The 57092-nt window shown below is 71.7% G+C and carries 44 protein-coding genes and 1 pseudogene (2 of these 45 only partly in view); 22 read left to right on the top strand and 23 right to left on the bottom strand.

The genetic code is table 11. The annotated features are described in order from the left end of the window. From ACZ6ZQ_RS18480 to ACZ6ZQ_RS18465, 4 genes are all read left to right on the top strand, one after another. Window positions 1-193 carry the 3' portion of a hypothetical protein gene (locus tag ACZ6ZQ_RS18480; RefSeq protein ID WP_453663951.1) on the top strand. 83 nt of this gene lie to the left of the window's left edge, so only the last 193 of its 276 coding nucleotides appear in the window; the start codon falls outside the window, past its left edge; it ends in the stop codon at window positions 191-193. Between the two features lie 37 nt (window positions 194-230). Further along, window positions 231-3008, top strand: coding sequence for an outer membrane protein assembly factor BamB family protein (locus tag ACZ6ZQ_RS18475; RefSeq protein WP_469769549.1), 2778 nt, complete (start codon window positions 231-233; stop codon window positions 3006-3008). Window positions 3009-3141: 133 nt separating this feature from the next. Next, window positions 3142-3891, top strand: a complete 750-nt coding sequence (locus ACZ6ZQ_RS18470) for a hypothetical protein (protein ID WP_469769548.1) — start codon at window positions 3142-3144, stop codon at window positions 3889-3891. Between the two features lie 241 nt (window positions 3892-4132). Continuing rightward, window positions 4133-4384 carry a hypothetical protein gene (locus ACZ6ZQ_RS18465; protein ID WP_469769547.1) on the top strand — a complete coding sequence of 84 codons (252 nt, stop codon included), beginning with the start codon at window positions 4133-4135 and terminating at the stop codon, window positions 4382-4384. A 517-nt stretch (window positions 4385-4901) separates the two neighbouring features. Here the strand turns inward: ACZ6ZQ_RS18465 and ACZ6ZQ_RS18460 are convergent. From ACZ6ZQ_RS18460 to ACZ6ZQ_RS18440, 5 genes are read right to left on the bottom strand one after another with little or no spacing between them, the layout of a single operon-like run. After that, window positions 4902-6173, bottom strand: a complete 1272-nt coding sequence (locus ACZ6ZQ_RS18460) for a styrene monooxygenase/indole monooxygenase family protein (protein ID WP_469769546.1) — start codon at window positions 6171-6173, stop codon at window positions 4902-4904. Window positions 6174-6220: 47 nt separating this feature from the next. After that, complete coding sequence (locus tag ACZ6ZQ_RS18455) at window positions 6221-6844, bottom strand: GTP-binding protein (protein WP_469769545.1); 624 nt, start codon at window positions 6842-6844, stop codon at window positions 6221-6223. Further along, a complete protein-coding gene (locus tag ACZ6ZQ_RS18450; RefSeq protein WP_469769544.1) occupies window positions 6825-7238 on the bottom strand; it encodes a DUF742 domain-containing protein in 414 nt (137 codons plus the stop codon). The genes ACZ6ZQ_RS18455 and ACZ6ZQ_RS18450 overlap by 20 nt, the downstream gene beginning before the upstream one ends. Next, window positions 7235-7717 (bottom strand): roadblock/LC7 domain-containing protein, encoded by a 483-nt coding sequence (locus ACZ6ZQ_RS18445; RefSeq protein WP_469769543.1) that lies wholly within the window; start codon window positions 7715-7717, stop codon window positions 7235-7237. The genes ACZ6ZQ_RS18450 and ACZ6ZQ_RS18445 overlap by 4 nt, the downstream gene beginning before the upstream one ends. Then, window positions 7714-10812 carry a sensor histidine kinase gene (locus ACZ6ZQ_RS18440; RefSeq protein ID WP_469769596.1) on the bottom strand — a complete coding sequence of 1033 codons (3099 nt, stop codon included), beginning with the start codon at window positions 10810-10812 and terminating at the stop codon, window positions 7714-7716. Before ACZ6ZQ_RS18440 ends, ACZ6ZQ_RS18445 begins: the two co-directional genes overlap by 4 nt. Window positions 10813-11184: 372 nt before the next feature. Here ACZ6ZQ_RS18440 and ACZ6ZQ_RS18435 point away from each other — a divergent pair, with 372 nt between their 5' ends. Continuing rightward, window positions 11185-11967: a protein phosphatase 2C domain-containing protein gene (locus tag ACZ6ZQ_RS18435; RefSeq protein ID WP_469769542.1), complete on the top strand. Its 783-nt coding sequence runs from the start codon at window positions 11185-11187 to the stop codon at window positions 11965-11967. A 141-nt stretch (window positions 11968-12108) separates the two neighbouring features. On the opposite strand, the gene ACZ6ZQ_RS18430 is transcribed toward ACZ6ZQ_RS18435, so the two are convergent. Further along, entirely contained in the window at window positions 12109-12600 is a 492-nt protein-coding gene (locus ACZ6ZQ_RS18430) for a MarR family winged helix-turn-helix transcriptional regulator (protein WP_453664371.1), read from the bottom strand. A 203-nt stretch (window positions 12601-12803) separates the two neighbouring features. On the opposite strand from ACZ6ZQ_RS18430, the gene ACZ6ZQ_RS18425 reads away from it, so the two are divergent. After that, window positions 12804-13640: a lysozyme gene (locus ACZ6ZQ_RS18425; RefSeq protein ID WP_469769541.1), complete on the top strand. Its 837-nt coding sequence runs from the start codon at window positions 12804-12806 to the stop codon at window positions 13638-13640. Between the two features lie 147 nt (window positions 13641-13787). Here the strand turns inward: ACZ6ZQ_RS18425 and ACZ6ZQ_RS18420 are convergent, their stop codons facing one another. Next, entirely contained in the window at window positions 13788-16619 is a 2832-nt protein-coding gene (locus ACZ6ZQ_RS18420) for a M4 family metallopeptidase (protein WP_469769540.1), read from the bottom strand. A 195-nt stretch (window positions 16620-16814) separates the two neighbouring features. Between ACZ6ZQ_RS18420 and ACZ6ZQ_RS18415 the strand changes: the two genes are divergently transcribed. The 3 genes from ACZ6ZQ_RS18415 to ACZ6ZQ_RS18405 all read left to right on the top strand — a co-directional run bounded on the left by ACZ6ZQ_RS18415 (window position 16815) and on the right by ACZ6ZQ_RS18405 (window position 19622). Then, a complete protein-coding gene (locus ACZ6ZQ_RS18415) occupies window positions 16815-17819 on the top strand; it encodes a helix-turn-helix domain-containing protein (protein WP_469769539.1) in 1005 nt (334 codons plus the stop codon). Window positions 17820-17967: 148 nt separating this feature from the next. Further along, window positions 17968-18684 carry a trypsin-like serine peptidase gene (locus ACZ6ZQ_RS18410; protein ID WP_469769538.1) on the top strand — a complete coding sequence of 239 codons (717 nt, stop codon included), beginning with the start codon at window positions 17968-17970 and terminating at the stop codon, window positions 18682-18684. Window positions 18685-18809: 125 nt separating this feature from the next. Beyond that, window positions 18810-19622, top strand: coding sequence for a phytanoyl-CoA dioxygenase family protein (locus ACZ6ZQ_RS18405; protein WP_469769537.1), 813 nt, complete (start codon window positions 18810-18812; stop codon window positions 19620-19622). A gap of 336 nt (window positions 19623-19958) precedes the next feature. Here ACZ6ZQ_RS18405 and lon read toward each other — a convergent pair whose 3' ends face one another. Then, on the bottom strand, window positions 19959-22361 hold the full coding sequence (gene lon / locus ACZ6ZQ_RS18400) for an endopeptidase La (protein ID WP_469769536.1): 2403 nt from the start codon (window positions 22359-22361) through the stop codon (window positions 19959-19961). Between the two features lie 132 nt (window positions 22362-22493). Between lon and ACZ6ZQ_RS18395 the strand changes: the two genes are divergently transcribed. Beyond that, window positions 22494-23165: a GNAT family N-acetyltransferase gene (locus tag ACZ6ZQ_RS18395; RefSeq protein ID WP_469769535.1), complete on the top strand. Its 672-nt coding sequence runs from the start codon at window positions 22494-22496 to the stop codon at window positions 23163-23165. On the opposite strand, the gene ACZ6ZQ_RS18390 is transcribed toward ACZ6ZQ_RS18395, so the two are convergent. Further along, on the bottom strand, window positions 23138-24184 hold the full coding sequence (locus ACZ6ZQ_RS18390) for a rhomboid-like protein (RefSeq protein WP_469769534.1): 1047 nt from the start codon (window positions 24182-24184) through the stop codon (window positions 23138-23140). The genes ACZ6ZQ_RS18395 and ACZ6ZQ_RS18390 overlap by 28 nt on opposite strands. A 501-nt stretch (window positions 24185-24685) precedes the next feature. Between ACZ6ZQ_RS18390 and ACZ6ZQ_RS18385 the strand changes: the two genes are divergently transcribed. The 4 genes from ACZ6ZQ_RS18385 to ACZ6ZQ_RS18370 all read left to right on the top strand — a co-directional run bounded on the left by ACZ6ZQ_RS18385 (window position 24686) and on the right by ACZ6ZQ_RS18370 (window position 31393). Beyond that, window positions 24686-25381 (top strand): polyamine aminopropyltransferase, encoded by a 696-nt coding sequence (locus ACZ6ZQ_RS18385; RefSeq protein WP_469769533.1) that lies wholly within the window; start codon window positions 24686-24688, stop codon window positions 25379-25381. 84 nt (window positions 25382-25465) lie between these two features. Then, on the top strand, window positions 25466-26209 hold the full coding sequence (locus ACZ6ZQ_RS18380; protein ID WP_453667254.1) for a response regulator transcription factor: 744 nt from the start codon (window positions 25466-25468) through the stop codon (window positions 26207-26209). After that, the gene (locus tag ACZ6ZQ_RS18375; protein WP_469769532.1) at window positions 26206-27297 is read left to right on the top strand and encodes a HAMP domain-containing sensor histidine kinase; all 1092 of its coding nucleotides are present in this window, start codon (window positions 26206-26208) and stop codon (window positions 27295-27297) included. Before ACZ6ZQ_RS18380 ends, ACZ6ZQ_RS18375 begins: the two co-directional genes overlap by 4 nt. Before the next feature lie 280 nt (window positions 27298-27577). Then, the gene (locus ACZ6ZQ_RS18370; RefSeq protein WP_469769531.1) at window positions 27578-31393 is read left to right on the top strand and encodes a multifunctional oxoglutarate decarboxylase/oxoglutarate dehydrogenase thiamine pyrophosphate-binding subunit/dihydrolipoyllysine-residue succinyltransferase subunit; all 3816 of its coding nucleotides are present in this window, start codon (window positions 27578-27580) and stop codon (window positions 31391-31393) included. A gap of 81 nt (window positions 31394-31474) precedes the next feature. Here the strand turns inward: ACZ6ZQ_RS18370 and fxsT are convergent, their stop codons facing one another. From fxsT to ACZ6ZQ_RS18330, 8 genes are all read right to left on the bottom strand, one after another. After that, window positions 31475-34471, bottom strand: a complete 2997-nt coding sequence (fxsT, locus tag ACZ6ZQ_RS18365) for an FxSxx-COOH system tetratricopeptide repeat protein (RefSeq protein WP_469769530.1) — start codon at window positions 34469-34471, stop codon at window positions 31475-31477. A 55-nt stretch (window positions 34472-34526) separates the two neighbouring features. After that, window positions 34527-35921, bottom strand: a complete 1395-nt coding sequence (locus ACZ6ZQ_RS18360; protein ID WP_469769529.1) for an aKG-HExxH-type peptide beta-hydroxylase — start codon at window positions 35919-35921, stop codon at window positions 34527-34529. Beyond that, complete coding sequence (locus ACZ6ZQ_RS18355; protein ID WP_469769528.1) at window positions 35918-37144, bottom strand: radical SAM protein; 1227 nt, start codon at window positions 37142-37144, stop codon at window positions 35918-35920. Before ACZ6ZQ_RS18355 ends, ACZ6ZQ_RS18360 begins: the two co-directional genes overlap by 4 nt. 156 nt (window positions 37145-37300) lie before the next feature. After that, window positions 37301-37492, bottom strand: coding sequence for an FxSxx-COOH cyclophane-containing RiPP peptide (gene fxsA / locus ACZ6ZQ_RS18350; protein ID WP_469769527.1), 192 nt, complete (start codon window positions 37490-37492; stop codon window positions 37301-37303). A 49-nt stretch (window positions 37493-37541) separates the two neighbouring features. Further along, a complete protein-coding gene (locus tag ACZ6ZQ_RS18345; protein ID WP_469769526.1) occupies window positions 37542-40883 on the bottom strand; it encodes an SAV_2336 N-terminal domain-related protein in 3342 nt (1113 codons plus the stop codon). A gap of 7 nt (window positions 40884-40890) precedes the next feature. Continuing rightward, window positions 40891-41928: an AAA family ATPase gene (locus tag ACZ6ZQ_RS18340; RefSeq protein ID WP_469769525.1), complete on the bottom strand. Its 1038-nt coding sequence runs from the start codon at window positions 41926-41928 to the stop codon at window positions 40891-40893. A 103-nt stretch (window positions 41929-42031) separates the two neighbouring features. After that, the gene (locus ACZ6ZQ_RS18335) at window positions 42032-44125 is read right to left on the bottom strand and encodes a VMAP-C domain-containing protein (protein ID WP_469769524.1); all 2094 of its coding nucleotides are present in this window, start codon (window positions 44123-44125) and stop codon (window positions 42032-42034) included. Beyond that, window positions 44122-44622, bottom strand: coding sequence for a CU044_2847 family protein (locus tag ACZ6ZQ_RS18330; RefSeq protein ID WP_469769523.1), 501 nt, complete (start codon window positions 44620-44622; stop codon window positions 44122-44124). The genes ACZ6ZQ_RS18335 and ACZ6ZQ_RS18330 overlap by 4 nt, the downstream gene beginning before the upstream one ends. A 223-nt stretch (window positions 44623-44845) precedes the next feature. Here ACZ6ZQ_RS18330 and ACZ6ZQ_RS18325 point away from each other — a divergent pair, with 223 nt between their 5' ends. Then, complete coding sequence (locus tag ACZ6ZQ_RS18325) at window positions 44846-45028, top strand: DUF6104 family protein (protein ID WP_003961784.1); 183 nt, start codon at window positions 44846-44848, stop codon at window positions 45026-45028. 239 nt (window positions 45029-45267) lie between these two features. On the opposite strand, the gene ACZ6ZQ_RS18320 is transcribed toward ACZ6ZQ_RS18325, so the two are convergent. Continuing rightward, the gene (locus ACZ6ZQ_RS18320; protein WP_469769522.1) at window positions 45268-46047 is read right to left on the bottom strand and encodes a hypothetical protein; all 780 of its coding nucleotides are present in this window, start codon (window positions 46045-46047) and stop codon (window positions 45268-45270) included. A gap of 364 nt (window positions 46048-46411) precedes the next feature. Between ACZ6ZQ_RS18320 and ACZ6ZQ_RS18315 the strand changes: the two genes are divergently transcribed. Both ACZ6ZQ_RS18315 and ACZ6ZQ_RS18310 read left to right on the top strand, forming a co-directional pair. After that, on the top strand, window positions 46412-47347 hold the full coding sequence (locus ACZ6ZQ_RS18315) for a DUF4097 family beta strand repeat-containing protein (protein WP_469769521.1): 936 nt from the start codon (window positions 46412-46414) through the stop codon (window positions 47345-47347). Between the two features lies 1 nt (window position 47348). Then, entirely contained in the window at window positions 47349-48332 is a 984-nt protein-coding gene (locus tag ACZ6ZQ_RS18310; RefSeq protein ID WP_469769520.1) for a helix-turn-helix transcriptional regulator, read from the top strand. A 293-nt stretch (window positions 48333-48625) separates the two neighbouring features. Here ACZ6ZQ_RS18310 and ACZ6ZQ_RS18305 read toward each other — a convergent pair whose 3' ends face one another. Next, the gene (locus ACZ6ZQ_RS18305; RefSeq protein ID WP_469769519.1) at window positions 48626-49591 is read right to left on the bottom strand and encodes a zinc-binding dehydrogenase; all 966 of its coding nucleotides are present in this window, start codon (window positions 49589-49591) and stop codon (window positions 48626-48628) included. A 160-nt stretch (window positions 49592-49751) separates the two neighbouring features. Then, window positions 49752-50972, bottom strand: coding sequence for an NAD(P)-dependent malic enzyme (locus ACZ6ZQ_RS18300; protein ID WP_469769518.1), 1221 nt, complete (start codon window positions 50970-50972; stop codon window positions 49752-49754). 554 nt (window positions 50973-51526) lie between these two features. Between ACZ6ZQ_RS18300 and ACZ6ZQ_RS18295 the strand changes: the two genes are divergently transcribed. The 3 genes from ACZ6ZQ_RS18295 to ACZ6ZQ_RS18285 are packed head-to-tail and all read left to right on the top strand — an operon-like array spanning window position 51527 to window position 54244. Beyond that, window positions 51527-52498, top strand: coding sequence for an ABC transporter substrate-binding protein (locus tag ACZ6ZQ_RS18295; protein ID WP_469769517.1), 972 nt, complete (start codon window positions 51527-51529; stop codon window positions 52496-52498). 46 nt (window positions 52499-52544) lie between these two features. Next, window positions 52545-53486, top strand: a complete 942-nt coding sequence (locus ACZ6ZQ_RS18290) for an amino acid ABC transporter permease (RefSeq protein ID WP_469769516.1) — start codon at window positions 52545-52547, stop codon at window positions 53484-53486. Further along, window positions 53483-54244: an amino acid ABC transporter ATP-binding protein gene (locus ACZ6ZQ_RS18285; RefSeq protein WP_469769515.1), complete on the top strand. Its 762-nt coding sequence runs from the start codon at window positions 53483-53485 to the stop codon at window positions 54242-54244. Before ACZ6ZQ_RS18290 ends, ACZ6ZQ_RS18285 begins: the two co-directional genes overlap by 4 nt. 98 nt (window positions 54245-54342) lie before the next feature. Here the strand turns inward: ACZ6ZQ_RS18285 and ACZ6ZQ_RS18280 are convergent, their stop codons facing one another. Continuing rightward, a complete protein-coding gene (locus ACZ6ZQ_RS18280) occupies window positions 54343-55104 on the bottom strand; it encodes a class I SAM-dependent methyltransferase (protein WP_469769514.1) in 762 nt (253 codons plus the stop codon). 91 nt (window positions 55105-55195) lie between these two features. On the opposite strand from ACZ6ZQ_RS18280, the gene ACZ6ZQ_RS18275 reads away from it, so the two are divergent. Then, a complete protein-coding gene (locus tag ACZ6ZQ_RS18275; protein WP_469769513.1) occupies window positions 55196-55825 on the top strand; it encodes a CGNR zinc finger domain-containing protein in 630 nt (209 codons plus the stop codon). Here the strand turns inward: ACZ6ZQ_RS18275 and sodX are convergent. Further along, window positions 55729-56148: a nickel-type superoxide dismutase maturation protease gene (gene sodX / locus ACZ6ZQ_RS18270; RefSeq protein WP_469769512.1), complete on the bottom strand. Its 420-nt coding sequence runs from the start codon at window positions 56146-56148 to the stop codon at window positions 55729-55731. The genes ACZ6ZQ_RS18275 and sodX overlap by 97 nt on opposite strands. Window positions 56149-56298: 150 nt before the next feature. Here sodX and sodN point away from each other — a divergent pair, with 150 nt between their 5' ends. Further along, window positions 56299-56694 (top strand): superoxide dismutase, Ni, encoded by a 396-nt coding sequence (sodN, locus tag ACZ6ZQ_RS18265; protein ID WP_385420911.1) that lies wholly within the window; start codon window positions 56299-56301, stop codon window positions 56692-56694. Window positions 56695-56701: 7 nt separating this feature from the next. Here the strand turns inward: sodN and ACZ6ZQ_RS18260 are convergent. Beyond that, window positions 56702-57092: pseudogene (locus tag ACZ6ZQ_RS18260) on the bottom strand (tyrosine-type recombinase/integrase) (its annotated part continues 59 nt past the right edge of the window); the annotation flags it as partial.

Raw genomic sequence — 57092 nt, 5'->3', positions numbered from 1 at the left:
TCCGCTCTGGTACGAGGTGCCGGTGCCCGACGACGACGGCGGGCCACCCACCGTGTACGCGTACCGCCGCGTCCCCTCCGGCCACACCAAGCGGCTCGGGCTGCCGCGCGGCTGGAAGTACGAGTACGCCCCGGGCGGCCGGGAGCGCCGCACGCTCAACTGGCCCTGGTCCAAGCCGAAGCGGGCCGAATAGGATCAAGCCCACCGCACCGCCAGGGGGGAGCTCGCCGATGCAGCCGATGCAGCCGATGGAGTCGCCGCAGCCGTTGCAGGACGGCGATCCACCCCGCATCGGCCCGTACGACACGCTGTCGCGCTTCCGGGAGACCGCGAGCACCGTCCAGTACCTCGCGCGGTCCGGGACCGACGGCGCCACCGTCGTCGTCTCCCTCGCCCGGCCCGGGCTCGCCGCGCTGCCCGCGTTCCGGCACCGCTTCGAGGCGGAGGCCCGTACCGCGGACCGGCTGAGCGGCGGCTGGGTCCTCGCACCCGTCGCCACCGGCGCGGACGGGCCGGAGTTGTGGACGGCCGCCTCGTACGTCCCGGCGATCACGCTGGGCGAGGCGATCGCGCTCGCGGGCCCGCTCCCGGAGCGCGCGGTACGCACCCTGGGCGCGGGCCTCGCCGAGACGCTCTCGCGGGTCCACGCCACCGGCACCGTGCTCCACGGCCTCGCCCCGCAGACCGTCCTGCTCGCGGCGGACGGCCCCCGGCTCGCGGCCTTCGGCGCCCTGGGCGCGGCCGCCCACGCCGAAGCGGGCCCCGGCGGACAGCTGTCCGTACGCCTCGGTTACCTCACTCCGGAACAGCTCGCGGGCGAGAAGCCCGGCACGGCGTCCGACATCTTCGTCCTCGGCCTGCTGCTGGCGTACGCGGCGACGGGTGCGACTCCGCTCGCCGGCGGCACAGCCATCGCCGACGCGGAGCCCGAACTGGACGCCGTCCCGGAGGGGTTGCGCGACCTCGTGGCCTCCTGCCTGGCCAAGTCCCCGGCGGCACGCCCGACGGCCGGCAGCGCCGCGGCCACCCTGGCCCTGGAGGGGGCGGCGGCCCTGGCCAAGGAGGGCTGGCTTCCGGAGCCGCTGCTGACGGCCCTGGCGAGCCAGGCGGCCGCGGTGTCCTCCCACCTGGGGCCGCCTGGCCAGGACGCGTCTGCCGGGGCACCTGCGCCGGGCGGCGAAGCCGCACCCGCCGACCGCGCCTTCGCGCAGGCGCACGGCGAGAGCGAGCCGGACACCGGCGTCGAGACACCCGAACACTTCCCACCCGCCCAAAGCGCACCCCGCGACGAGCGCACGCAGACCGGAGCCACGCCCGCCGAGGACACAGGGCCCACCACCGTCGGAACACCCGCGCCCGAAGACTTCCCACCCGCCGACGGCGCACCGCGCGACGAGGGCGAGCAGACCGGAGGCTCGCCCGCCGGGCCGCGGCCGCCGGTACGAGCCGGGGATGGGCAGCCCCAGGACGCCCCGGCCGCCGACACCGCGGCTCCCGCCGGTGCTGTCGGCGCGCCGGCACTGCCGCCCGGCGCGGGGAGCGGCCGAAGCACCCTGGCGCTCGGTGCCGTCGGCGCACGCGCCACCGACAGGGTGACCGCGCCCCTGGGTGTCCCGAGGGCCCGGCCTGCCGCGGAGGCCGGTGTGGCGGCCCCGGGGGCGGGTGCGCCCGGTCTTGCCGGCTGGGTGAGGCAGCCGGACAGCGCCCCGCCGGGCAACGAGGCGCACCCTGCCGCCCCCAAATCCGCCCTCACCGCCTCCGTGCTCGCCGCCAAGGCCGGGGCCGAGCGGCGGGCCGTGGTGGTCGGGGCCGTGGCCGGGACCGTCGGGCTGGTGGTCGGCGGTGGGCTGGGCCTGGCCCTGAGCGGCGGGGACGGCGAGGCCGCGGCACCGGCCGCCGCCGGACCGGTGCCCGCGGCGAAGCCGGTGCCCGGCGTGCCGCCCACGCCTCTGTGGGCGTACCAGCACCCCACCGCCGGGTCGCTGCAGGCGGCAGCATGGCGCGACCGCGTGTTCGTCGTGACCGACGCCCGGCAGACCACCGGGGTCGACATGCGCACCGGCCGCCGGCTGTGGACGCAGCCCGCCGCCGGGGCCGCGCACCGTCCCGTCGTCGCGGGTGACAGCCTGATCGTCATCGGCGCCACGCACTTCGTGTGGCTCTCCCCGCAGAACGGCACCGTCCGGCACCGCGCGCCCGCCCCGGCCCACGTCAGCGCCGTGGCCGCCGCCGAGGGCCCGGTCGTCTGGTTCACCGGGACCGCGGGCTCACGGACGTACCTCTTCGCGTACGACGTCGTCGCGCGCAAGGAGCTGTGGCGTGCCCAGGTCCCGAACGGCCGCGGCAGGAACGCCGTACCGCGCTACCAGGGCATCGCCGTCCGCCCCGACGGCATCCTCGTACGGCAGGACAGCGACTCGCTCACCCCGCAGCAGCAGAAGGTGAACAAGGGCAGGGCGCTGTTCGCCCTGTACGACCGGACCACCGGCAGCCGCCGGTGGGGCAAGTACTTCGGCGCCGTCCACCAGGGCGCCTCCGTGTCCGGCGATCCCTCGGGGCGGCTGTACGCGGCGGCTGACGACGGTCTCCACGCGTACGACACGGGCAGCGGCAAGCATCTGTGGCGGGCCGCCGGCGGGGCCGGCGAAGGTGTGGTCCAGGGCGACACGCTCTACGTCCCGACCGACGGGCATCAGCTCCTCGCGCTGGACGCGGCGACGGGCGCCATCCGCTGGACTCAGTCCACGGAGGCCGGTGGCGACGGACGGCCGCGTGTGCTGCTCCCCACGGGCGGGCGTACCGCGCTGGTCCTGGAGTCCACACAGGTCACGGCCGTCGCCGCGGCGGACGGCAGCCGGCTGTGGAAGTTCCAGGACGCGGGCGGCCGCGCAGCCTCCCCCGGACTCCGTCCGGGGGGACCCCCATCCGGCTACCGGGGGGTGGTGGCCGGGGGCACCGCCGTGGTGTGGCGCGACCGCACCTTCTACGCGCTGCCGGCCGGCCGATAGCAAGGCCGCCACGCCGGGCAAGGGTCCGATCGGCCCGTCGCGGGTGACCGCGTTGGGCCGGTTCGGCCACTCGTGCGGTCGTCATACGGGCACGGCCGCATCATCTCCTGTGGAACCCACCAGAGGTGATCGCATGTCGGGCACAGTGCTTCGGTCCGTCCGTACGGCCGCGCTGGCGACGGCGCTGGCAACGGCACTCGCGACCACACCGGCGGCCGCCTGGCCCCCCAGCCCTCCGTCGACACCGGCGCACGCCGCGCCCGGGGGGCCCGGAGTGTCTGCGCCGGAAGCGTCCGCGTCCGGCGCGGCGGCTCCGAAGGGCATCGCCCAGCTCCTCACCGAGCTCCAGGAGCTGTACCGGCAGGTGGAGGAGGCGGGCGAGGCATACGACGCGACCGAGGAGCAGCTCACGGCACAGACCGCCGAGACGCGGCGGCTCAACACCGATCTGGCCAGAGCCCGATACGCCGTCGCCCGCAGTCGCGGTGACGCCGGACTGCTGGCCAGCCGGCAGTACCAGGGCAGCTCCGAACTGTCGGTGTATCTGCACCTCCTGCTGGCTCGCGACCCTCAGCGCGCCTTGGACCAAAGCCATCTGATGGAGCGTGCGGCCAGCAGCAAGCGGGCGACGATCGCCCGGCTGGAGAGCACTGCGCAGTACGCGAACGCGCTGGCGACGCGATCCCGCAAGGCGCTCGACCTCCAGCAGGCGCTGACCGAGAAACGGCGCGAGCAGCGCGACACGATGGAGGCCCGGCTGAAGGAGGTCGAGGCGCTGCTGGCCTCGCTCTCCGCGCAGCAGCTGGCCGCACTCGGCGCGCTGGAGCGCAAGAACAAGGACGAGGCGCCGGACCAGACGGTCGGGCAGATCGGCACGCCGTAAGCAGGGCTGTCCTGCGTTTGCCGGGGTGCAGGGGGTCACCCACGACTGGTCGTAGCGGCTGCGCTCCCGATCTCGGAGCCGATGGCGGCAGAGCTGTCAAGTCCCGAATTTCAGCGGCATGACGTGACTCGCCCGACGGGGCTCAATGGATACACGGGTTCACGCAGAACAGGTGGCCCACCGACATCGTCGGGAACAGCCCCGGCGGCGCGATTTCACCCTTTTCACGAGGAGCACTCCCATGTCCCGTACCCGACGTATTGTTCTGCTCACCGCCGCGACCGCCCTGGCGGCAGGGTCCGCCTCGCTTTCCTCCAACGCATTCGCCGCCCCGGCGTTGCCACAGCCCGAGAGCGCAGTCACGGTCGCGGATTCCGCCACCGCATTTTCCACCGACGACGACTTCGGTTTCGACGATTTCGACTGGGGTTCTTACGACGACGATTCCGACGACGACGACGACGATTCGGACGACGAGGAATCCGACGACTGATTCTGAAACGCGGTCTTCTGCGAGTGACGCCGGCAACGGTGACACCGAGTGGTCGACCGACGCTCATGGGTAGCGGGGCTCGCACCCCGCTACCCATGAGCCGCGCCCGGACTCGCCATCCCCAAGCTCAGGTCCGGCAGCTACTTCCCGCGCCGGCCTCTCGAACGCCGCCGCTCGTGCAGCAGCCGACCGGTCGCGGCGTACAGCTCCTGCCCCTGAGCGTTTCGAATGGCCGGCACCCCTGGCTGCAGGTGTGTGGTGGCCACCTGCACCCGTGCCCGTGCAACGCCGACTGAGTGTCCAACTGCGCTACATCGGCCTCGAACTGAGGCGGACCAGCGCCCTCCGCTCGGGCGGAGGGCGCCGTCCTGCACCGCGCCGCGGGGCGGCAGCCGAGCGCACCCGGATACCTCTCGTCACGGCACCAGCTAGCCGGAACGCCTACCGTCCCGGGCCGTCTGCGGGCCGTCCGAGGGCGCCCAGCGACGACCAATGACGACCAACGACGACTTCCGCATCACCGGCCAGAGGCCTGCGCAGCCTCCGCGACCGAGCCCAGGTAGGCGTTGGTCTTGTCCGGCTCGTAGAAGAAGTTCTCGAAGTCGGCCGGGTTGTCGAAGCCGTTCGCGAACCGGTCGGCGACCGGCTGGAGCTCGCCCGCCGCGCCGATCAGGTTGAGGACGTGCTCCGGCGGGACGCCGAGCATCGCGTTGGTCCACTTGGTGACGTGCTGGGCGGTGTCCCAGTAACGGTCGAAGGTGGACTGCATCCACTCCTCGTCGAACGGCTTGTCACCGTGCTCGGTGATCGACGTGAGGTAGGAAGCCGCGCACTTGGAAGCCGAGTTGGAGCCCTGTCCGGTGATCGGGTCGTTGGCGACGACGACGTCCGCGACACCAAGAACGAGACCGCCGCCCGGGAGCCGGCCGATCGGGTTGCGCACGGTCGGTGCGTACCGGCCGGCAAGGGTGCCGTTGGCGTCCGTCAGCTCGACCTTCGTGGCGCGGGCGTACTCCCACGGCGTGAACTTCTCCATCAGCTCCAGCGTGAGCGACAGATGCTCGGCCGGGTCCTTGACGCCCTGGAAGACATCGAGCGGACCGCCCGGGATGCCCTCCCAGAAGAGGATGTCGGCCCGGCCGGACGTGGTGAGGGTCGGCATGACGAAGAGCTCGCCGACGCCCGGCACCAGGTTGCAGCGGACCGCGTCGTAGTCCGGGTGCTCGGGGCGCGGGCCGAGGCCGTGGACGTAGGAGACGGCGAGGGCGCGCTGCGGCTCGGCATACGGGGAGCGGGAGGCGTCACGGCCGAACATGGAGACCAGCTCGCCCTTGCCCGCGGAGACCAGCACCAGGTCGTACGTGCGGGAGAAGTAGTCCAGGTCGGAGACGGCGGCACCGTGGATGACGAGCTGGCCGCCGCGCTGCGCGAAGGTCTCCATCCAGCCGGCCATCTTGACGCGCTGGTCGACCGACTGGGCGTAGCCGTCGAGCTTGCCGACCCAGTCGATCACGCGCTGGACTGCGTTTGTCTCAACTGCGGGCGGGCCGGCGACGGAGACGCCGAGGCCCTCGATCTTCGGGGCCTGGGACTCCCAGAAGTTGATCTGGAGGTCGCGCTCGTGCTGGAGCGCCGTGTCGAACATGCACTGCGTGGACATGACACGGCCGGACCGGATCTCGTCCGCCGTGCGGTTGGACATGAGAGTGACTTCGTACCCGTGCGACTGCAGGCCGAGGGCGAGCTGGAGCCCGGACTGACCGGCGCCGACTATGAGGATCTTCCGCATGACGGGTCTCTTTCGTTGATCAGGACTGCGGGGGACGGGACTCGGGACTATTCGGGCGTGACGTCGAGCGCATGGCCCACTACCGCGAGCAGCGACTCGATCACCGTGATCCGCTTGCGTGCGTCCATGATCACGACCGGGACGTGCGGCGGAACGGAGAGGGCCTCCCGTACGTCCTCGGCCTCGTAGGCCGGGGTCCCCTCGAAGTGGTTGACGGCGACGACGTACGGCAGTCCGCAGCTCTCGAAGTAGTCGAGCGCGGGGAAGCAGTCCTTCAGCCGGCGGGTGTCGGCCAGAACGACCGCGCCGATCGCGCCGCGCACCAGGTCGTCCCACATGAACCAGAAACGCTGCTGACCCGGTGTGCCGAACACGTACAGCACGAGGTCGTCGTCGAGGGTGATCCGTCCGAAGTCCATCGCGACGGTCGTGGTGAGCTTGCCCGGCGTCGCGGTGAGATCGTCGGTCTCCTCGCTCGCCTGGGTCATCAGTGCCTCGGTCTCCAGCGGCGTGATCTCGGAGACCGACCCGACGAAGGTCGTCTTGCCGACGCCGAAACCGCCCGCGACCACGATCTTGGTGGCGATCGGTGCACGGGTGCGGTCGTTCTGCCAGGCCTGTACGTTCTCGTCCTCCGCGACGGCGGGGAGGTCAGAGACGGCGGAGTCCACTCAGCACCCTTTCGAGCAGCGCACGGTCGGGCCGGCCGTCGCCGTGCCCGGTTCCGTACACACGTACCTTTCCTTGGTCCGCCAGGTCGCTGAGGAGCACCCGGACGACCCCCAGGGGCATCTTCAGCAGCGCCGAGATCTCGGCGACGGTACGCATACGGCGGCAGAGCTCGACGATCGCCCGCATCTCCGGCATGACGCGGGAGACCAGGTTTCCGTTCGTCAGCTCCTTGCGCTCGTCGGCCGCTTCGAGCGCGGCGACGAACGTCTCGACGAGGAGGACGTGGCCGAAGCGGGTACGGCCGCCGGTGAGCGAGTACGGGCGGACCCGGGCGGGGCGTTTGCCCTCGCCGCGCACGGGGAGCCGAGGAGCGGGCTGTGCGGCGGACGTCACTGGGTGCTCTCCATCGATTTGCGCAGCTCACTGCGGAGTTCGGGGGTGAGTACGTGTCCGGCGCGGCCGACGAAGAGCGCCATGTGGTACGCGACGACGCTCATGTCGCAGTCGGGGGTGGCGTGCACACCGAGCAGCGAGCCGTCGCTGATAGACATGACGAAGACGCTGCCCTCCTCCATCGCGACCATGGTCTGCTTGATGCCGCCGCCGTCCATCAGCTTGGCCGCGCCGATGGTGAGGCTGGCGATGCCGGAGACGATGGTGGCGAGGTCGGCGCTGGAGCCGCGTGGGCCGTCCTGCCGCTGCGGGACGGTCGGACCGGCGTTCTGCGCGGGGTCCGACGACAGCAGCAGGAGTCCGTCGGACGAGACGACGGCGACGGAGCGGACTCCTGGTGCCTCCTCCACGAGGTTGCCCAACAGCCAGTGAAGATTACGGGCTTCGCTGCTCAGCCCGAATGTGCCGGTCGCAGTCAATGGCGTGCCTCCTCGACAGTGTCCCCCGATTCCTCGCTCTGTGCCTTCTGTTCCTTGATGTGCTGCATCGTCTGCGTGGCCTCGGCCAGTTCCGCCTCCACGTCGCGGCGCCCGTCCTTGGCTCCCTGGTGGAAGCCGCCGAGCCGGCGGCGCAGCGCCTCCGCGTCGATGGAGGACGCGCGCTCCTTGGGCGCGGCGGCGGGCGCGACGACCTTGGGGGTGCGCTTGGGCAGCCCCTTGTCGGTGACCGGCTCCTCGGCATCGCCTCCGTCGGCGACGCTCCCCCAGTGCCTTCGGCCTGGGGGGACCCCCACCTCGCTGCGCTCGTGGGCGTCGGGCTCCGGCGCGGGGTGCGGGAGGCGGACCTGGAGGGTGGTCTCGGGGGTGGGCGTGGGAGCGGGGGCCGCCGAGAGCTCGGCCTGGGCCTCGGGCCCCGGCTCGGGCTGGGACTCGGGCCGGGGCTGCGGCACGCGCGCCTCGCCCAGCGGCTCGTGGGCCTCGGCCTCGGACGCGGCCGCCGGCTCGGCCTGGGCCTCGACCTCGGCCTCAACGCCCGGCTCGACCTCGGCCTCAACGCCCGGCTCGACCTCGCCCGCGGTGTCCGGCTCTGCCTCGGCCGCGGTGTCCGGCTGCGACTCGGCCTCCGCCCGTCGGACCGCCGCCTCCGCCGCCGCCACCAGCGGGTCGCGGGCGGCCGATCGGCCCGGGAGGGCGTTGGAGTTGGCCTCCGCGACCGAGCCCGGCAGGTTCTGCGTAGGGGCGGCACCCGGAACGGGCGACGTCTGCGGGGCCACGGTCGGCGACCCGGTGGGCAGCAGAGCCTGCGGCAGGACGACGACCGCGGCGACGCCGCCCTGCTTCTGCTCGCGCAGCTGGACGCGTACGCCGTGGCGGCGGGCCAGCAGCGCGGTCACCCGCAGCCCCAGGCCCTCCCCCTCGATGTCGAGGTCGGTGTCGGCGCCCTCGGGGTGCGGGTCGGCGAGCCTGGCGTTCAGCTCCTCCAGCCGTGCGGAGGCCATCCCAATGCCCTCGTCCTGCACGGAGAGCATCACCTCGCCGCTCTCCAGCAGCCAGCCGGAGAGCTGGACCTGCGCGTCCGGCGGCGAGAAGGACGTGGCGTTCTCCAGCAGTTCGGCGACGAGATGACTCAGGTCGTCCGCAGCGAACCCGGCGATGTGGGCGTGCGGCGGCAGGGACTGGATGGTGACACGCTCGTACCGCTCGATCTCGCTGACGGCGGCGCGCATGACGTCGACGAGCGGCACCGGGCCCGCGTGGCCGTGCCCGTGCTCGGAGCCGGCGAGCACCAGAAGGTTCTCGCTGTGGCGGCGCATGACCGTGGCCATGTGGTCGAGCTTGAAGAGGGTGGCGAGCCGCTCCGGGTCCTGCTCGCGCTCCTCCAGGTTCTCGATGACGCCGAGCTGCCGCTCGACGAGGCCGAGGGTGCGCAGGGCGAGGTTGACGAAGGTGTGGCTGACGGTGCGCCGCAGCTTCTCCAGCTGCTCGGTGACCTCGGCGGTGCGCTCCTGGAGTTCCGCGCGCTGTGCGGCCAGCTCCTCGCGGGCGGCGGTCAGCTCGCCTCGGTCGGCGTCCAGCCGCTGCGTCCGGGTGCCGAGGTCGAGCAGTTTGCCGTGCAGGGTGTTCAGGGACCGTACGACCTGGGCGAACTCGTCGTTGCGGCCCGTGAAGCGGATGGGCTCCTCGGCCTCGGGCGCGGCGGCGAGCCGGGCCGCGCCGATGCGCAGCACGGCGAGCGGGCGGGTGAGGGTGCGGGCGACGGCCGCCGAGATGCCGATGGCGACGAGCAGACAGCCGCCGAGCAGCGCGATGCGCAGCTCCAGTGCGGTGACGTCGTCGTCGCGGAGCTGCTCCAGCCGCTCGACCTGGGCGGCGGCGAGCGAGGACTCGACACCCCGCATCTGCTCGATCCGGGCGGAGAGCGAGGATTCGAGCTTCTCGCGGTTGGACTTGCGGTCCTTCTGGGAGAGCTCGGGCTGGTCGGTGAGGTGGGCGAGGTAGGCCTCGGCGGTCTTGACGTCGGGACCCGTGACGGTGGCGGTGAGACGGCTCCGGGCCTCGCTGCTCGCGGCCTGGTCGAAGTCGGCGAGCGCGGCGAGTTCGCGGACGCGGGCCTGCTGGGCGGCGGCGCTGAGGACGTTGCGGGCGGCCTCGGCCTTCTCGTCGTCCTCGTCTTCGACGGGCAGTCCGGTGACCGGGTCGACGGACGGGCCGTCGTTCGCCGGGGCGGGCACGGAGAGCGCGGCGAGCAGCAGCCCGCGGGCGGCGGAGGCCTGCTCGACGGCGAGGCCGAGGGCGGTGGAGCCGCGTGTCCCTCCCCCAGACTCCGTCCGGGGGGACCCCCAGGCGCGGGCCGGGGTCTTCTCGGCAAGCTCGTCGGCCAGCTGGTGCAGCCCGGTGATGATCTCGGCGTACGCCTTGTACGCCTCCAGGGCGTTGCCCTTGCCGGTCAGCGCGGTGCGCCGGACGGACGGCACGGAGGCGAGGTCGCGGCTCAGGTCGGCGTGGCCGGACGGGACGTTGCCGCGGATCTCGTCGATCTGGCGGTCGACGCGGGCGCTGCGGCTGCCGGAGATCTTGCGGCGGTTCTTCTGCTCGCCCTGCTGTTCCTCGCGGCCGGCCGCGATGTACGCGGTGACCTCGTCGCGTTCGTCGGCGAGGGAGTGGGCGAGAGTGACCGCCTGCAGGTTGAGCTCGGCGAGGGTGACGAGTCGCTGGGACTCCGTCAGCTCGTCGGAGGCGATGAGGATCGCCGGGGCGCCCGCGGCGATGACGGTGAGGGAGACGGCCGCGACACCGGCGACGAGCCGGCGGCGTACGCGCACGGGACGTCCGCCGGGGACGAGTGAGGGGTCGGAGGCAGCGCGCGCCTCGTGCGACGGCGCGGAGAGCGCTGAAGGCAGTGAGGACGCCGAGGGCTCGGAAGGCGCAGACTGCACGGAAGGTCCGGAAAGCCCTGAGCCGGAATGCCCTGAGCCGGAAAGCTCTGAGGGCGCCGGGGGCGCAAGAGGTGCCGATGCCCCCGAAGACGCCGTACCGCCCATGCCGCCCTTGCCCCGAGGCCGCTTCTTCTGCACCGGTGCTCGCATTCTTGACTCGTCCACCCTTGAAGCAGAGGTGATGGCCGGTCATCACGAGAGTCCCCACCCCTGGCACGGCCTATGACCATTCCAGCGCTTTTGGGAGGGAGACGCGCATCGGCCGCTCCGCCACACGAACGAGTGAACATCACTCAGGAGTTGGCGAACAACTCGTTCGCCCGTACCTTTCCCGCCTCCGCCGGGCGTCGGTTGGACCTTCCGCGCGGGCTTTGGCAGGATGCGCGCCCGCAGCCCGCCGGAGTCGGCCATTCCCCCAAAAGGCCGCTGGTCGCGCGGGTGGTACAGGACAATTTGAGGTTCTGGCGGGCTTCGTGAAGGACTCGTGCGAGGTGTTGCAGACTGGGGACCATGCGCTTCGAACTCGTCAGCGTGCCCGGCGCCCCCGAACACCCCGACGAAGACTGGGCTTCCGTCGCCCTCCCGGCCTCGGGCCAGGGCGGATCCCTGGTCGTCCTGGACGGGGTGACCCCTCCCAAGGGGGACGACGGTTGTGAGCACGGGGTGCCGTGGTTCACCGCGCGCCTCGGCGGAGCGCTGATCGAACTGTCCGGTTCACGGCGGGATATGCCCCTGGCCGAGATTCTCGCGCTGTCCATCCGGCGCACCGCGGACGCCCACCGCGACAGCTGTGACCTTTCTCACGTGCGCACGCCTCAGGCGACGGTGGTCGTCGCGCGGTGGAACGAGGAGTCGGTCGAGCATCTCGTGCTCTCCGATTCGACGCTGCTGCTGGAGTCGCCGGACGGTGTCGTCCGAGCCGTGCTGGACGACCGGCTGGACCGGATCCCGCGCGAGGTACTGCGCTCGCTCAGCGCCACCGATGCCCTGCGCAACCAGGAGGGTGGCTTCTTCACGGCGGCCGCGGACCCCGAGGTGGCACAGCGCGCGGTGACGGGACGCACCCCGCGCTCGGAGGTACGGGCGATGGCGGCGCTCACGGACGGGGCGTCCCGCTGGACCGACCTCTTCGAGGAGGGCGGTTGGGCGGACCTGATGGGTCTGCTGCACAAGGAGGGGCCGCACGGGCTGGTCGCGCGAGTGCGGGCGCTGGAGAAAGCGGACGCGGCGCGGGGCGGGAGCCTGCGCTGGAAGACACACGACGACGCGACGGCGGTCTACGCGGAGCTGTAGCCGCGCGCCGCGGGTGGCTGCCTGCAGGTGGGCGCCTACAGGTGGGCGCCTACAGGTGGGGCGCCCACGGATTGTCCGTGCCCACGGACTGGTGCCCGCGCACGGTCGGCCTCGGCGGAGCTGTCGGCGAGCCCGCGACCGTCAGCCTTCGGCTCGCATGTTGAGCTGGTGCAGCAGCCGGGCCAGTTCGGCGACCTCGCCACGGTCCCAGTCGGCCAGCTTCCGTACGTACCGGTCGCGGCGGGCGTTGCGCACGCTGCGGAAGCGGGCCAGCCCCTCGTCGGTGAGCCGCACGAGCGAGGCGCGCCCGTCGGCCGGATCGGGCTCCCGGGCGACGAGGCCGAGCTGCTCCAGCGCGTGGAGCTGGCGGCTCATGGTCGCCTTGCCGACGCCGAAGTACGCGGCCAGGTCGGTCGCACGCTGCGGGCCCGACTCCTCCAGCCGCACGAGCAGTCCGTACGCAGCGGGCTCCAGCTCCGGGTGGACCTCGCGGGCCATCTCCCCGGACGAGGCACGGGCGCGGCGCAGGAAGACGGCCAACTCGCGCTCCAGGGCCAGGAACTCATGGAACTCGTGGTCCACACCATTCCCACCCTTCGGGTCGGCTTCACTCCCCGTACCGCTTCCGTGCACGTCAGCACCCCTCGCGCGCTTTTCCGTCGATGAAAGTTTCTTTCTGCGGCTGCCGTTGTCGCAGCTCGCCCAGTATTTCGCAGGCGTAGACCAACGGCAGGGACCGGCCCCTCTTCCGCCGGTGGGTTCCCGGTCCTTAGCTTCATTTATGGCATGTCCACACCATGCCGGTTTCCCCCACCGAGGCCTTTCGGAGGCACGCAATGTCCGTGCACAGATCCGGAACGACCAGACCCGGACGGGCCACCACCCGCTGGACCGTGGCAGGCGTCCTGCTCGCAGTCCTGGCCCTCCTCCTCACCCTCCCCGGCGCGGCTTCCGCCGCGGACGCGCCGGCCCGCGGCTCGGCCCGTATGGGCATGGGCGTCGTCGCGCACGACGGCCAGGGCGGTCTGCCGCGCGACAGCCGCGCCGTCCAGACCGAAGGCGTCGACGTCTCCAGCCACCAGGGCAACGTCAACTGGTCCTCGCTCTGGAGCAGCGGCGTGAAGTGGGCCTACGTCAAGGCCACCGAGGGCACGTACTACGAGAACCCCTACTTCGCGCAGCAGTACAACGGCTCGTACAACATCGGCATGATCCGCGGCGCGTACCACTTCGCCACCCCGGACACCACGACCGGCACCGCGCAGGCGGACTTCTTCGTGAACAACGGCGGCGGCTGGTCCCGCGACGGCAAGACCCTCCCGGGCGTGCTGGACATCGAGTGGAACCCGTACGGCGCGTCCTGCTACGGCAAGTCCCGGTCCGCGATGGTCACCTGGATCCGCGACTTCCTGAACCGCTACAAGTCCCGTACCGGCCGTGACGCCGTCATCTACACGGCGACCAGCTGGTGGACCGAGTGCACCGGCAACTACAGCGGCTTCGGCGCGACCAACCCCCTCTGGATCGCCCGCTACAACACCACCCCGGGCACGCTCCCGGCGGGCTGGGCCTACTACACGATGTGGCAGTACACCTCCACGGGCCCGATCGTCGGCGACCACAACAAGTTCAACGGGGCGCTGGACCGGGTCGTGGCTCTCGCGAACGGCTAGTGCCGCGACCCCTGCCGGGGGTCCGGGGGTCGCCCCCCGGAAAATGCAGCAACGGGGCGCTGGACCGGGTCGTGGCCTAGCGCCCATCCGACGACAGAACCCCCGGTGCGGCCTGGCCGCGCCGGGGATCCCTGTCACCTCACGCGGTCAGCCGCAGAGGCCCGCCGGGCGGGTGCGGGTGACCAGGTCGGTCCAGCCGGTCGTGCCGTCGATCCAGACGACCTGCCTGCCGGAGACCGCGGCCGGGGAGAGCTGTTCACCGCGGTTGCAGGAGACGCGCTCCTGACGGCTGCCGTCCATGGTCAGCTGCCAGAGCTTCGGCAGCGTCTCGTTGCGCCACTGCGTGTCGGGCAGCTGGCTGTTGACGGTGACCGCGTCCTCGGAGACGGTCAGGTCGAAGGCGATCAGCGCGCGGGGCTTGGCCTCGGCACTGATGTCGTACGCGTTGCTGCCGTCGAGGGAGGCACGGCGTACGCCCATGCGGCCGTCGTCGTTCAGGTTCTCGTCGGTCAGCCAGAAGACATGGCTGCCGTTGAGGCCCGTCTGGCCGATGCCCTGCGGGTCGCCGAGCTGCTCGGTCAGTTTCTTCGTCCCGGCCTTGAGGTCGTAGATCTCGACGCCGAGCTTGTACTCGGTGGCGCCCGGGTACAGCTTGGCGTACGCGAGCTTGCCGTGCGCGATCGACGGCAGAGCGGTGCCGAGGAGGAAGCTGCCGCCGTCCACCAGCGTGGGCTGACGGTCGCCGGGCCGCAGGAAGGCGACGTGGCGGTCACCGAAGATGCCGTACGTCTCGAAGGCCACGACGCCGTTCTCGACCCGGAGCCCCGCGATGTCGCTGTTCGACGTGTACAGCTTCTTGATGGGTCCGCCCGCGAGCGGACGGGACAGGATGTCCAGACTGGTGGTGCCGTACGCGGCCCAGACGACGGTCTTGCCGTCCGTCGCCGGGTAGACGTGGTATCGCCCGTCGTTCGGGCTGACGAGCTTCGGCGTGCCCTTGCCGTCCGCTCGGCCCGCGTAGACGGAGTACGGCTCGGAGCCGTCGTCGTTGGACCTGGAGACGGTCCACCAGCCGCCGCCCGCCTGGACACCCGTGCCGGCGATGTTGAGCTTGCCGAAGAGCTGGTCGGAGTCGACGCCGAGGGCGTCCTCCCAGCCCGGCACGATGCCGTGGGCGTTGAACGACCGCTTCACGGCAGTCAGCTGCTGTGCCTCGACCCCCAGGTCCTTCGCCGCGGCGAGCACCGCGCCCCGGCCCTCGGTGAAGCCGTCGAGCGGGGTCATGTACTCGGACAGCGCCTTGTACACGATCCGGTCGGCGAGCTCGCCGCCCAGGTCCTGGCGCATGTCCCACAGCGCGCCGGAGAAGATCGTGGAGTTCAGGTGGACGCCGCCGTTGTCGGTGCCGTAGGTCACGCCGAGGAAGTTCTTGGCGGTGGTGGCGCCGTCGTCGAGGTTGCGCAGGGCGCAGTCGCGCGGTGCCTTCGTACGGCACAGGTCCTCGCCGATCAGGCCGGCGTTCGGGTCGTCCATGGACTGCCCGGACGCGGTGACGTCGATCGCGTTGCCGAAGTAGTCGGCGAGGGCCTCGTTGAGGGCGCCTGACTGGCCGGCGTAGACGAGGTTCGCGGTGTTCTCGACGACACCGTGGGTCATCTCGTGGCCGACGACGTCGAGGTCGGCGGAGAGCGGCTTGAACTCGTCGTCGCCCGATCCGTACACCATCTTCTGGCCGTCCCAGAAGGCGTTGACGAAGGAGCCGCCGAACAGGGTCACGCCGACCAGCGAGTTGACGGCGGTGCCGCGGCCGTCGAGCCCGTTCCTGCCGTGGTTCTCCTTGTAGTAGTCGTAGACCTGGCCCGCCGCCCAGTGCGCGTCGACCGCGCCGGTGTCGGTGGCGTCCTTGCCGAAGTCCGCCGCCGCGGAGCTGAACACCTTGATTCCGGCGGGCCATTGGCCGACGGCATCGTTCACGTCGACGCTCGACGCGTCCCACGTGCTGAGCGTGTTCCTGCTGCTGTCGGCCATGCGCGCGTAGTCGGTCATGACGTACTGGCCGCGGGAGGCGTCGAGATAGAGATCCAGACCGACCTTGGTGCCGTTCAGCCGCACACCGCTGCCCTTGGTGCCGGGGTGGGCGGCCGGATCGTCCGCCGCGGCCCTGGCCGGGGCCTTCCCGGCGGCGGTGTTCGGTGCCGTGCCGGGGGCGCCCGTCGCGGCCTCCGGCCGGGTCAGGGTCCTGAGGCCGCTGTACTGCAGCACCGGGTAGCCGGACCGGGCGTCGACGTAGACCTGCTGCAGCACCGGCTCGCCGGTTGCGGGGTTCGTGCCGCGTACGGTCACGTGGTACGCGAGCACGCCCTCGCCGCGCGGGATGACGACGAGTCCGCCCGCGGTGCCGCTGAGCGCCTTCGCCTTCGCGGACTTCTGGCCCTCCTCGCGCACGGCGTCGGCCTCGGTCAGCTGCCCGCCCCCGAGCCGCCGGGCGGTGGCGGCGACCGCGCGGCGCACCGCCATGTCCTTCGCGACGGCGGGCTCCGTGCCGGTCGTCAGACCGGTGAAGTACTTGCCGGAGGTGCCGGTGACGACGCGCTTGCCGCCCGCGTTCTCCATCCGTACGACGTACTGGCCGCCGAGCACGGGGATTCCGCGGTGCTTCTGCTGGAGCCGTACGGTCTCGTCCGCGCCGCGCTTCAGTGTCCCGAGCGGGGCGAGGTCGCGCCGCGGCTCGGCGATGCGGTAGCGGCTCTCCTTGGCGGCGAGGTGCCCGCGGGCCGCGTCCGCCGGGGCCGCCTTGGCGTCCACGGCCTCGTGCAGGCCGTCGACCAGGGCGGGAGTCGCCGTGTCATCCCCCGGAACGACCTCGACGGGCGGTGCCGGCGGCGGGGTCGCCGCCTGGGCCGGAACCGCGGTGATCAGAAGGCCGGCAGCGGCCAGGAGCGCGGCGAGACCGGCCCCCCTGGACATCCCCCCGGACATGCCGGGTCTCGGTCCTCCATGGTTCTTGCTGGGCTTGCGCACAGTACGTACCCCTCCCACGTGCTTGGTCAGAGCCGGTTCAGGTGGTCATGGCCATGCAACCCGTGAGGTGCCAACCGATCAATGAGCCAGGTGCGTTGACAAGTGGGCATGCACACTTGTGTGCCCCGTGAAGAGAGAGTGAGAATTCCCCGCATGATCGAGGGGGAGTTGCACACCCTCGGCCTGGGGGCGGTCGAGGAACGCGCGTACGAGGCCCTGTTCAAGGAGCACGCAGCGGGGACAGAGGAGTTGGCTCGGCAGCTGAAGCTGCCGCGGCACCAACTGCAGGCGGCTCTCGACCGGCTGGTCGAGCACGGGCTCGCGCTGCCGCCGCGCGCCTGCGGTGCGCTGCCCCGCCCGGCTGCTCCGGCCGCCGCGATCCGTACGCTCATTCACCGCCGTCAGGCCGAACTGCATATGAAATCGGCCGAACTGGAGCGATTACGGATGACCGCCGACCAGCTCGCGGGCCGGCTGGTGTCGGGGGCGCCGACCGCGCCCGGAGGCGGCATCGAGGTGGTCAGGGGGCAGCGGGCGATCGGGGAACGGGCCGATGACCTGCTGGCCTCCGCGGAGCGGGAGGTGGTCATCCTGGACCGGCCGCCGTACGTCAAGGGGCAGCGGGGCGACGGCAGTCCGGGGCCGCACGGGCTCGACATCGAGGGCCTGCTGGACCGTGGGGTGGTGGTGCGTACGGTCCTCGACCGGGACGGCCTGTCGACGCCGGAACGGATGCGTTCGCTGAGCGCACTGGTGGAGCGGGGCCTGCGGGCCCGGATCGCACCGGCCGTACCGACCAAACTGATCGCCGTCGACCGGCGGATCACGCTCCTGCCGCCGAGCGACGCGGCCGATCCACGGGCGTCCGCGCTGGTGATCGGTGAGGGCCTGCTCGGCAACGCGCTGGTGCCGCTCTTCGAGACCGTATGGGACCGGGCCACTCCGCTGGGCGGCTCCGGCGGGCCGCTGCCGACGGCGCAGAAGGAACTGCTGGCGCTGCTCGCGGCCGGGCTCAAGGACGAGGCGATCGCCCGTCGGCTGGGGGTGCATGTGCACACGGCCCGGCGGCGGATCACGCGGCTGCTGGAGTCGTTGGGCGCGGAGACGCGCTTCCAGGCGGGAGCGCAGGCGACCCTGCGGGGGTGGCTCGACATGTAAGTGAGTAAGGATGGTGAGCATGCAGGGAAGCGAGGGAAACGTGGGGTGTATGCGCTGGAAGAGGCCCGTTCTGTGGTCCGCCGTCGCTGTGCTGACGGCGGCCGCGGCGTGTGTGGGGCCTACGGCTACGCACTCCGCGGCACCCCTCATGCCCGCCAAACCCCGCCCCCGGGCCAAGGGGCCAGATCCGCAGACCTCGGCCGTGCCGTCCGACGGGCTCCGCTCGGTCGGTGTGCTGCTCGACGACAAGGACCACTGGTGCACGGCGAGCGTCGTCGACAGCCCGCGGGGCAATGTCGTCGCCACGGCCGCGCACTGCGTCTTCGAGTACGGGACGTACGCGAGCGACTTCTCGTTCGCCCCGGGCTTCCGGGGCGGCGGGAAGGGCTCCGCCCCGTACGGGACGTGGAAGGTCGCCGCGATCCAGGTCGACGACCGCTGGCGCAAGGACGAGGACGACGCGGTCGACTACGCCTTTCTGACGCTGGAGCCGGACGCGCGGGGCCGTGAGGTGCAGGACGTGGTGGGCGCGACGGTCCCCGACTGGTCGTCGAAGCCGCGCCGCCGGGTCACCGTGGTCGGTTACCCGAATCCGGACCACAATCCCGCGAACCGCCCGATCACCTGCACCACCGACGCCCGGCACGACGCCGACCAGCCCGCGGAGATGGTCCGTATCGAGTGCGCGGGTTTCTGGGACGGCACCAGCGGCAGCCCCTGGCTCGCCGACTATGTGGACGCGGACCGGCCGGGCCGGGTCATAGGCGTCCTGAGCGGCGGCGATACGGACACCGAGTCGACAGCGGTGCTCTTCGACGCGCATGCCCGCGCGCTCTACACGAAGGCGACGCGCGCGCAGGGGTGACCGGGGCTCCGCAGGGTGGTTGCTTCCGGTCTCAGAGAGGCAAGAAGGGGCTCGGTGAACACCCGACAAAAGCGGTGCGGAGAATGTCGGGTGACCGGGACCGGTGTCGCCGCACGATGGGGGGCATGGACGACACGACCTTGGTATCCCGCTTCCTCCGCGACGGCTTCGTGAAGTTGGAGGGCGCCGTCGCGCCGCGGGTGGCCGCGGACTGCGCGCGGCTGCTGTGGCGAGAGACGGGCTGCGACCCGGATGATCCGGCGACGTGGACGCAGCCCGTGCACTGGGTGGCCGGCATGGCGCAGGGGCCGTTCGCCGCCGCGCCCAACTCCCCGTCCCTGCAGCGCGCGTACGACCTGCTCGTCGGCGCGGGACGCTGGGAGCCGCGCTATTCGCTGGGCACGTTCCCGCTGCGCTTCCCGCACGAGGAGGAGCCGGACGACGCGGGCTGGCACATCGAGGGGAGCTATCTGCCGGAGGGCGAGAGCTGGTACTTCACCAATCTGCGCTCCCGGGGCCGGGCGCTGCTGATGCTGTTCCTGTTCAGCGAGGTCGGTGAGGAGGACGCTCCGACCCGGATCCGGGTCGGCTCACACCTCGACGTGCCGAAGGTGCTGGAGAAGTACGGGGTGGACGGGGCGAGCGGGCTGGCCCTTGCGCCCGATCTGGTGGCGGCGTCCGACCATCGGCCCGTCGCCCTCGCCACCGGGTCCCCCGGCGACGTCTTCCTGTGCCATCCGTTTCTGGTGCACGCGGCACAACCGCACCATGGGGTGAGGCCGCGCTTCATGGCCCAGCCGCCGCTGATGCCGGCCGCGCCGTACGAACTGGAGCGGGCCGACGGCGCGTACTCACCCGTGGAGACCGCGATCCGTCGGGGCCTGGGACGGGACACCCCCGGTCCGGACGGGGAGGGCACCGACTGCAGCGCCGCGTAGACATGCTTGGGCAGTGCCTGGAACTGGGCGGAGAACCAGGGCCCGGGCAGGGCACGTCCTGCAGCGCCTGCCGTTATCGGCCCGGTGGCTTCCCCGTAGCGCGAAGTTCCGTAAGCCCCACGGAAGGCCGGACTCGTTCAAGGCCTGCCTGGAGAAACTTCCCCCGGCCTCGATCGCCGGCGGGGTCGGGTTCTCGGGGCCTCCACCCCGCGCTCCGGCGCCTCGATCGCCGGGCGGGCTCAGAATGAACCCGTCCGGCGATCGAGAACGGACGCGCGGGCTGCGCCCACGGGAACCGGCGCGCCTCTCCCGGTGCGGCGCCCCGGTTCACACGGTCTACGCCGCCACCGGCACCACGACCTCCGCCGGAGCCAGGGCGATCTCCAGGACCTGGCGGACGTCGGTCACCGGGTGGACCTCCAGCTTGTCGAGGACCTCGGCCGGGACGTCGTCCAGGTCGGCCTCGTTGCGCTTGGGGATCACGATGGTCGTGGTCCCCGCCCGGTGCGCGGCCAGGAGCTTCTGCTTCAGACCACCGATCGGGAGGACGCGGCCGGTCAGCGATACCTCACCGGTCATGGCCACGTCCGTACGGACCAGCCGGCCGGAGAGCAGCGACGCCAGCGCCGTGGTCATCGTGATGCCCGCGCTCGGGCCGTCCTTCGGGACCGCGCCCGCCGGGAAGTGGATGTGCACACCCCGGTCCTTCAGATCGGCGACGGGCAGTTCCAGCTCGGCACCGTGCGAGCGCAGGAAGCTCAGCGCGATCTGTGCGGACTCCTTCATGACGTCACCGAGCTGGCCGGTCAGGGTCAGCCCCGCGGCTCCCGTCTCGGGGTCGGCGAGCGACGCCTCGACGTAGAGGACGTCGCCGCCCGCACCGGTCACCGCGAGACCGGTGGCCACGCCCGGCACCGCGGTGCGGCGCTCGGCCGGGTCCTGGGCGGACTCGGGAACGTGGTGCGGCCGGCCGATCAGCCCGCGCAACTCCCCTTCCGTGACGGTGAACGGCAGCTCCTGCTCGCCCAGTTCGTGCTGGGCCGCGACCTTCCGGAGCAGCCGCGCGATCGCCCGCTCCAGGTTCCGCACGCCCGCCTCGCGGGTGTACTCACCGGCCAGCTTCCGCAGCGCGGACTCGTCCAGGACGACCTCGCCCGGCTCCAGGCCGGCCCGCTCCAGCTGACGCGGGAGCAGGTGGTCACGGGCGATGACGACCTTCTCGTCCTCGGTGTAGCCGTCGAGCCTGACCAGCTCCATCCGGTCGAGCAGGGCCTCGGGGATGGCTTCCAGGACATTCGCGGTCGCCAGGAAGACGACGTCGCTCAGGTCGAGTTCGACTTCCAGGTAGTGGTCGCGGAAGGTGTGGTTCTGTGCCGGGTCGAGGACTTCGAGGAGCGCCGCGGCCGGGTCGCCGCGGAAGTCGGAGCCGACCTTGTCGATCTCGTCGAGCAGGACCACCGGGTTCATGGACCCGGCCTCCTTGATGGCGCGGACGATACGGCCCGGCAGCGCGCCGACGTACGTACGCCGGTGGCCCCGGATCTCCGCCTCGTCCCGTACTCCGCCGAGCGCGACCCGGACGAACTTCCGTCCCATCGCGTGCGCGACGGACTCACCGAGCGAGGTCTTGCCCACGCCGGGCGGGCCGACGAGCGCGAGAACCGCACCCCCGCGCCGCCCGCCGACCACGCCCAGCCCCCGGTCGGCGCGCCGTTTGCGCACCGCCAGGTATTCGGTGATCCGTTCCTTCACGTCCTCCAGGCCCGCGTGCTCGGCGTCGAGGATCGCCTTGGCACCCTGGATGTCGTACGCGTCCTCCGTCCGGTCGTTCCACGGCAGCTCCAGGACCGTGTCGAGCCAGGTACGGATCCAGGAGCCCTCGGGGCTCTGGTCGCTGGACCGCTCCAGCTTCTCGACCTCCTTGAGGGCTGCCTCGCGGACCTTCTCGGGGAGGTCCGCGGCCTCGACCCGGGCGCGGTAGTCGTCGGACTCGTCGCCGTCGGACTCGCCGTTGAGCTCGCGCAGCTCCTTGCGTACGGCGTCGAGCTGGCGCCGCAGCAGGAACTCCCGCTGCTGCTTGTCGACGCCCTCCTGGACGTCCTTGGCGATGGATTCGGCGACATCCTGCTCGGCGAGGTGCTCGCGGAGCTGCTCGGTGGCGAGCTTGAGGCGCGCGACCGGGTCGCTGGTCTCCAGCAGCTCCACCTTCTGGGCGGTGGTCAGGTACGGCGAGTAGCCGGAGTTGTCGGCGAGGGCGGAGACGTCGTCGATCTGCTGGACGCGGTCGACGACCTGCCAGGCACCGCGCTTCTTCAGCCAGCTGGTGGCGAGCGCCTTGTACTCCTTCACCAGGTCGGCGACGGAGCCGGGCAGCGGTTCGGGCACGATCTCCTCGATCTGGAGACCCTCGACCCAGAGGGCGCCGCCGGGGCCGGTCGTACCCGCGCCGATCCGCACCCTGCTGCGGCCGCGGATCAGCGCTCCGGGGTCGCCGTCGGAGAGCCGCCCGACCTGCTCGACGGTGCCGAGCACACCGGTCGCGGCGTACGTCCCGTCAATGCGCGGTACGAGCAGCACTCTTGGCTTGCCCGATGCCGAACGGGCGGCTGCCTGGGCGGCCTCCACCGCGGCCCGTACGTCGGCGTCGGACAGGTCGAGCGGGACCACCATCCCGGGCAGCACGACCTCGTCGTCGAGCGGCAGCACAGGAAGCGTGAGCGGTGTGGACGTCAAAGCCATGATCTCCCCTTCGGCAGTCAAGTTGAGCTGTACGGACTCAATGCAGAAGGGACCTTCGATGTTCCCCCGGAGGTGTTCGCTGTCAGCGATCAGCGCTGTCGCACTCCGTGACCGATCAGATGTAATAGGCGAATGACGCATTCATCTATTACGCGCGAGTCGTCCGTCACGCATGCGATAAGGGCCTGGGTGGACGGCTGGGTCGTCTCGCGGGGCGCCGCGGAACCCGTCGCCGAGCCATGGGGCCTCACGGTCGACGTCGGGCTCCCTCGGCACACGACCCGTCATGTCCTCACCGACAGCAGCGAGGCGGCCGTCCGCGGTGTCGCCGCCGCGGCCCGGACTCCGGGGCTCTGGCTCAAGGTGTTCGAGGAGCCGGAGCGGGTCCTCGCCTGGCTCGGTCCGGACTGGACGCCCGACGAGCCCGGGTTCCTGATGACGGCCGGGCTGCGACGGACGGAACCCGCCTCCGTGCCCGCCGGCCACCGGCTGCGCACCTGGACGCGGGGCGGGGTCACCCGGGCCCTGGTCACGACCGCTGACGGCGCGTTCGCCGCCCGCGGTCAGATCGCGACGACCGGCGCCACAGCCGTGATCGACCAGATCGAGACCGCCCCCGAGCACCGGCGCAAGGGCCTGGGCAGCCTGGTGATGCGCACGGTCCAGAACGCCGCGGTCGAACAGGGTGCCACCACGGGCGTACTGGGTGGGACGCCCGACGGGCGGGCCCTGTACGAGTCACTCGGGTGGCGCGTGATCGTCCCGCTGGTCAGCGTCTACTTCGCCCCCGCCCGGCCGGAGTAGGCAGCGGACCCCGGACGGCCGGAGGGCCTCCCGCACCCGCCCGGCTCCCTGCCGTGCGCCCATCGGCGAACCACCGGCCAGCACAGGACACCGGCCAGCAGCGCAAGGGGGTGACCCCAGTTGCTGAGCGGGTCCTCGTACGCCAGCAGGTCCCGCACCAGCAGCACCGACACCCACCCGAGCGCCGCCGTCCGCACGACCGGGGTGAACAGCCCGGCCAGCGCGCCGACGCACGTCAGCAGGCCGAAGCTGATGCCGTAGTCGAGCCGGTGCAGGGACGTCTCGGGCAACTGCCCGGCCATGACGGAGAGGCCGACCGGGATCTCCGTGGCGAGCGTGGCCACCACATGCCCGCCCAGGAACACCGCGGCCGCGCGCCACGCGCCGATGCGTCGCTCCAGCGCCGTGAGGACGAACACGAACCCCACGGCGTACGGCGAGGCGAGCCCGCCCGCGACCCACAGGGCGCTGGCGACGAGCACGAGCAGCGGCGTCACGCTGAGGTGCGCGACGTCCGTGCTGGAGCCGCGCAGCAGGGCGGAGACGGTGGCCTGATCGCCGTACTCGGCGAAGAGGGACGTCGCAACGAGGACGAGGGTGTAGCAGAAGGTGAAAGGCGTGCCGACCGGAGTGGGAAGGAGCCGGGCGAGCCGCCGCCACACGGGGGCGGGGCCGGGCAGCGCGGCCGCGGGCTCATGAACGGACATCGGCTCACGCGCCGCCGCGAGCCGGGGGCCGGGCGTCGGCTCCCGTACGGACGCCGACTCCCGCGCGGCCGCGGGCTCGTGCGCGGACGGGGTCTTCCGCACGGCCGGGGTCTCGTGCGCGGGTTCGGGTGCGGACGTCCTTGTGCGTCCGGCCGGGGTCTCGTGCGCGGGCTCGCGCGCGGACGTCCCTGTGCGTCCGGCCGCGGGCTCCGGGGCGCGCGGTGGCGCGGACGCGGTCCGCTGGGTCGGGACACCGCCCAGCCGTTCGGCACCGGCGTACTCGGCCGGCTCCCGTGACTCAAGCCGCTGCACCGCGCGAGGCTCCTTCGTATCGACAGCCCCCGAACCCTGCCCAGCCAACGCGATCATCACGCGTCCCGTCTATGAAGCGCACCACAGGGGACTGCCTCTCGGCCCCGTCCCGCGTTCCCGGTGAACCGGGCGGCCGACGGCGAGCGCGGCCACATTGCCCGCCTGGAGGCCAAGTCCCCCGCCGGGCAACGTGCTTACCTCACCCGCCATCCGGGGCGTCGGCAGTACTCCGAACTGGACCGCACCGCCGTACGCCCCTGGTGGCTGCGGCTGCTGCTCGGGCTGACCGGGTGCGCCGGTGTGCTGATCTGGCGGCGCCACGCACCCCCGGCGGTGCGGCGGCCGTATGGGCCTGGTCGGTGCAGCCGGGGCCGCAGGCGGCGGCGTGGGCTGTCGCGTCGGCTGCGTACGCCGCCGGATGCGCCCTGTACGCCTGGCGCGGTGCCCGGCCCGACCGGAAATGACCGGACGGGGCGCGACCGGTCTCAGTAGCCTCGGGCCATGGAACTCGTCAGCGATACCACCGGCCCCCGGACCCTCGACCGCCGCGAAGGACCGTACGGCGAGGTCGTCCTGCGCGAGCGCGGCGGACCGCGCGGCCCCGTCCACGAGATCATCGCCAACGGGTGCTTCCTGATGGACACCTCCGACGGCCGCTCCGAGCGGCTGCTGATCGACGCCGCACTGGCCGCACTCGGGACCCGCCGGGACCCCGCCGTGCTGATCGGCGGGCTCGGCGTCGGCTTCTCGCTCGCGCATGCCGCGGCCGAGCCCGCCTGGTCTCGTATCGCCGTCGCCGAGCGCGAGCAGGCGATCATCGACTGGCACGTGTCAGGACCACTGCGGCAGATCTCCGGCGCCGCGTTCGCCGACCCGCGGACCGTGATTCTTCACACGGATCTCGTGGAGTACGTCCATAACTCTTCGGATACGTACGACGCGCTGTGCCTGGACATCGACAACGGCCCCGGCTGGACCGTCACCGAGGACAACACGAGCCTGTACTCACCGGCCGGACTGGCCGCCTGCGCAAGGCGGTTGACCCCCGGGGGCGTGCTCGCTGTCTGGTCCGCACAACCGTCCGCCGATTTCGAGGAGTCATTGCGGAATGCCGGATTCAACTGGGTAAGGACCGAAGAGATCCACGTTGCCCGAGGCGTACCCGACGTGGTCCATCTCGCTGTTCGCCCTGCGTAGCCGGGAGACGATCGATGCCTTTACGCTGACTGACCTGACACACCGATCTACACGCAGCTCGCAGTGCGCGACAGGGGCGGGGCGATGGAGCAGACACACACCAGCAACAACGGCGCCGCGTCGTACTCGACGGCCAGTGCCCAGCGCCGGGTGCTGGTGGTCGAGGACGACACCACGATCGTGGAGGCCATCGGCGCGCGGCTGCGCGCCGAGGGCTTCCTGGTCCAGACGGCGACGGACGGCCCTGCGGCCGTCGACGCCGCCGAGGCCTGGCAGCCCGACCTGATGGTTCTCGACGTGATGCTGCCCGGCTTCGACGGACTGGAGGTGTGCCGCCGGGTACAGGCCCAGCGGCCGGTTCCGGTACTGATGCTCACCGCCCGCGACGACGAGACCGACATGCTGGTCGGGCTCGGCGTCGGCGCCGACGACTACATGACCAAGCCGTTCTCGATGCGTGAGCTGGCTGCCCGGGTGCACGTCCTGCTGCGCCGGGTGGAGCGTGCGGCGCTCGCCGCGGTGACGCCGCGCAGCGGCATCATGCGCCTCGGTGAGCTGGAGATCGACCACGCCCAGCGCCGGGTCCGCGTCAAGAGCGAGGACGTGCACCTCACGCCCACCGAGTTCGATCTGCTGGTCTGCCTGGCGAACACCCCGCGTGCGGTGCTCTCCCGCGAGCAGCTCCTCGCCGAGGTCTGGGACTGGGCGGACGCCTCCGGTACGCGCACGGTCGACAGCCACATCAAGGCGCTGCGCCGCAAGATCGGCGCCGAGCGGATCCGTACGGTCCATGGCGTGGGCTACGCGCTGGAGACCCCGGCGCCATGAGCCGGCCGAGCCGGCTCCGGTCCGGGCTGGGCTCGGTCGCGATCTCGATCAAGACCAAGCTCGGCGCCCTGGTCGTGGTGTCGGTGCTGATCACTTCGGGGCTGGCACTGGTCGCCATCAGGACCGGTGCGGAGCTGCGCTACATCACCGTCTTCGCCATGATCACCACGCTGCTGATCACGCAGTTCGTGGCGCACGGCCTCACCGCCCCGCTGGACGAGATGAACACGGTGGCGAAGTCGATCTCCCACGGGGACTACACCCGGCGGGTGAGCGGCGCGGACCGTCGCGACGAGCTCGGCGACCTCGCGAACACGATCAACCGCATGGCCGACGACCTGGAGGCCGTGGACCGGCACCGCAAGGAGCTGGTCGCCAATGTGTCGCACGAGCTGCGCACCCCCATCGCGGCGCTCCGCGCGGTCCTGGAGAACGTCGTGGACGGCGTCTCGGCCGCTGATCCCGAGACGATGCGTACGGCGCTGAAGCAGACGGAGCGGCTGAGCCGGCTGGTCGAGACGCTGCTGGACCTGTCCCGGCTCGACAACGGTGTGGTCACGCTCAAGGCGCGGCGCTTCGAGGTCTGGCCGTATCTGTCGGGCGTGCTGAAGGAGGCCAATCTGGCGGCCGGCCGGCGCGGGCTGCCCTCCGGCTCCGGCAGCCACACCCGCAAGGACGTCCATCTGCATCTGGACGTCTCGCCGCCCGAGCTGACCGCGCATGCGGACGCCGAGCGGCTGCACCAGGTGATGGCCAATCTGATCGACAACGCCGTGAAGCACTCCCCTCCGCACGGCCGGGTCACGGTCCGTGCCCGCCGCGGGCCGGGGGACGAGTCGCTGGACCTCGAGGTGCAGGACGAGGGCCCCGGCATCCCCGAGTCGGAGTGGCACAAGGTCTTCGAGCGTTTCAACCGCGGCAGCGTCCCGTCGCCGCACGGTCCCGGCAGCGACGGCGGTACGGGCCTGGGCCTGGCGATCGCGCGCTGGGCCGTCGAGCTGCACGGAGGCCGGATCGGGGTGGCCGAATCGGAACGCGGCTGCCGCATCCAGGTCACCCTTCCGGGAATCCCTCAGCAGCGCGGTTGACGTAGGGTTCGAAGCGTAAGCAATCCGGAAGCCCGCGTTCTTCGCGTCGGTGGCCGGGGAGCACACAGGGGTGCGGTCCCGGGGGCCGCGACCGGGCTCGCGCGTACCCTTACCAAAGGGGAACCACACTTGTTTCCCGCCATTTCCTGCGCCGAAACCGGCTGTCCGGTGTGACTTAGGCGACGATGACCACGCCCGGCCTGCACCTCCCGGCCGTGGAGGCGTAGCCTTTATTTCCGCTGTCCATCACCTTGTGAAGCGGAAGAGGGCGGTTGCCGCCGTGTCGTCTCAGTCCCCCAGTAACTCGAGCACTTCGACCGACCCAGACGGGCAGGGGAAGAACCCCGCTGCCGCGTTCGGTCCCAATGAGTGGCTCGTCGACGAGATCTACCAGCAGTACCTCCAGGACCCGAATTCGGTCGACCGTGCCTGGTGGGACTTCTTCGCCGACTACAAGCCGGGCGCCGCTGCCGCGGGGGCGGCGGAGCCCGCTCCTGCCGCCGAAGGCACGCCGGCGCCGAGCTCCGCACAGGCTCCGGCGCCCGTGACCCCCACGGCCCCTGCCGCGCCCGCGGCTCCCGCCGCCCCGGCTCCGGCGAAGCCCGCCGCCGCCCCGGCCGCTGCCGCCCCGGCCAAGCCCGCCGCCGCTCCGGCCCCGGCGAAGCCCGCCGCCAAGGCGGCCGAGCCGGCCAAGGCCGCTGCAGCGGCTCAGGAGGGACCTGAGCTGGTCACCCTCCGCGGCCCCTCCGCCGCCGTCGCGAAGAACATGAACGCCTCGCTGGACCTGCCGACGGCCACGTCCGTCCGCGCCGTCCCGGTGAAGCTGCTCTTCGACAACCGGATCGTCATCAACAACCACCTCAAGCGCGCCCGGGGCGGGAAGATCTCCTTCACCCACCTCATCGGCTTCGCGATGGTGCAGGCGATCAAGGCCATGCCGTCGATGAACTGGTCGTACGCGGAGAAGGACGGCAAGCCGACCCTGGTGAAGCCGCCGCACGTCAACTTCGGCCTCGCCATCGACCTGGTGAAGCCGAACGGTGACCGCCAGCTCGTCGTCGCGGGCATCAAGAAGGCCGAGACGCTGAACTTCTTCGAGTTCTGGCAGGCCTACGAGGACATCGTCCGCCGCGCCCGCAACAACAAGCTGACGATGGACGACTTCACCGGCGTCACCGTCTCGCTGACGAACCCCGGCGGCCTCGGCACCGTCCACTCCGTGCCGCGTCTGATGCCCGGCCAGTCGGTGATCATGGGCGTCGGCTCGATGGACTACCCGGCCGAGTTCCAGGGCACATCCCAGGACACCCTGAACAAGCTGGGCATCTCCAAGGTCATGACCCTGACCTCGACGTACGACCACCGGGTGATCCAGGGCGCCGCCTCCGGCGAGTTCCTGCGGATCGTCTCGAACTACCTCCTCGGCGAGGACGGCTTCTACGACGAGATCTTCGAGGCGCTGCGCATCCCGTACGAGCCGGTGCGCTGGCTCAAGGACATCGACGCCTCCCACGACGACGACGTCACCAAGGCCGCCCGCGTCTTCGAGCTGATCCACTCCTACCGGGTCCGCGGCCATGTCATGGCCGACACCGACCCGCTGGAGTACCGCCAGCGCAAGCACCCCGACCTGGACATCACCGAGCACGGGCTCACCCTGTGGGACCTGGAGCGCGAGTTCGCGGTCGGCGGCTTCGGCGGCAAGTCGATGATGAAGCTCCGCGACATCCTCGGCGTGCTGCGCGACTCGTACTGCCGCACCACCGGCATCGAGTTCATGCACATCCAGGACCCGAAGCAGCGCAAGTGGATCCAGGACCGCGTGGAGCGCCAGCACGCCAAGCCGGAGCGCGAGGAGCAGCTCCGCATCCTGCGCCGCCTGAACGCGGCCGAGGCGTTCGAGACCTTCCTGCAGACGAAGTACGTCGGCCAGAAGCGGTTCTCGCTGGAGGGCGGCGAGTCCGTCATCCCGCTGCTCGACTCGGTCATCGACTCCGCGGCGGAGTCCCGCCTCGACGAGGTCGTCATCGGCATGGCCCACCGCGGCCGCCTGAACGTCCTGGCGAACATCGTCGGCAAGTCGTACGCGCAGATCTTCCGCGAGTTCGAGGGCAACCTCGACCCGAAGTCCATGCACGGCTCCGGCGACGTGAAGTACCACCTGGGCGCCGAGGGCACCTTCACCGGCCTCGACGGCGAGCAGATCAAGGTCTCGCTCGTCGCCAACCCCTCGCACCTGGAGGCGGTCGACCCGGTCCTGGAGGGTGTGGCACGGGCCAAGCAGGACGTCATCAACAAGGGCGGCACGGACTTCACCGTCCTGCCGGTCGCCCTGCACGGTGACGCGGCCTTCGCCGGCCAGGGTGTCGTGGCCGAGACGCTGAACATGTCTCAGCTCCGCGGCTACCGCACCGGCGGCACGGTCCACATCGTCATCAACAACCAGGTCGGCTTCACCGCCGCCCCGGAGTCGTCGCGTTCGTCGATGTACGCGACCGACGTGGCCCGCATGATCGAGGCGCCGATCTTCCATGTGAACGGTGACGACCCGGAGGCCTGCGTCCGCGTGGCGCGGCTCGCCTTCGAGTTCCGCCAGACGTTCAACAAGGACGTCGTGATCGACCTCATCTGCTACCGCCGCCGCGGTCACAACGAGGGCGACAACCCGCAGTTCACCAACCCGCAGATGGTGAACCTGATCGACAAGAAGCGCTCGGTGCGCAAGCTCTACACCGAGTCGCTCATCGGTCGCGGCGACATCACGCTGGAAGAGGCCGAGCAGGCGCTCCAGGACTTCCAGGGCCAGCTGGAGAAGGTCTTCGCGGAGGTCCGCGAGGCCACCAGCCAGCCGGCTCCGGCCCATGTCCCGGACGCCCAGGCCGAGTTCCCGGTGGCGGTCACCACCGCGGTCTCCCAGGAGGTCGTCAAGCGGATCGCCGAGTCGCAGGTCAACATCCCGGACCACGTCACCGTTCACCCGCGTCTGATGCCGCAGATGCAGCGCCGCGCGGCCTCGGTGGAGGACGGCACGATCGACTGGGGCATGGGCGAGACCCTGGCCATCGGTTCGCTGCTGATGGAGGGCACCCCGGTCCGTCTCTCGGGCCAGGACACCCGCCGCGGCACCTTCGGCCAGCGCCACGCGGTCCTCGTCTGCCAGGACACCAACGAGGACTACACCCCGCTGCTCTACCTCACCGAGGACCAGGCCCGCTACAACGTCTACGACTCGCTGCTCAGCGAGTACGCGGCGATGGGCTTCGAGTACGGCTACTCGCTGGCCCGCCCGGACGCGCTGGTCATGTGGGAGGCGCAGTTCGGTGACTTCGTCAACGGCGCGCAGACCGTCGTCGACGAGTTCATCTCCTCGGCCGAGCAGAAGTGGGGCCAGACCTCCGGCGTCACCCTGCTCCTGCCGCACGGCTACGAGGGCCAGGGCCCGGACCACTCGTCCGCCCGCCCGGAGCGCTTCCTCCAGATCTGCGCGCAGAACAACATGACCGTCGCCATGCCGACGCTGCCGTCGAACTACTTCCACCTTCTGCGCTGGCAGGTGCACAACCCGCACCACAAGCCGCTCATCGTCTTCACCCCGAAGTCGATGCTGCGTCTGAAGGCCGCGGCGTCGAAGGCGGAGGAGTTCCTCACCGGCGGCTTCCGCCCGGTGATCGGCGACACCGCGGTCGATTCGGGCGTGGTCGACCCGGCCGCCGTCCGCAAGGTCGTCTTCACGTCCGGCAAGGTCTACTACGACCTCGATGCCGAGCGTCAGAAGCGCGGCGCCAAGGACACCGCGATCATCCGTCTGGAGCGCCTGTACCCGCTGCCGGGTGCCGAGCTCCAGGAGGAGATCGCCAAGTTCCCGAACGCCGAGAAGTACCTGTGGGCCCAGGAGGAGCCGGCGAACCAGGGTGCCTGGCCGTTCATCGCGCTCAACCTGATCGACCACCTGGACCTGGCGGTCGGCGCGGACGTCCCGCACGGCGAGCGCCTGCGCCGTATCTCCCGCCCGCACTCGTCGTCCCCGGCCGTGGGTTCGGCGAAGCGGCACCAGGCTGAGCAGCAGCAGCTGGTGAACGAGGTCTTCGAGGCCTGAGTACGAACGGAGGGCCCGGCCCGCGCGAGCTGATCGCGTGGGCCGGGCCCTCCGGCGTTGCCGTGCCGGACGGTGTCCCGGTCAGATGGTCTGCGGCTCGAAGTCCCAGTAGGGACGGTTGCGGGAGCGCGCGGAGACCGTGTGGACGTGCTGGGGTCCGAGCGTCGCCGCGAGATCGCCGAGCGCCTCCGCCTCGACCTTGTCGGCCCGCTGCCGCTCCCGCAGGCCGCGCAGGTCGGCCGCGTACGCGATCCGCGAGGACAGGGTCAGCGGATGGGTCCGGCCGAGGACCTCGGTCGCCCGCTCGATGGTGGTCCTGGTCAGCTCGGCGGCGCTCTCCGGATCGCCCACCAGGTTGCGCAGGGCCGAGGCGTTGATGGCGCAGCCCAGTGTCCAGGGGTGGTTCTCGCCGACGGCCCGCTCCATGTCGACGAGCGCGTTCTCGACGAGTACGTGCGCCTGTTCCCGGTCGCCGACGTTGCGCAGGATCAGGGCGTGGTTGCCCCGGGTGCCCGCCACGTACGGGTGGCTCTCACCGAGCATGTCGGCATAGCCGCTGACGACGCGTGAGCTTATGTCCCTGGCCTGGTCGATGTCTCCGTGCTCCCGTGCGAAGCAGCACTGGCTGGCGGCGAACATCATGGTGAGGGGGTCGTTCTCGCCGAGGACACGCTCGGCGCGCTCCAGGACCCGTGTGAAGACCTCCTCGGCCTTTCCGCGGTCACCCATGCGGTAGTGGCACAGGGCCAGGTTGTGCTCACCCCTCAGGGTCTGCGGATTGTCCCGGCCCATGACGAGCCGGTGCACGCGGACGCTCTGCGCCTGGAGGGACTCGGCCTCGTGGTACCGGCCGAGCAGCCGCAGGTCCGTGGCGTAGTTGATCTCCGAGTAGAGCGTCCAGTTGTGGCGGGGCCGCAGCAGTTGCTTGCGCGCTTCCAGAGTGCGCCGGTTGAGCTCCAGGGATTCGGAGTACCGGCCGAGCAGCCGCAGGGACATGGCCAGGTTGTTCTGCGCGCTGAGGGTGCGCGAGTCCTGCTCGCCCAGTAGCTCCCGGTAGGCAGTGAGGAGCCAGGTGGACAGTTCCAGGGCCTCGTCGTACCGTCCGAGCCCGCGCAGATCGGCCGCGAGACCGCCGGCGGCCCGCAGGTGCTCCAGGTCCTCCGGGCCCCGTTCGGCACGCAGGTGCTCGACGGCGGCGCGCTCGATGGCTTCCGTCCCGGCGTAGTCGCCGAGGGCACGGTTCAGGTTGCCGTAGTGGTAGCTGAGGTCCCAGATCCTGGGGTGGGTCTCGCCGAGCAGCTCCTGCCAGGCCCGCATGGCCCGTTCGCCGAGTTTGATGCCCGCCCGGTACTCGCCGGAGAGGTACATGTAGCGCAGGCAGTTGAGGACCAGGGTGTGGACCGCGGGGTCGGTGCTTCCCAGCACGTCGGCCGACTTCAGGTGCGGGGTGATCTCCGCGTACCGCGGCCAGAGCCGGGTGTCGGTCGGGCGCCCCGGATCGGCGCCGGCGAGCGCCCTGCGGACGACCTCGATGAACTCGTCGCGGTCCCGCTCGGGCATGTCCTTGTGGACGATCTGGTGGACCATACGGTGCAGATAGAGCGACTCCCCGGCCGACGACGCCTCGTCCGCGAGCGACTCGTGCGACTCCAGCCGCACGACCGAGTACTGCCGCAGCTGGGCGATCGCCTTGTTCCACAGCAGCGGGTCGTTCATCAGCCCGGACAGCTGCTCCGGGAGCGCGCCGGGGGGCATCTCCTTCAGCAGCCGCACGGGAATGGAGCCCGGGGCGAAGAAGGTGCACAGACGCAGCAGGTCGACGGATTCGGGGACCGTCTCGCGGAGCTTGTTCAGCAGTATCGACCACGCGGTCTGGAAGGCCAGCGGAAAGTCGGCGGAGACCTTGACGACGTCCTGGTCGATGCCGCCTTCGAGGAGCTCGATGTACTCCTCGACAGACATGTCGGAGTCGTTGAGCCAGCCCGCCGTCTGGTCGAGCAGCAGCGGGAGGTCCTCCAGTGCGTGTGCCAGCTGGTCGGCCTCGGAGTGGGTCAGGCGCGGGGCGCGGCGGCGGATGAAGGCGACGGACTCCTCGCGGTCGTAGACCGGCACCTCCAGCAGATTGCTGTTGTGCTCGCTCCACTCCGGGTTGCGCGAGGTGATCAGTACGTGGCCGGGGCCGATCGGCACCAGGTCCCAGATGTGCTCGGGCTCGTCGGCCCCGTCGAGGACCAGCAGCCAGCGCGAGTACGGCTCGCCGCGGCGCAGCGCGTCACGGACGGCGCGCAGCCGCTCGCCGTACTCGGCGCCGGTGGACAGGCCCAGCGCCGGGGCGAGTTCGGCGAGCTTCTGCCGGTAGGTGACGCGCTTCTCGGCGGACACCCACCACACGACGTCGTACTCGGAGCCGAAGCGGTACACGTATTCGGCGGCCAGCTGTGTCTTGCCCACGCCCGACATGCCGTGCATGGTCACGACGCCCGCGCCGGGCCCGGCCTCCTGGAGTGCGTGGTAGGCCGAGTTGAGCAGGCTCTCCCGGCCGGTGAAGCGGGTGTTACGGCGCGGCACGCCGCCCCATACCTCGGGGGTGTCCGCGGGGTAGCGGGGGCCCTGGCGTGCGTCCGCCGGCGCCGCGAGCGGTTCGGTGGGCAGGTCGAGGCGGGCGAGGAGGCGCCTTTCGGCTTCGTCCGCGCCGACGTTGGTGAGGTCGGCGGCGGCGAAGACGGCGGTGGCGGCGGGGAGGGTGGAGGTGGTGACGGAGACGGCGGCGAAGCGGTCGGGGTCGGCGGCGACCACCTCGCGCAGCGCCCTGTTCCACTCCTCGTGGCTGCGCGGGCCGAGCTGGAAGTACCAGTCGCTGAGCAGGACGAGGATGCGGCCGGGGGCGAGCATCAGGTCCTGCAGGTTCTCCTCCAGCGGGGTCTGTACGGGCGGGTCCCAGCGCTGGAAGACCACGCGCATGCCCCGCCGTTCGAGCCGGTCGCCGATCCAGGCTGCCCAGGCCCGGTTGAAACCGGCGAAACTGATGGTGACGGTACGCGCCCCGGTTGCTCCAACTTGCTTACGCGCTCCGGGCATTCAACCGTCTCCCTGCTTCGTGGCAATCCCTATGAACATACAACGGGACGCGGCTTCACCGCTGAGTTCCGTTGCGCTGGCACCAGATCACGCGCGCGGTGTTGACATATGCCGCCGCCCTCGCCAAGTGCCCCGAAGGGGGCGGACGATCAGCCAGATGGTCGTAGAGCGCGATCATCTCGTTGACCACCGTCCTCCCCTCCCGGGTGAGCGCCCCGGAGGCCGCGAGGACGGGGAGGACCGCTCCGACCTGTTCGCGGCAGCGGGCGTGCTCGGCCCAGGCCATGTCACGGTGCGGGACGCTCTGCGCGCCCAGCGCGAAGCGATGCCAGTAGTCGGCGAGCGCGAGGTGCGAGTACGCCCCCTGGAACAGACCGTCGAAGGGCCGGGGGTCGGGTCGCCAGGGTGCGAAGTGCCGGGGCGCGGGGTCCTCGTGGTGCAGCGGGGTGTGCGCGCAGAGGGCGGCCAGTTTGGTGTGCTGCAGCTCGTGGACCAGCGTGGCCGCGAAGTAGGCGGGCGTGGACGGTTTGCTGCTGAGGACGGCGCCGAAGGCCTCGCGCCGGGTGCCGCTGCAGTGCGAGGCGCTCTCGCCGGTGGGCCCGGAGCCGGGCGGCGGCGCGAGTGGCACCAGACAGCGCAGCAGGACCGCCGCTTCCGTGACGCGGTGCTCGCCGCCGATCCGGAGCAGGGGCTCGACCCCGGACCACGCCTCCGCCCAGTCCTTGCGCTCGCTGTCGTCGAGCCCGGCGGCGGCGCTCAGCCCGTGCCGCTCCAGGCCGCTGTCCGCAGTGCGGTACGGATGCAGGTCGTCCAGGGGTACGGGGTCGGCGTCCGGCAGCATGGCGGGCAGGGTGAGCACGGACTGCCAGCGCGGGTCGTCGCAGTGCGCGGCGCCACCGGACTCCGTCCGTACGGAGATGGTGAACGCCGCGGCTCCGGACCGGCGCAGTGTCAATCGTCCGTCGTCGAAGGCGAGATCGACGGGGCCGTCCGAGGAAGCGCGCAGGCTCCCCAGGGCCGGGAGCGCCAGCAGACCGTCGTGTGCGGTGAGCCGGGCCGTGAAGGACAGCCCGGCGCGGATCGCGCACGCTGCGGCCAGCGCTCCGAAGTGGTCCAGATCCACTGGGAGTTGAGGATCCGGTGAAGGACCGGTCAGTCCGTGCAGACACCGCTGCGCCCAGGGGCCGGTCAGCGGATGGAGCAGCAGGGCCCGCACGGCGCCCCGGTCCGCGCGGTCGGCGGCCTCCAGCAGCGCCCAGTCCTCGTTCAGCCGCCGCAGCGCCTGCGGTGGGCAGACGTCGGCCGGGGCGGCCCGCGCCGCGTCGAGGAGTGCCCGCAGCAGTACGAGCCGGCGCGTGTGCTGGTCGCGTACGAGCAGGCCGAGGGCCTCGGCCCCGCCTTCGGTGCGGCCGAGTTCGCGCAGGACCCGCTCGGGGAGCGCGGGGCTCACCGGACGACACCCGCGGTGGCGCCGGCCAGCCGGCCCGCCACATGACGGATCAGCCGGTCGAGGTCGGCGCAGTAGACCGACGGGTTGGTGAAGCCGCCTCCCGCCCGGTAGCGGTGGGCGTAGTGGCCGCCACCGCAGACGGTGAGCAGCGGGCAGGCGCGGCACTCCGCGGCGAGGGCGGCCGCACCCGCCTGCCGGGCGGCGATCCCCGGGTGGTCCAGCGCGTCGTCGAAGGTGTGGCGGAAGACGTCCAGTCCGGTGGCCGCGGCCGTGTCGTAGGCGGACTTGAGCGAGTCGACCTGCTCGATGGCGCCGTCGGTCTCGACGACGACGGCGTTGACGGGGTCGAGCCCGAGGGATTCGGTGGCACCGGGCAGTCCGAGGAGCAGGGCGATGCACTCCTCGAAGAGCCGGATCCGGGTCTCGCGCCGCCCGGCGGGCCACCACCGGTCGAAGACGGCGACGAGCCAGTCCCCGTAGGGGGCCTTCTGAGTCCGTCCGGGGGTCCCCCCAGGCGAAGCTTTGGGGGAGACTGACGACTCGGCCGAAGGCCGTACCGGGGGTCCGGGGGCGAAGCCCGCAGGCGTCCCGAGGCCCGGAGGCGGACTCGTCCAGTTGCCGTGCGGCAGCAACAGATCCACGGCCGGGGGCTCAAGCGTGAGCAGTGACTCGTACATCTCGACGGGGTCGGTCCGCGGGTCGACCACCGTGAGGATGCCCGCGTACGCGTCCGGATGGTGCTCGGCGAGCAGCCGGGCCCCGCGCGAGGCGGCGGGCCAGGACGGCCGTCCCGCGTGGTCGGTGCGCCGGGTGTTGTGCGCGGCCAGGCCGCCGTCGAGGCTGAGACCGATGCGTACGCCGTGGCGGGCGAGGGTGCTGACGCGGGCGTCGGTGAGCAGGGTCGCGTTGGTCTGCACGGTGGCGTGGACCGTGCAGCGCGCCGGCACCCGGTCGTGTACGAGCTCGGTGAAGGCCGCGAGCCGCCCGGCGCCGGCGAGCAGCGGCTCGCCGCCGTGCAGGACGAGCGAGAGTTCGCGCAGGGCGTGCGCCTCGGCATGCTCGGCAATCCGGGACGCGGTGCGGTCGAGGACCGCGGGCGACGCGGCCGCCGGCCGGTCCTGCCAGGTGCGGTCCGGGCCCGCGTAGAGGTAGCAGTACCGGCAGGCCAGATTGCAGCGGCCGTGCGCCTTGACGATGAACTGCCCGAACGGCACACGGGGCATCGTCCGACGAGACACTCCGGCACCCCCATGCTTCACGTACCGTGGGACGGCCCCCGCTGCCGGTCCGAGGCGAGTATCCCTGGCGGGCCCGTCGGGCAAACCCGCACCAGGGAAGGTTGTCCTGTTCGACGGAGTCCCGGGCCGAAACCGTGCGGCTCAGAACGCGTTGGTGAAGCCCCAGAGCATCTCCCGCGGCCGCTCGGCGCGGCCCCGCAGATCCTCCAGCACCTCGGAGAGCACCGGGTGGTCCAGCGTCCGCAGCTCCTCCAGGTCGAGGCTCAGCAGATCGGGCAGCTCGCCCCGTGGCTCGTCCGGTCCCGCCGCGCCCTCGTGCACCGACTCGCTCATCACGCCTCCCCGTTGCCCTGTCCGCGCCCCGTGTGCCGCGGACCCGCGCTCATCGCTCCAGCTCGGCCAGCCGCTCCGCGGTGGCTGCGCCTTCCGCTCCGCCGCCGTCCGGCAGCTTGCGCCACTCCCGGGCGGCGGCCCGGTACGCCTCACGTGCGGCCCTCGGCCGGCCCGCCTCCTCATACGTCCTACCCCGCCAGTGGTTGGCCCTAGCACCCAACACCACGGCGTCTTCGCGCAGTTGTGGATTCTCCAGCTCCGCTTCGGCCGCCCGGGCGGACTCCGCGGCGCCGCGGAACGCCTCGGCCGCCTCGTCGAGCCGGGCTGGTCTGCCCAGGCTCTCGTACGCGGCCAGATGGGACCTGCCGAGCTCCAGCCAGCAGTCCGCCGCGATCAGCGGATCGCGCGCCTCCTGCGCCGCGAGCCCGAAGAGATGCTCGGCCTCGCGCAGATCCACCCGGTCGTCCGTCGCCCGGTGCCGAAGCATCAGTGCCCGGCCCAGCATCAGCAGCCGCTCGGCCTGGTGCGCGCTGCCCGCCGCCGTCTCCGTACGGCAGTCCCGCAGCACCCGGACCGCTGTGCCGATGTGCGCCCGGCCGTCCGTCAGTTCCGCGCGGCGCAACAGGGCGCTGCCCCACTCGGCCAGCAGATCGGCATGCGCCTGGGAGTCGCGCGGGACGCCGCGCGCGGCGCGGGAGAACGACTCGGCGGCCCGTTCGAGCCGGGCCGGATCACCGGACCGGTCGTACTGGTGAACACCGGCCCGGCCCGCCCTCGTCTGCAGCGACGCGCGCAGCCGCGGCTCCTGGACCGTCTCGAGCGCCTGCTCGATCAGGGTCTCGGCCTCGTCCACACCGTCGCCGGACCGCAGCAGGGCATCCACCAGGTCCAGCAGGATCCGCTGGCGGCCGCCCGCGGTCTGCCCGCCGCCGTCCGCGACGAACGCCTTGCGCAGCGAACGCGCCGCCTGCCCCGCGTACACCAGGGACTGCTCGGCGTCTGCCGTCGCCCCGGAGAGCCGCAGCAGCGTCCTGCCGTGCGCCAGCGGCAGACTCACCGGCCGGTTCTCCTGGTCGGGCCAGACGTCGGCGAAGGCCTCCAGCATGCCGACGGCACCCTGCAGCAGGGCGGTGTCACCGCCGAGGCGCCACTGGGACTCCAGCGCGCGCACCCGTTCCAGGGTGAGCCGCAGGGCCTCCGCGGAGTCCAGACCGGGCGCGGCGCAGGCCGCCGTGTACTCACGGTCGGCGCGGCGCAGCAGCTCCAGCGCGCCGCGCCGGTCGCCGCGGCGCCGCCGGTCGTCGGCCGCGGCGTGCAGGACCTTGGCCAGGACGGCCCGTTCACGTACGGCACCGGGATACGCCGAGGCCCGTTCCGCCGCGCGCTCGGCCTCCCGCAGCAGCTCGCTGCCGCCCTGGACCTCCCACAGCCGCAGCAGGCAGCGCGCGAACTCCGCCCACAGTTCGGGGTCGGAACTCGCCCGCTGATCGCGTTCCGTGGCGCCACGCAGCAGCTGTACCGCGTCCATCAGGTACTGCACCATGCCGTCCGACTCGAACTGCCGCAGCAGGGTGCGGGCACGCTCCACTGCGGCGTGTGTCGTCCGGCCGGGGTCGGGCCGCTCGACGCTCCCGTACGGCGCGAACTGCTCGGGAAGCGGCATGAACCGTTCCAGGACGCGTGCCGCGACCTCGGCGAAGGGGTGCGGAACGCGCTGCTTGCCGTTGTCGTTCTCGCCGTTCTCGCCGCCGTCGTCGTCCGGGCCGCCGGGCGGGTACGGGCTGTGCCTGCCGTCGTCCAGCTGGGCAAGGGCGAGGGCCGGGAAGTTCGGCCCGCCCTTGCCGAAGCGCTGCTCGATGTACTCCGAGCAGTGCTTGAGCACGAGCAGCGCCTCGTCCCGCCCAAGCGGTCCGAGCAGCGCCTCCTGGACGCCCGGGGCGAACTCGTACCACTGTCCGTCGTCCCGGCCGTCGCCCTTGGCTCGCGACAGCAGTCCGCTCAGCAGCACCTCGGCGAGCTCGGAGGGCCCCGAGTCGGGCAGCATGGTCCGCTGCACCAGTTGCATGACGGGCAGATACAGCGGGGCCGCGGCCAGATAGACCGCGAGCTGTCCCGCGGCCGGGGAGGCCGCCGACCGGAAGGCGCTGACCAGCCGGAGGGAGGAGGGCCTCGGGCCGGGGCGGGCGGCCGGCGCGGCGGGATGGTCCGTACGCACCCAGCCGACCGCGCCGGAGACCCGGCCCGCGCCGGTGCCCGACAGCAGCCTGGCCCAGGCGCCGAGCGCGCCCGCGACCGGCGGCAGTACGGGGACCGGCAGCTCGCCGTGGACCGGCCGGGGCGGCGCCGCGGCCTCGTCGGTGACCTTCAGGACGGCCGCGCCGGCGATGCCTTCGCCGCGGGAGAGCACACCGTAGGTGACGGGCAGTCTCGTACGGCTCCACAGGCGCTGCGGCAGGGGCTGCACGACGGCGGCGGGCGCCTGCCGTGCCAGCTGGTGCAGCAGCCGGTGGGCGCGTCCGCTGTGCCACAGGGGTCCCGCGCAGTCGCTGAGCATGACGGTGACTCGGCGGCCCGTGGGATCGCTGAGCCGGTCGGCGGAGTGCAGCGGCGCGGCGGCCGCATCGAGACTGCGGCTGACCACGGGCGAGCCGTCGGGCCCCTGGTGCAGATAGCGCACCTGGACATCCCGGAAGGCGCCCAGCCGGCCGAAGATCTGCTGGAGTTCACCGAACAGCCGGTCCCACACGCGCATCGACGAGGAGGCGTCCATGACGAACTGCAGCAGCGCGTCCGCCCGTGAGACGCCGCGGAACACGGGGATGATCAGCCCGCCCGCGCGGGCGCTCTCCTCCGCGGTCGCGTTCTCGTCCAGGGTGGTGCGCAGCGGCGGCGTGGCGGGCCGGTAGCGCTGCAACGGGCGCAGGGCGCGCTGCAGTTCGAGCGGCGCGGGGAGCGTGGGGGCGGCCGGTACGCCGACGGTGAGCGCGGCGGATCCGGTCGCGCGGGCCGTGGGCGGCACCTCCTGGCGCGGCACGGGGTACAGGGCGATGAGCCGGTCGTCGCCCATGACGTGCGGCGGGGGCGCGGGGGCGTCGTCGTCCGGCGCGTCCGGGGCCGCGGCGGGTGCTCGTGAGGCGGTGGCCGACGGCGTCGCCCCCTCCTGCGGGCCCGGGCGGATCGCTCCGGGCTGCATGCCGGGCTCCGGCGGCGGCTCCGGGCGCCGGGTCCACCGGGCCAGCCAGAGGGCGTCGCAGAGCTGCTCGGCGTCGGGGTCGAGGCCGGCTTCGCGCAGCCGGGCGACGAGCGCGGGCAGCAGCCCGCCGTCGTAGGACCGCGCCCCCTCGTCCACCGGTGGGCCGGCGGGTCCGTGCCGTGCGCTTGCGTCGGGCATCAGAGGATCACCTCGGCCGGTCGAGTCGCTGGATGAGCAGGTCGGCCAGGCGGTCGCGGCCGGCCGGTGCGGCGGCGTCGGTGAGATAGATGGCGTTCAACAGCTGGTCGGTGGCGAGGAGTTCACTGCGCGAGCGCTCCAGGAAGTGGGCGATGAGATCCTCGCCGGAGCGTGCCGCCTCGTCGCCGAGGTGGGCGCGTACGAAGGTGGCGAGCCGCTGATGGTCGGGGCGGCCCAGCTCCAGGTGGATGCAGCGGCGCATCAGCGGCGCCGGGAAGTCGCGCTCACCGTTGCTGGTGAGGACGACGAACGGGAAGGCCCGGCACTGCACCCGGCCGCCGGTCACGGTCGCCTTGGTGCCGTCGTCGGTGAGGACCTCGGCGCGGCCGTCCGGCAGCCGGTCGGCGATCCGCTCCAGCTCGGGGATGCCGAACTCGCCCTCCTCCAGCACATTGAGGAGGTCGTTCGGCAGGTCGATGTCGCTCTTGTCCAGCTCGTCGATGAGCAGGACGCGCGGCCGGTCCGCGGGCAGCAGAGCGGTGCCCAGCGGGCCCAGCCGGATGTAGCTGCCGATGTCGTCGGCCGGTCCGGACCCGGGCTCCCGCGCAACGCTGTGCGCGGCGATCTGGACGTCCTGAAGTCTGGCGATCGCGTCGTAGTGGTACAGCCCGTCCTGGAGAGTGGACCGGCTGACGATGGGCCAGCGCAGCACCCTGCCGAGGCCCAGCTCATGGGCGACGGAGTGGGCCAGGGTGCTCTTGCCCGCGCCGGGGCTTCCGGTGACGAGCAGCGGACGCCGCAGATAGAGCGCAGCGTTGATCATTTCGAGCTCCTCGGCGCCCGGCCGGTGCAGTTCGGCCACGTGCCGGTAGCCGCCGAGCCTGCGGTCGGCCGAGCCGTCCGTGTGCTCGCCCGGCTCGCCGTCCGCGCCGACCACGTGGCGGCCCGCGAAGTCCCGCCAGGGCGGCGGTGGCGGCAGGTGCTCGATGCCCTCGTGAGGTTCGCCGGCCCCTCGGTAGATGAGCCACTCGCTTGGTTCGCTCATAGCGTCTTCCTCGTCGTCACTCGTCCGCAGGGGGCAGCAGCCGAACGTGCCTTACGGTAGCGATCCGTTGTACCCCCCGTAAGGGGATGGCCGGCCGCGCGGTTCACGGGGCCTCCAGGAACTGGCCGGAGCCGGGCAGCGGATGGTGCGGATCGTCGTAGAACAGCGCGACCCCGTCCGACCAGTACGTCTCCGTACGGCCCGCATGCACCCCCCGTCTCAGTTCATGCACCTTCCGCGGCAGTTGGTCGGCGGTCCCCGCCTCGGCGACGGTGTCGGCCGACCGTCGGTGGAACTCCGTGCAGACCGTGGCCGGCCTGCCGTTGGCGCGCCGCCACAGGGCGACTCCGAAGCCGCCGTCGAGCACCCGCACCAGCCCTGCGGCGTCGTCCGGCTCCGGCCCGGCGCCGTACCGGCAGAGCACGGGCACCGTCCCGTGCGCCAGCGAACGCAGCTCCGCCGCCTCCGGTACGGGTACCCGCAGTCCGTCCTCGCAGTCGACGACCGCGGACCGCGTCAGAGCGTTCCGCGTACGGTTCCAGCGCGCGAGGCGCTCCGCCGCCTCGTCGTCCGTCAGCGGGGGCGGGAGGTCGGAGCAGCGGACGACCACGGGGCGCGCCACCCCGAGCGGCGGCCCGTCCGGCGGTACGTGCCACCTGTCGACATCGAGGCCGAGCAGCGCCCGGACCACGGCGACCTGGAGGACGGCGGGGCTGTCCGGCTCGTCGCACCGCCGGAACGCCTCGGTCAGCGGCGCGGCGATCCGCGCGGGGAGCACTTCGAGGGCGGTGCCGTGGCTGTCCTCGGCGACCGGCAGGACGTCCCCGGTGTGGCGTGAGACGCCGATGCGCCAGTCGTAGCGGTCCCGTTCCCAGCCGCGCGGCTCCAGCTCCAGCAGCACGAAGGGGCGTTCGTCCGCGCGCCGGACCAGATCGTGCAGGGACAGCGGCGCGCGCCGGTGTTCGTGGTCCGGGCGGTGGCGGCCGGTGTGCCAGAGCAGAGTGAGCTCGTTGCGGAACTCCCGGGAGAGGCGTTCCTCGGCGATCCGCTTCACCCACTCCCACAGGGACTTCTCCGCGGTGATGGTGGACGGCGTGGCATAGGGCCGGTCGGCGGCGATGACGCTCATGCAGTAGCGCAGGACCAGCTCAAGCGCGCTGTCCCCGCCCCGGGCGTCGTACAGCGCGCCGAGCCCGTCGCGCCAGCCGCGCGGCGCGGGACGGTGGTCGCGCGGATGGCTGCCCGGGAGCCGCTCGAGCTGGTCGAGGAGGCTGCGGGTGCTGACCGGGGGCGGGAACTCGGCGAGCCGTCCGAGCAGGTCGATGCGCTGCCGCGGATTGAGCGCGCGGCCGGCGCCCGCGCGTAGTTCGCTCTGTGCGTCGGCCCAGGTGTGGTCGGTGCCGACGGGGCTGGTGTGCCGGTCGGCGTGGTAGCGGTCATGGGCGTGGAAGACGGCCTGATAGGTGTCGTCCGACTCGGATGCGACCGCTGCGGTGGGCACGGGCAGGGAGCGCAGCCGTTCGACCCCGATGGAGGTGCCGCCCTGGCCGCCGTCGGTACGTGACTTGAGTACGCCGACGACCTCGCCGCGTGCGAGATCGACGACCGGCGAGCCGGAGACGCCGGGAACCAGCCAGTCCCCGTCGAGCCGGATCTGTTCGTCGGCGTCGGCCCAGCCGCCGTAGGTCCCCATGACCTCGCACCGCCCGGTGAGCCGCTTGGGCTCTCCGTCCACGACGGTCCAGCCCGCGTAGTGGACCGTGCCGCCTTCGAGCAGGGCCGTCGGGCGCTCGGTGACGTACACACAGGCGTGCTCGACGGGCCGCAGCAGCCGGATGAGCGCGAGGTCGGGCGGGGGCCAGCCGGCGGGCGGGCCGTACGCCGGCCGGCTGCCCGGGGTCTCGGGCAGGGCGGCGACCACCGTGCCGGCGACGGTGGTCTCGCCGCTGCCGGGTCCGGTCTCGAAGACCACGTCCACCGCGCGCCCCTCCCCCCGCATCGCCACATGCGCACATGTGAGGACCCAGCTCGGGGCGATGAAGAAGCCGCTCCCCAGGAAGCCGCCGCCGGATCCGTCAGGGGCATACCCCGGCTGGTTCCCATGGATTCGTACGGTCGCGGCCATCACGAGGTTCAGCAGCGCACGGCGTGTGTGGTCGGGGACGCCCCCTGCGCCCCGCGCCGACCCGTCCGTCATGATCCGCCGCCGTCGGACGGGGCTGCCCCGTCCGGGTGCGCCGCCGCGCCGGGGGATGCGCCCGGTGGCGGGGCGGCAGGCATGGGCGGGGCGGCGGCCTGGGCGGGCACGGGGGGCGCGGGCGGTGGGGGCGGTGTGTCGAGTGGCGGGCCGCCGTTCCAAGTGAGCGTGACCTTGATGGCGCCCTTCGCCTCGCCGTCCGCGAGCAGCCCGACGACCTTGCCCGCCTTGGCCGTGAGCTCGATGCCGAACTCGACGCTGACCTCGTCCGGCCGCACGGCCCGCAGGGGCTCGGCGAGCGAACGCGCGACACCGGTCACGACGCCCTGCAGGCTCTCGACCCTGGCCTGCACCTGCTCGGCGAATCCGACATCGCTGTACGACAGCCCCGCCGGCGCACCGGGGCGCTCCAGCTCCTCGGCGCCGGAGATCCGCGCCCAGACCGGTGTGCCGTCCGGCAGCACGATGCGCGTGATGCGGGCCTCACTGTCACCCATGGCAACCCCCGTTCCCCCAACTCCCCGCAGATTAGCCCCCGTACGGAGCCGATGGGAGGTACACGGAGCAGGACGCCGGGCGGGGCGGACCGGTTCTGAACGGGCCGCCGGAAGGGCACGCGGGGATCTTGGCCCCCGGGACCCGCGGCCTCTCGGGGTCCGGGGCGGCCGTGCACAGGGGGATGTGGGAGAGACCCGCCTGCCACGTCCTACGCTTGTTCCCATGTACTTCACCGACCGTGGCATCGAGGAACTGGAGAAGCGGCGCGGCGAGGAGGAGGTCACTTTCGAGTGGCTCGCCGAACAGCTGCGTACGTTCGTCGATCTCAACCCCGACTTCGAGGTTCCGGTCGAGCGGCTGGCCACCTGGCTGGCGCGGCTCGACGACGAGGACGAGGACGAGTAGAGGGACGAGTAGAGGGCGGGTGGAGGACGGGCAAGGGGCTCGCGACCACGGCGACCCGAGGGGCCGACCGGGCGGCCGTCCTGACAGGTGTTGTCGCTCCGTCCACGACCGCCCGAAGGTTGTCCGGCACGGGGTGTGCTCGCTCCGTCCACGACCACCCGAGGGCTGTCCGGCACGGTTGTCCTCGTTCCGTCCACGACGGCCGGGGTCTGCCGGCCGCGCCCTCGCCGGGCCGCGCGTCAGGCGCGGGCCCTGGCCAGGCCGAGCAGGCCGTGGACCAGCAGAATGGCGCCGGCCGTGGTCCAGCCCGCGCTGCGGCGGGCCAGCCCCCACGCGGTCAGCGGCAGGCCGGCGGCGATCTGAGCAGCGGCCAGTACCCGGGCCCCGGAAGGCGCCGGGCGGCGTCGAGTTCCGCCCCGTACGGCATCGCGCAGGCCGTGCGCTTCCTCCTCCTCGGCCTGCTCGGTCTCCGCGAGGGGCCTGGCGGCGGCACGGAGACGGTCGGCCGGCTCGCCGGGGGCGAGGCCCGCGGGCAGGCTGAGGCCGGTGCGGGACAGTACGGCGACGAGCCCCCGGAGCCGGGCGCGGCCGTCCGCATCGCGGTCGGGACGGGTGAGCGGCTCCAGTTCCTGGATGTCCAGGACCGGGTCGAGCCCGAGCCGGGCCGCGAACGTGCGCATGGCCTCGTCCTCACCGACCGGGGTGCCGTCCGCGAGCCAGACGTAGCCGACGGTGCGGCGGAAGCCCGCGGCAAGGGTGAAGCCGGCCCGGTTCGCGTCCCACCACAGGGCCAGCACGGGCCAGTTCGTGCCGACCGCGAGCGCCGCGGCCCATCCGGAGAGGACCCGCTCGACCGGTTCCGCGCCGCTCAGCCAGGGCGTGCCCTCAGGGACGAGCACGCTCCAGCCGTCGCCGGCGGCAGCCAGCAGGAGCCGCTCACGCAGCAGAGGGGCCGAGGGCCGCACGGCGGCCGACTCGGCCCGGCAGAGCAGCAGGGCGCCCGCGGATGTCGCGTTCATGCCCCACACGCTAGTGCCGCGACCGGCAATGTTTGCCCGTCGAGGAGCGTCGTCCGGTGCATGGGGTCTCCCCAGGCCCGCAGGGCCGAGGGGAAGCATCGCAAGGCGGCCGGAAGTCCTTGTAGCGGAGCTACCAGGGCTTTTGGCCAACGCAGCGAGGGTGCGTGCCGGACGGCGCGACAGGGCAAAGCTTGCCGGGAGGGGCACTAGGCCACTTTGTCCCCCTTTGCCGCGAGGGTTCGCACCGTTTGATCCACCGGACGGACCCGAGGACTCCACGATCACTCTTGACTTCCCCCATCCGCGATATATCGTGTTGCCATGAGACGCGATATGTTGCGTCCAGGCCCGAGGAGGTCGCACCATGCCAGACTCGACGTGGGAAGTCGCCGAGCCGAAGAAGCTCACCTTCGACGAGCCCGTCACGGCCCTCAATGTGCGCATCGTCAATGGAACGGTGAACGTCGTGGGCACCGACGAGAGTTCCACGCGCCTCGAGGTCACCCAGCTGGACGGCCCGCCGCTGATTGTGACGCGCAACGGCTCCACGCTCTCCGTCGCCTACGAGGACCTGCCCTGGAAGGGCTTCCTCAAGCTGCTCGACCGCAAGGGCTGGCACCACAACGCCGTGGTGTCCCTCGCCGTCCCCGCCGCGGCGAGCGTGGAGGTCGGCGTCGTCGGCGCCGGGGCCGTCGTCTCCGGCATCCGGGGGCGCACGGACGTACGCGGAATCAGGGGCGACACCACGCTCGTCGGGCTGTCCGGCACGGTCCGTGCGGAGACGGTCTCCGGCAGCCTGGAGGCGCAGTCGGTCACCGGCGATCTGCGCTTCAGCTCCGTCTCCGGCGATCTGACCGTGATCGAGGGCGCGGGCTCGTCCGTACGGGCGGACTCCCTCAGCGGCGACATGGTCATCGACGTCGACGGGACGCCCACGGACATCCGGGTCACCAGCGTCTCCGGCGAGGTCGCGATCCGGCTGCCGCACCCCGCGGACGCGCACGTCGAGGCCAGCACCACGAGCGGGGCCGTCTCCAACGCGTTCGAGGACCTGCGGGTCAGCGGACAGTGGGGCGCCAAGAAGATCACCGGCACGCTCGGGTCCGGCAAAGGCACGCTCAAGGCCACGACCGTCTCCGGGGCCATCGCCCTGCTTCGACGCCCGCCGCAGACGGACGATCCGTACGACATGCACGGCCCGGACGGCCCGTATGCCCCGGCCGGCTTGAACGACCCGGACGGCTTGAACGACCCGAACCGCTCGAACGGCTCGTCCGACAAGACAGGGAAGGTGCTCTGACATGCCGCCCGTCTTCGCCCACGGCCGCCTCCGCCTGTATCTGCTGAAGCTCCTCGACGAGGCCCCGCGCCACGGCTACGAGGTGATCCGGCTGCTGGAGGAGCGCTTCCAGGGGCTGTACGCACCGTCCGCCGGCACCGTCTATCCGCGACTGGCCAAGCTGGAGGCCGAGGGCCTGGTCACGCACGCCACCGAGGGCGGCCGCAAGGTGTACTCGATCACCGACGCCGGCCGCGAGGAACTGGCCGGCCGCAGCGGGGAGCTGGCCGACCTCGAACTGGAGATCCGCGAGTCCGTCTCCGAACTCGCCGCGGAGATCCGCGACGACGTGCGGGGCGCGGCGGGGAAGCTGCGCAGCGAGATGCGGGCCGCGGCGACGGAGAACCGGCACAGCACGGGGCACACCGGCAAGGGGCAGTCGCCCTTGGGTGACTTCGGCGATGTCGGCGACTTCGGCGACAAGGAGGCGTGGCGGGCCGCGAAGGAGGAGCTGCGGCGCGCGAGGGAGGAGTGGAAGGAGCAGGCCCGCCGGGCGAAGGACGAGTCCCGCCGGGCGCGCGAGGACGCGAAGACCGCGCGCCGCCAGGCCAAGGAGGCACAGGAGCAGGCGCGGGAGGAGATCCAGCGGATCGCCCGTCAGGTCCAGGACCAGGTTCAGGGGCACTTCGTGCGGGGCGACTGGCCGACCGGCCTGCGGGAAGGACTCGCCGAACTGACCTCCCAGCTGGGCGGTATGGCCCGCGGCACGGCGTGGCCCCCGTACGTCAAGCCGGACCCGTCCGGCGCGAACCCCGACTGGGGGAAGGACACCCCCGACACGGGCGACCCCGCCCGCGATCTGGAGCGCCTCCTCGACCGCTTCCGCGACGACATCCGCGACGCGGCCCGCGACCACGGCGTGACGCCGGCCCAGCTGGGCGAGGCCCGTCGCCATCTCTCCACGGCGGCAGCGCACATCACCGCGCTGCTGCGCGTCGGGAGCTGACCGGTTCCCGGCGACCGGACCCGGGGCGGGACCGTGCAGCGACAGCAGTTGTGCGCACGGCCCGCCCGCCGTCACCGTCACCCCCGGCCGACCGTCACCGTCACCCGCGCTCCCGGCTTCGCGGTCGTCGGTCAGCCGGGGTATGCCCGGCGCCAGGCCGTCCGCATGGGCGGGCGGTGTCCCCGCGGCCAGGACGACGGAGCAGGCGGCAAACGCAAGAAGGCGGTGCATGGCGACCTCCGGCACGGTGCGACGGCAGTGCCGGAGATCCCATCAAGACATCTGACGAACCATCAAGAGTTCGTCAGGACAACCTTCCCGAACAGCTCACCGGACGCCATCTTCTCGAAGCCCTCCCGCGCCCGGTCCAGCGGCAGCACCTCGTCGATCACCGGGCGCACCCCGGTCGCCGCGCAGAAGGCGAGCAGATCCTCCAGCTCGTCCTTCGTGCCCATCGTCGAGCCGACGACCTTCAGCTCCAGGAAGAAGATCCGGGTCAGCTCGGCGTGCGAGGGCCGGTCGCCGCTCGTCGCGCCGGAGATCACCAGCGTGCCGCCCGGGCGCAGCGACTTGACCGAATGCGACCAGGTGGCCGCTCCGACCGTCTCCATGACGGCGTCCACGCGCTGCGGCAGCCTCGCGCCCGGCTCGAAGGCGTCGACCGCGCCGAGCTCGACCGCCCGCTTCCGCTTGGCCTCGTCGCGGCTGGTCGCGTACATCCGCAGTCCCGCCGCCTTGCCCAGAACGATCGCGGCGGTCGCGACACCGCCGCCCGCGCCCTGCACGAGGACCGAGTCCCCGGGCCGCACTCCGGCGTTGGTGAAGAGCATGCGGTACGCCGTCAGCCAGGCGGTGGGGAGGCAGGCGGCCTCCTCGAAGGAGAGCTCCTTCGGCTTGGGCAGGACGTTCCACACGGGCACGGCGACCTGCTCGGCGAACGTTCCCTGGTAGTGCTCGGTGAGGATGGAGCGGGGCTCACGCGGGCCCACGCCATGACCGGTCTGGCCGATGACCGAGTGGAGCACCACCTCGTTGCCGTCCGCGTCGACGCCGGCGGCGTCGCAGCCGAGGATCATGGGGAGCTTGTCCTCGGACAGACCGACGCCGCGCAGCGACCACAGATCGTGATGGTTGAGCGAGGCGGCCCTGACGTTGACGACCGTCCAGCCGGGCGGTGCCTCAGGAGCGGGGCGTTCCCCCAGTTCGAGGCCGCTCAGCGGCTGGTCACGGTCGATGCGGGCGGCGTAGGCAGCGAACATGACCTTGACGATAGGGCGGACCGGTGCGCGGCGGAACCGCGCACGAGTGTGACGCACACCCTCTTCGGCCCCGGCGGCTCCCCGCAAACGCCACGGTCCCGGGCGCCACAGGGCGGCCGGGACCGTGGAGGTCCGGGGACGTCGGCCCCCGGAGAGAACATCAGCGGCGGGCGACGCCCTCCGCACGGGCCGCCGCGGCGACGGCCGCGGTGACCGCGGGGGCGACCCGCTCGTCGAACGGCGACGGGATCACGTAGTCCGCGGCGAGCTCGTCGCCCACCACGTCCGCCAGCGCGTTCGCCGCCGCGATCTTCATGCCCTCCGTGATCCGGGACGCGCGGACCTGGAGGGCCCCCGCGAAGATGCCCGGGAAGGCGAGCACGTTGTTGATCTGGTTCGGGAAGTCGCTCCGGCCCGTGGCCACGACCGCGGCGTACTTGTGCGCCACGTCCGGGTGGACCTCCGGGTTCGGGTTGGCCATGGCGAAGACGAACGCGTCCTTCGCCATCGAGGCGACCGCCGGCTCCGGCACCGTACCGCCGGAGACGCCGATGAAGACGTCCGCTCCGGCCAGCGCGGCCTCCAGCGAGCCGGAGAGACCCGCGCGGTTCGTGATCTCGGCGAGCTCGCGCTTCACCGGCGTGAGGTCCTCGCGGTCCCGGCTGACGATGCCCTTGCGGTCGGCGACCGCGACATCGCCGATCCCGGCCTCCAGCAGGAACTTCGCGATGGCGACACCCGCCGCGCCGGCTCCCGAGATGACGGCGCGCAGGTCGCCCAGACCCCGGCCGGTCAGCTTCGCCGCGTTGCGCAGGGCCGCGAGAGTGACGATCGCCGTACCGTGCTGGTCGTCGTGGAAGACCGGGATGTCGAGCCGCTCCTGGAGCTTGCGCTCGATCTCGAAGCACCGCGGCGCCGAGATGTCCTCCAGGTTCACCCCGCCGAAAGACGGGGCGAGCCGGACGACGGTCTCCACGATCTCGTCGGCGTCCGTGGTCGCGAGCGCGATCGGCACCGCGTCCACGCCGCCGAACTGCTTGAACAGAATCGCCTTGCCCTCCATCACGGGGAGCGAGGCTTCCGGGCCGATGTCACCGAGGCCGAGCACAGCCGTGCCGTCCGTCACAACGGCCACGACCTGCGATTTCCAGGTGTAGTCGTGGACGAGTTCCGGCTGCTCGGCGATCGCGGTGCACACCTTGGCGACGCCCGGGGTGTACGCGAGGGACAGGTCGTCCTTGTTCCGCACCGGCACAGTGGCCTGGACGGCCATCTTGCCGCCGCGGTGCAGCGCGAAGGCCGGATCGAAGGGCTCACCGGAATCCCCGGGAGCACTCTCCGTACCGCTGTCGCTGCGAGGATTGACGATCTCCGCTGCCATTTGGTTTGACCCCTTAAGTCTTCATCAGTTGAGGGTGGCCGCTCCTGGTTGAGGAGGGGTGGGCGGGCACCGCGCACGTTCCCTGTACTAGGCGGTTGGCCCGCCCGTCAGGGGGAGGTACGTACGCGCGGGCGCGCCGCACAACGCGCCCTGAGCCCCGGATGAGGGGTGTAAGGATCCTTCATACCGGACGGACGGAACCGCTGACGAGTCCATTGGTCGCTCAGTGAACGCTCGGTGACACGACTCATAGCGGCATATGCTGACAAGTCAGGAACGGGCGGTGAAACGCACCATGAATCCTGTCCACATGCCGAGACAGACCGAAGATCTTCCGGCCGGAAGAAGGTAAAGCCGCAGATGGTGCGGCATGGCCTGGTCCTGATGTACCGGCCTGTCGTAGTTCGGGGGTCACCCGTTATCCGATTTTGACATGCGGAGCCCCCTGAATATGCGGGTCCGAATGGCAAGATGCCGTAATCACACAAGGTCGCGACACTCGCTGCTGCGTGCCCGACCCAGGCAACTCCCACACTCGCCGGAGGAACCCGACCATGACCGCAAGCACCATCCGCCGCTCCACCGCCGCGCGGACCCGTATGTCCCGCCTTGTCGCGGCCGGCGCGATCGCGGTCGCCGGCTCCATGCTGCTGACCGCCTGCGGCGACCAGACCGCGAACAGCGGCAAGGAGCAGGGGGCCGCCACGTCGGCCGCTCCGCTGGCGGACAAGCTGCCGCAGTCGATCCGTGACAAGGGTGTCGTCAAGGTCGGCTCGGACATCGCGTACCCGCCGGTGGAGTTCAAGGACGGCTCCGGCAAGGTCGTGGGCATCGACCCGGACCTCGCGGACGCGCTCGGCAAGCAGCTCGGCGTGAAGTTCGAGTTCGAGAACGGCACGTTCGACACCCTGATCACCGGTCTGCGCTCCAAGCGGTACGACATGGCGATGTCGGCCATGACCGACACCAAGGACCGCCAGGAAGGTGTGGACTCCGAGACCGGCAAGAAGGTCGGCGAGGGCGTCGACTTCGTCGACTACTTCACCGCCGGTGTCTCGATCTACACCAAGAAGGGCGCCGACAAGGGCATCAAGACCTGGGCCGACCTGTGCGGCAAGAAGATCGTCGTGCAGCGCGGCACGGTCTCCGAGGACCTTGCCAAGGCCGAGAGCACCAAGTGCGTGAAGGCCAAGAAGGGCAAGATCACGATCGAGGCCTTCGACAACGACCAGCAGGCCCAGACCCGCCTGCGGGCCGGCGGCGCGGACGCCGGTTCCTCGGACTTCCCGGTCGCGGCGTACGCCGTGAAGACCTCGGGCGGCGGCAACGACTTCCAGATCGTCGGCGAGCAGGTCGAGGCGGCCCCGTACGGCATCGCGGTGGCCAAGTCCAACACCCAGCTGCGCGACGCGCTCCAGGCCGCGCTGGACGCGATCATCAAGAACGGCGAGTACCAGAAGATCATCGCCAAGTGGGGCGTCGCGGACGGCGCGGTGACCGAGGCCAAGATCAACGGCGGTTCCTGATCCGGTCGGGAATCTGACTCGGCACTGAAGCACTGAAAGGCTCCACGTGACTGACATCAAGAAGACGGACGCGGAAGACACACCGCCACCGCCGTCGGCGGGCCCTGAGGCCATCCAGGCCATTCCGGTCCGGCACTACGGCCGGTACGTCTCAGCCGTCGTCGCGATCGCACTGTTCGCCGCGATCGTCTACGCCTTCTCCCAGGGCAAGATCAACTGGGGGGCGATCCCCGACTACTTCTTCGACCCGCGCATCCTCGACGGCGTCGGCAACACCCTGCTGCTCACGGTGCTGTCGATGGCGATCGGCATCGTCGGCGGCATCCTGCTCGCCGTCATGCGCCTGTCGAAGAACCCGGTGACCTCCTCCATCGCCTGGTTCTACATCTGGTTCTTCCGCGGCACCCCGGTCCTGGTCCAGCTCATCGTCTGGTTCAACCTCGGCCTGGTCTTCGAGTTCATCAACCTCGGACCGTTCTACAAGGACGAATGGTCCGACTTCATGACCCCGTTCCTCACGGCGCTGCTCGGCCTCGGCCTCAACGAGGCCGCCTACATGGCCGAGATCTGCCGGGCCGGCCTGCTCTCCGTCGACGAGGGCCAGACCGAGGCCTCCCACGCCCTGGGCATGAGCCACGGCAAAACCCTGCGCCGCGTCGTCATCCCCCAGGCCATGCGCGTCATCGTGCCCCCCACGGGCAACGAGGTCATCAACATGCTCAAGACCACCTCGCTGGTGTCGGTGGTCCAGTACTCCGAGCTGCTGCGCCAGGCCCAGGACATCGGCCAGACCTCCGGCGCACCCGTCGAGATGCTCTTCCTGGCCGCCGCCTGGTACCTGATCATGACCTCGGTCCTCAGTGTGGGCCAGTACTACCTGGAGCGCTACTACGCCCGCGGCTCCAGCCGCAGCCTGCCGCCCACCCCGCTTCAGAAGATCAAGGCCACCGTGTTCTCGGTGCGCCGCCCGAAGGGAGTGACGGCATGACCGCCATGGTCAAGGCGGAGGGCGTCCACAAGTCCTTCGGCCACATCGAAGTCCTCAAGGGCATCGACCTGGAAGTCGCCCCCCGCGAGGTGTTCTGCCTCATCGGCCCCTCCGGCTCGGGCAAGTCGACCTTCCTGCGGTGCATCAACCACCTGGAGAAGATCAACGCCGGCCGGCTGTCCGTCGACGGCGAGCTCGTCGGCTACCGCCAGAAGGGCGACAAGCTCTACGAGCTCAAGGACAGCGAGGTCGCCCTCAAGCGCCGCGACATCGGCATGGTCTTCCAGCGCTTCAACCTGTTCCCCCACATGACCGCCATGGAGAACGTCATGGAGGCCCCGGTCCAGGTCAAGGGCGAGACCAAGGCCGTGGCCCGGGAACGGGCCGCCCGCCTGCTGGACCGCGTCGGCCTCGGCGACAAGGCCGGCAACTACCCCTCCCAGCTCTCCGGCGGCCAGCAGCAGCGCGTCGCCATCGCCCGCGCCCTGGCGATGGAGCCGAAGCTGATGCTCTTCGACGAGCCCACCTCCGCCCTCGACCCCGAGCTCGTCGGTGACGTCCTCGACGTCATGCGCGGCCTCGCCGAGGACGGCATGACCATGATCGTCGTCACCCACGAAATGGGCTTCGCCCGCGAGGTCGGCGATTCGCTGGTCTTCATGGACGGCGGCGTCGTCGTCGAGTCCGGCAACCCCCGCGACGTGCTCACCAACCCCCAGCACGACCGCACCAAGGCATTCCTCTCCAAGGTGCTGTAGCGGACCGACCGCAAAGGGCGGGTACGGGCGCGATGCGTCCCGTACCCGCCCTTCCGCGTGCTCGACCGCCCGCCTTCCGCCTGCTCGCCCGCCTGCGGCTACTTGAGCGCGAGGACGAGGGAGTCGGACGGGGACGCCCAGACCGCGCGGGCCTCGGCGAAGCCGGCGGCGCGCAGGGTGCGGGCGTGCCACTCGAGGGAGGGGGCGTCGCCGTCGGCGTGCTCGCCGTAGATCTCGAAGCGGCGGGCGGTGGGGGCGGCGAGAACCGGGTCCTGGGCGGCCAGCGCCCACCAGTCGGCCCAGTCGAGCGCCCCGGCGTCCCTGGTCCGGTCCATTCCCGCGTGGCGGTGGGCGCGCTCGGCGGCGTTGATGCGAGGAGTCGTGTCGTCCTTCATGTGGTCGGCGTTCATGAAGACGCCGCCGTCGACGACGAGCCCGGCGACCTGCCCGTAGAGGGTGGCGAGCGGCTCGCTGTGCAGCCAGTGCAGGGCGGTGGCGGTGAGGACGGCGTCGTACGAGCCGTGCGGCAGGACCGCGGTCCACTCGGGGTCCTTGAGATCGGCGGTGACGAAGGTGACGCGCTCGTCGCCCGCGAAGTACCCCTCGGCGATGGTCAGCAGGGCGGGATCGAGATCCACGCCGACGCTCACGGCTTTCGGGAACCGCTTGAGCAGCCGGTCCGTGATACTTCCCGTACCGCACGCGAGGTCCAGGACCCTCGGCTCGGGACCGACGACGGCCTCGACCATGTCCAGCATCACCCGGAACCGCTCCTCGCGATCGGGCATGTACCACTCCTGCTGGCGGTCCCAGCTCTCCTGCCAGGCCTGCCAGTCGGTTCCGGTCGCCGTCTCCGTCATGGGAATCCCTCCGCTTCGTAATACCCTCGAACTACAGGCATCTATTACCTCACCCACCGCCGACACTAGACTCCATCCGTAAGGACTACAAGTGGAACTGGCCTATTACTCGGACTACGCCGTACGCCTCGTCAACACCGAGGAGCCGGCTCGCAACAAGGACACGCTCACGTCGGTCGAGGCGGTCCGCGAGCTCTTCGGCCCGTCCTCCCAGGCCGCCCGCCGCGCCACGGACGCGGACGTCACCCGGTTCCGTTCGGTACGGGCCAGGCTCCGCGCGGTCTTCACCGCAGCGGACTCCGGCGACCAGACCCAGGCCGTCGACCTGCTCAACTCACTGCTGCTCGAGTTCCCGGTCAGCCCGCAGATCTCGGGCCACGACTACCTCGACGACGAGGGCCGGCCGCGCTGGCACATGCACCTCGCCGACCACCCTTCCAACGCGACCGCCGGATACGCGGCGATCGCCGCGATGGGGCTCGCCTTCCACCTCACCGAGTTCGGCGTCGACCGGCTCGGCCTGTGCCAGGCCGCACCCTGCCGCAACGCCTACCTCGACACGTCCACCAACCGCTCGCGCCGCTACTGCTCCGACCGCTGCGCCACCCGCGCCAACGTCGCCGCCTACCGCGCCCGCAAACGCCTGGAGAGCGAGCGGTCCGACAGCACGGGCGACACCGCGGACGCCGCCCAGCCCAGCACCTCGCGCACCGACCGCTGACCGCGCGGGCGCGGCCGGTACCGGGCCCGCACCCGCCCCAGCACCAGCTCCCCGGGCACGGTGCCGAACACCCGGCTGTCCCCCTCCGCGTACGGGTTGTCCCCCAGCACCCACCAGCCGCCCTCGCGCCGCTCCGACAGCCGCTTCACGATCAACAGGTTCTGCTGCAGCGGATGCCGCATCACCGCCACGTCCCCCGTGCGCAGCACGGCCCCGTAGTGCACCAGGAGCCGATCCCCGTGCGCCAGCGTCGGATACATGGAGGGCCCGGTCACCTCCGCGATCCCGAAGGTCACTCTCGGCTCCCGCACCTGCTCCGTCATCGGCCACCTCCCGGTCCCACGGTATGTTCCGCCACCGGTCCCGTACTCACCCCGGACTTTTGTCCTAAGCCCAAGGGGGCACTCGCGAAAACACGTCTCTCACGGAGTAATGTCCCACCTGAGAAGACGATCACGAGGAAGGACAGCTCAATGCTCTCCCGCCTGTTTGCCCCCAAGGTGAAGGTCAGCGCCCACTGCGACCTCCCCTGCGGCGTGTACGACCCGGCCCAGGCCCGCATCGAGGCCGAGTCGGTCAAGGCCGTCCAGGAGAAGATGGCCGCGAACGACGACCCGCACTTCCAGGCCCGCGCCACGGTCATCAAGGAACAGCGCGCGGAGCTCGCCAAGCACCACGTGTCGGTGCTGTGGAGCGACTACTTCAAGCCCCCGCACTTCGAGAAGTACCCGCAGCTGCACGAGCTGGTCAACGAGACCCTGAAGGCGCTGTCTGCCGCGAAGGCGTCGAAGGACCCGAAGACGGGCGAGAAGGCGCTGGAGCTCATTGCCGAGATCGACCGCATCTTCTGGGAGACCAAGAAGGCCTGATCTTCGATCATGCCGCTTGACCTGCGATTTCTTTGGTCGCCTGGTCTTCCTGTCCGCACCCGGTCCGCAGGCCGCCGAGAACGGCGTCCATGGCGGTCCGGGTGCGGTCTTCTTTGCCCGGCCGCAGGTGGGCGCAGATCCGCAGCGTGATGACGGCGGACGCGTGACCGAGGACCAACTGGACCTGCTTGACGCTCGCACCGCCGGCGATGAGCGCGGAGGCGTAGAAGTGCCGCAGGTCGTGGGTCACCATGTGCGGCAGCTCGACGGGCTTGCGACCCTCGCGCCCGGCGACCTCGTTCTCGGCCGCCTGGAGCGCTTTTCGAACCCCATTCCACTCGGTCTTCCACCGCCGGTAGTTGAGCGGCTCGCCCTCCTCCATGGTGAACAGCCACTCC

This window comes from Streptomyces sp. NPDC053673 (assembly GCF_055585225.1).
This window is presented reverse-complemented; position numbering and strand designations above follow the sequence as displayed.

Excerpts from the sequence above, each read along its gene's own strand:
- ACZ6ZQ_RS18410 (WP_469769538.1), top strand. The coding sequence starts at position 17,968 with ATGCCCGCCAAACCCCGCCCCCGGGCCAAGGGGCCAGATCCGCAGACC.
- ACZ6ZQ_RS18330 (WP_469769523.1), bottom strand. The coding sequence starts at position 44,622 with ATGGGTGACAGTGAGGCCCGCATCACGCGCATCGTGCTGCCGGACGGC.
- ACZ6ZQ_RS18465 (WP_469769547.1), top strand. The coding sequence starts at position 4,133 with ATGTCCCGTACCCGACGTATTGTTCTGCTCACCGCCGCGACCGCCCTG.
- ACZ6ZQ_RS18435 (WP_469769542.1), top strand. The coding sequence starts at position 11,185 with ATGCGCTTCGAACTCGTCAGCGTGCCCGGCGCCCCCGAACACCCCGAC.
- sodX (WP_469769512.1), bottom strand. The coding sequence starts at position 56,148 with ATGACGGAGCAGGTGCGGGAGCCGAGAGTGACCTTCGGGATCGCGGAG.
- ACZ6ZQ_RS18475 (WP_469769549.1), top strand. The coding sequence starts at position 231 with ATGCAGCCGATGCAGCCGATGGAGTCGCCGCAGCCGTTGCAGGACGGC.
- ACZ6ZQ_RS18460 (WP_469769546.1), bottom strand. The coding sequence starts at position 6,173 with ATGCGGAAGATCCTCATAGTCGGCGCCGGTCAGTCCGGGCTCCAGCTC.
- ACZ6ZQ_RS18325 (WP_003961784.1), top strand. The coding sequence starts at position 44,846 with ATGTACTTCACCGACCGTGGCATCGAGGAACTGGAGAAGCGGCGCGGC.
- ACZ6ZQ_RS18395 (WP_469769535.1), top strand. The coding sequence starts at position 22,494 with ATGACGCATTCATCTATTACGCGCGAGTCGTCCGTCACGCATGCGATA.
- ACZ6ZQ_RS18405 (WP_469769537.1), top strand. The coding sequence starts at position 18,810 with ATGGACGACACGACCTTGGTATCCCGCTTCCTCCGCGACGGCTTCGTG.
- ACZ6ZQ_RS18420 (WP_469769540.1), bottom strand. The coding sequence starts at position 16,619 with ATGTCCGGGGGGATGTCCAGGGGGGCCGGTCTCGCCGCGCTCCTGGCC.
- ACZ6ZQ_RS18280 (WP_469769514.1), bottom strand. The coding sequence starts at position 55,104 with ATGACGGAGACGGCGACCGGAACCGACTGGCAGGCCTGGCAGGAGAGC.
- ACZ6ZQ_RS18320 (WP_469769522.1), bottom strand. The coding sequence starts at position 46,047 with ATGAACGCGACATCCGCGGGCGCCCTGCTGCTCTGCCGGGCCGAGTCG.
- ACZ6ZQ_RS18340 (WP_469769525.1), bottom strand. The coding sequence starts at position 41,928 with ATGAGCGAACCAAGCGAGTGGCTCATCTACCGAGGGGCCGGCGAACCT.
- ACZ6ZQ_RS18335 (WP_469769524.1), bottom strand. The coding sequence starts at position 44,125 with ATGACGGACGGGTCGGCGCGGGGCGCAGGGGGCGTCCCCGACCACACA.
- ACZ6ZQ_RS18380 (WP_453667254.1), top strand. The coding sequence starts at position 25,466 with ATGGAGCAGACACACACCAGCAACAACGGCGCCGCGTCGTACTCGACG.
- fxsT (WP_469769530.1), bottom strand. The coding sequence starts at position 34,471 with ATGCCCGGAGCGCGTAAGCAAGTTGGAGCAACCGGGGCGCGTACCGTC.
- ACZ6ZQ_RS18305 (WP_469769519.1), bottom strand. The coding sequence starts at position 49,591 with ATGTTCGCTGCCTACGCCGCCCGCATCGACCGTGACCAGCCGCTGAGC.
- ACZ6ZQ_RS18470 (WP_469769548.1), top strand. The coding sequence starts at position 3,142 with ATGTCGGGCACAGTGCTTCGGTCCGTCCGTACGGCCGCGCTGGCGACG.
- ACZ6ZQ_RS18345 (WP_469769526.1), bottom strand. The coding sequence starts at position 40,883 with ATGCCCGACGCAAGCGCACGGCACGGACCCGCCGGCCCACCGGTGGAC.
- ACZ6ZQ_RS18385 (WP_469769533.1), top strand. The coding sequence starts at position 24,686 with ATGGAACTCGTCAGCGATACCACCGGCCCCCGGACCCTCGACCGCCGC.
- ACZ6ZQ_RS18295 (WP_469769517.1), top strand. The coding sequence starts at position 51,527 with ATGACCGCAAGCACCATCCGCCGCTCCACCGCCGCGCGGACCCGTATG.
- ACZ6ZQ_RS18315 (WP_469769521.1), top strand. The coding sequence starts at position 46,412 with ATGCCAGACTCGACGTGGGAAGTCGCCGAGCCGAAGAAGCTCACCTTC.
- ACZ6ZQ_RS18375 (WP_469769532.1), top strand. The coding sequence starts at position 26,206 with ATGAGCCGGCCGAGCCGGCTCCGGTCCGGGCTGGGCTCGGTCGCGATC.
- ACZ6ZQ_RS18355 (WP_469769528.1), bottom strand. The coding sequence starts at position 37,144 with ATGCCCCGTGTGCCGTTCGGGCAGTTCATCGTCAAGGCGCACGGCCGC.
- ACZ6ZQ_RS18415 (WP_469769539.1), top strand. The coding sequence starts at position 16,815 with ATGATCGAGGGGGAGTTGCACACCCTCGGCCTGGGGGCGGTCGAGGAA.
- sodN (WP_385420911.1), top strand. The coding sequence starts at position 56,299 with ATGCTCTCCCGCCTGTTTGCCCCCAAGGTGAAGGTCAGCGCCCACTGC.
- fxsA (WP_469769527.1), bottom strand. The coding sequence starts at position 37,492 with ATGAGCGAGTCGGTGCACGAGGGCGCGGCGGGACCGGACGAGCCACGG.
- lon (WP_469769536.1), bottom strand. The coding sequence starts at position 22,361 with ATGGCTTTGACGTCCACACCGCTCACGCTTCCTGTGCTGCCGCTCGAC.
- ACZ6ZQ_RS18285 (WP_469769515.1), top strand. The coding sequence starts at position 53,483 with ATGACCGCCATGGTCAAGGCGGAGGGCGTCCACAAGTCCTTCGGCCAC.
- ACZ6ZQ_RS18300 (WP_469769518.1), bottom strand. The coding sequence starts at position 50,972 with ATGGCAGCGGAGATCGTCAATCCTCGCAGCGACAGCGGTACGGAGAGT.
- ACZ6ZQ_RS18425 (WP_469769541.1), top strand. The coding sequence starts at position 12,804 with ATGTCCGTGCACAGATCCGGAACGACCAGACCCGGACGGGCCACCACC.
- ACZ6ZQ_RS18310 (WP_469769520.1), top strand. The coding sequence starts at position 47,349 with ATGCCGCCCGTCTTCGCCCACGGCCGCCTCCGCCTGTATCTGCTGAAG.